The following is a 57,671-nucleotide window of genomic DNA, read 5'->3' as shown; positions in this document are numbered from 1 at the left end:
GGTGACACACAAAGGGAACCGGCAATTTACCATTGATGGAAAAGATTATTGTTTGATAGACAGGACCGTGCCAATATACGGAGTGCCGGTGTAAAGGACGATTTTACAACGAAGAAAAAAATAATCGTGTGGAGTCGTTTGCTCTCGGGGGACCCGTACTTTAGAGTTTAAAAAGGAATGGATGGGAACAAAAACTTCTGAAGGTATGTGTGTGTAACAAACCAATAAAATGGGCCATCCTCAAAAGTCAATGTTCTATCGACTTTTGAGACAGCCCTTTTTGCATTATTGTGCAGCTGTTTTTTGTGCTTTTCTTCTTCGTTTTTGCGGCATATCAGGCATTTCGTTAACAGATACAACTTCTTCTACTTTCTTCTTCGGTTTTTCCCAATACTTTTCATTTCCTGGCAGGTCATCAAACCATGCTGCTTTCTCAGGACAGTCCAGCACCATAAATTTGCCGTAGTTTCCGTCCCGGGACTGATGATATTTTAAATATGCTTTTCCATCTTCGATTGCTAAGATTTCAATTTTACCAGAAGTATGGCTCATCGAAAGACGGATACGTTTTCCAAGTCCGCTCGTCTTTGCTTTCGCTTCTTCCACAGCATCATACGCTTCTTTTAACGTGAGCACAAAGTCGTTGTTTCCGGCTACCGGACGATTAATAAAGAAATAATAAGGAGTGACGCCTGCCCAGGACAATTTATCAAGCAGTTCTGCCAGGTCATCAGGGTTGGCGTTGATTCCTTTTAATACAGGAGTCTGGTTTACTACAATGGCGCCAGCGTCATGGAGCGTTTCAAATGCTTTTTTCGCTTCATCTGTAATCTCACGCGGATGGTTCACATGAGCCATAATATAAATGCGGTTATCCGGTGTAGAATACTCTCGGATGAGTTCTAAGAGAGATTCATCTTCGTAAATTCTCATCGGATTAAAAACAGGAAGTTTAGAGCCAATACGGATAATTTTCACGTGTGGAATGCTGCGTAATTCTTTAATGATATAACGCAGCTTTTTTGTTGCCAGAATTAATGGGTCTCCACCGGTAAGAAGGACGTTATTTATTTCCGGATGGTTACGGATGTATTCGAGTCCTGGATCAACATCCGACATTGCTTCTTTTACATCGTTTCGGAATAAACGCTTACGGAAACAGTAACGGCAATAAGCCCCGCACACCTCAGAACAGATTAACAGTGCAGTAGTTTCATACTTATGCTGACAGCCGGGAGCTGCGTAGTTTGTATCCTCATCTGAGGCGTCCCAGCGGCCGTATTCAGAAAGCTCCCCTTCATTTGGTATAACTAAGTTTTTAATAGGATCATTAGGGTCTTTCCAATCAATAAGGCTTAAATAGTATTCATTTACACGAAACACAAACTTTTCGGTAATCTTTTTTAATCGTTCACGTTCTTCCTCTGGAATTTCTTTAATTTGATCAATTTTGGTAATGTACTTTGGTTGTGCCAAAAGCCTCCACACCTTTCTAAAACTGAAGTTTTACATGTTTATGGTATTCAGTTGAAGTATAACAGTGAGGGTTAAGAATAGTCAAAAAAGAAAGAAAAATTTAAAAAGGGCGAATTAAATGAAGGAAAAGTTTCTTAACAAATGGTAAAAGCTCAAAATGAAGTTTGACATTCATAAATTGTAGTTAATGAAATAATAAGTTCATTATAATATGAATTAAATATTTCAAAATTAAAATAAATGAAATTAACACTTCACAAAATGACATTCATCCATTAGAATGAAATGTGTAATTCATTAATAAGTATTTATGAAGTGAAAAATTCATTAAAAAGAGGAGCGAAAGAAAGTGGCCGTTCAGAAATTAGAACATCCCATTCTAGATTACAAAAAAGAGACACCTTCTTCTCAGGTATTCATGGAAGAAGCAAAAAAGGTGATGCCTGGAGGAGTAACGGCAAATATTAAATATTTTGAACCGCATCCAGTTGTTATGAAGCATGGGAAAGGTTCTAAACTAACTGACATGGACAACAAGGAGTACATCGATTTATTAATGAGCTATGGTTCCCTTGTTACAGGGCATGGACACGAGCAAGTGAAAAATGCTGTGATAGAACAAATGGATAGAGATGGTACATGGCTGTTTGGTACGCCTCATTATTTGGAAGTAGAAATGGGCAATAGACTGCAGAAGCACTTTCCAAGTATGGAGCTGCTGCGTTATACCAATTCAGGCACGGAAGCTACACTGCTTTCCCTGCGCCTTGCAGCCGCTCACACGGGAAAACATAAAATAGCTAAGTTTGAAGGTCATTACCACGGCGGATACGATCAAATGCTTGTAAGTGTGAATCCTTCCGTTAAAGAAGCTGGTGAAGAAGAGGCTCCCTGTTCTTTACCTGAGTCAAAAGGAATGCATCCGGCCCATGCCCGAAACACAATTACATTGCCTTTTAACAACTTAAAAGCATGTGAAAAAATATTAACGAAGCATAAAGATGAAATTGGTGCAGTTATGATTGAACCTGTGCAGGCTGGCTTCATTCCTGCAGAAAAATCATTTATGAAAGGGCTGCGCGCGATAACGGATGAATTAGGTATTGTGCTCATCTTTGACGAAGTAAAAACAGGGTATCGAACCTGCCTTGGCGGAGCGCAAAAATTATACGATGTCACTCCTGATTTGACCACGTTAGGCAAGGCAGTAGGAGGAGGTTATCCTGTTGGTGTCGTAGGGGGTAAAAAAGAAATAATGATGCACAGCGCCCCTTCTCAAGGCTCTGATGTTTTTGACAGCAGCCAAAGCACTCGCTCTTCGTCAAAAGATGTATTGTTCCACAGTGGAACGTATAATGGCCACCCTATGATTCTTGCTGCCGGCATGGCCGTACTCGATATTTTGGAAAAAGAAATAGATGACGTTATGAAAAGGACAGAAACGCTGAAAAATGGTATTAGCGAAATGCTCCAAAAATACGGAGTACAAGGCGAGGCGGTTGGCATAGGTTCTATATTTAGTGTAGTATTGAATAAAGATAAGATACGAAACTATCGGGACCTTCAAAAAACCGACCTGGCCACGAGAAAAGAGATAGACTTCCGTCTCTTAGGCAAAGGAATTTATGTGAAGCCAATGAACCGTTATAGTATATCAACAGCGCATAGTGATGAAGACATTAACAAAACATTGGAGGCTTATGATGAAGTACTGAGGGAGGTTTATGGAGGTCCTCGTTTCTAAACGGTTTTAAAAGGAATGAGGGCTGCCATGCTTGAAAGTGATGTTTACAATCGTATTATGGAACTTCAAGATCAAATGAGCAAATCTCAGAAAAAAATCGCTAATTATTTAATTAATCATTCAGAAACAGCACCTTTTTTAACTGCTTCTAAATTAGCTAAAAATGCGGGAGTAGGAGAGGCTACTGTCATTCGATTCGCCGTATTTTTAGACTTTAACGGCTACCCGGATATGCAGCGGCATTTACAGGAAGCGCTACAGCGGAAATGGACATCGGCTGAAGTATTTGCTCATACTACAGATGAAGAGGACCAGCCGGAGAATGCAGTGACAGAAATACTTGCAGATGATATGCAAAATTTAAAAGAAACCTTGCAGCAAATGGATTCAAAAGTTTTTGAAGCAGCGGTAAATGACATCATTAAAGCGAAACGTATTTATATTATTGCTTATCGAAGTGCTGTAAGTATTGGATCCTTTTTAGAATTTTATCTCGACCTTGTCTTGCAAAATACAGAATTGTTAAGAGAAGCGGATGGTGTGTCAGAACATTTGCTTGATATTACTTCAGATGATCTTGTCATCGGTTTTGGTTTTTCACGGTATACGAAAAGAACGGTTGAAGTAATGAAGTACGCCAAACAACGGGGCGCGAAAACGTTGGTACTTACTGATCACTTAATGTCGCCGCTTGTGCCGTATGGAGATCGTAAATTACTTGCAGCGACTGAAATTAACTCTTTTATCGATTCATTTTCTGCACCGTTAAGTATTGTAAGTGCATTAATTACAGCAGTGACACGCTCTGAACACAAAAAGGTCGAAGCACGGCTTCAGGAATTAGAGGGATTGTGGGAAACATTTGACGTATTTCATGATTAAAAAAAGCCGAGGAGATGGAATTTTTACCATCTCCTCGGCTTTTTTATTTGTTTAGGAAATTATGTTTTTACAAGTTGTGGATAACTATCTCCATTTTGTTTGATCTGCGTCTAGCTTCAGCGCCGAGCCTCTCGGAGGCCCAAGACGGTTTAAGGAACTTTTGCTAGAATCGCGAACATCGTGTTCGCAACGCAAAAGTCAGCACATCCTGTGGAAATAAGAGCGCCTTTCATGCCTGGAGAATATTTACCTGTCGAGGCTGATCAGGGCGCTTGCGCTTTTGTTCATATCCTAGGAAACTGCAGCTTCGCTTTTGTCCATTTTTCCTTTTCTAAATCGTTGAATCAAGTAAACTATTACAATCAACCCAAGCCCTGGCATAGAAATATAAAGGTCCGGCAATAGCAGCATGATACCGCCTGCAAGCAGCAACAACCGCTCTAGAAAAATGTTTTTAACCACAAAATAATTAATCATGCCTGCACTAATACCGATCATTCCGATCAAAGCAGTAATCAAGGCAGGAATCAACGTCGCGGCCGTAGCATCCTGAAGCACTAGCACAGGGTTTGTGACAAATATATACGGAATAACAAAAGCTGCGATAGCCAGCTTAACCGATGTTACACCTGCTTTCATCGGATTGGCTCTCGCAATTCCGGCTCCGGCGTACGCGGCAAGACATACAGGCGGAGTGATATCTGCCACAATACCAAAATAAAATACAAAGAAATGAGCGGCTATAACCGGTACACCTAATTCGATGAGAGCAGGAGCTGCAAGTGATGCTGTAACAACGTAGTTTGCTGTAGTCGGAAGCCCCATTCCTAAAATAATACAAGCAATCATCGTAAAGAACATAACGAGGAAAAATTGGCCGTTTGCCAGGTCAATAATACCGTTAGCTATCTTTCCGCCAAGGCCGGTATATACGACAATCCCAACAATAATACCAGCAGTAGCTACTGCTGCTATGACGGGAAGGGCAATCCGAGCCCCTTGCTCAAGCGTATAAATCATGTCCTTAAGCGATAAACGTGTTTCTTTTCGAAAGAAACTGATTACAAATGCTACGAAAATTCCCCATAAAGCGGCAGTAGTAGGCGTGTATCCGCTGTAAAGCATAAATAAAATAGCGACTAACGGCAGCAAAAGATCAACTTTTTTTATTAAAGCTTTTGCAGAAGGAAGATCACTTTTAGGCAGCCCGTAAATTCGCTGTTTTCTTGCTTCAAAGTGTGTTCCTATAAACACACCGGAGAAATAAAGCAAAGCTGGAATAAGAGCTACGAGGATAATTTCATTATATGGAACTCCAATAGTTTCAATCATAATAAACGCAGCAGCACCCATAATCGGCGGCATGATCTGCCCGCCTGTGGAAGCAGAGGCTTCGGTTGCTGCTGCAAACTCTGGTTTAAACCCTGCACGTTTCATCATTGGTATAGTAAACGAGCCAGAACTAACCGTGTTAGCCACCGAGCTTCCTGTTACCATCCCTTGAAGTCCGGAAGCAAATACTGCAGCTTTCGCTGTACCGCCAGTAAAACGGCCTGTCAGACCAAAAGCCAGATCGTTAAAAAATTGACCGATATTGGTTTTCACTAACATTACACCAAAGAATAAAAACAAATAAATATAAGTAGATGAAATCTGTACCGGCGTTCCAAAAATAGCTTCACTAGAATACACCAGGTCGGTCATGAGCCGGTCAAACGAAAATCCTGCGTGGCCAAAATATGGGATGCCGCTTCCCCAAAGACCATAAGCGATGGCCAGGATTGCTATGATAATAATAGGAAGTCCTACCGCACGCCGTGTGCCCTCTAACAACAGGATAATAAACGTAATAGCCACCGCTTTATCGAATGTATCAAATCCTGTTACGACGGATGATCTGAATAAATTATCATAATTAAAAACAATGTAAAAATTAGCAAATAGAGCGATGAAGGCAAGAATAACATCATACCAGGGAATACCTTTTTTATTGGTCATTGATTTTTTCATCGGATATAAAAGAAAGATTAATGACATTCCCCCAGCTAGATGTATTGCCCCCTGAATGACGGAACGATAAGGGTTGCTGGCTGTCCATAAATGAAAGATCGTTAACCCTACCCCTATTAGCGTAACTAAAAGACCCCACTTCCCAAGATTCGTGCGGTATGTAGATTCTTTGTCGTATTTTTTTAGCAGTTCATCTTGAGTTAATCCTTGGTTTTTTTGCTGGTTTTTAGCCATAAACAGTCACCACCTCAACTAAATAATTTGAATATATTTGAATATTTTTTCTAATGAAAAAAAGGATACGAAAATAACCGATAAAGCGACAGGTGTGACTTAAATATCATAACAAATATAAATCATTTTGTCTGTTGCAAAGGCTAAGGTGGTGCGACTTTACTATATTATATTATTAGCCAGGTTAAAAAAAATCCTTTAAACCTAAAAAAATCTGATAATTTTATCCATTATAAAAAGGCCGGAGAACTCCGGCCTTACAAATACACTAATATTATTCTTCTTCAGCGTCTTCCTCTGCAACTTCTGCTTCTTCACCGTTTTCTGTATCTTCTTCAGCGTCTGCGTCTTCGGCGTCTTCTTCCTCATCTCCGCTGCCTTCTCCATCAAGCAGACCTTCTTCCTCAAAATATCTTTCAGAACCAGGGTGAAGCGGCATACCATCGGAACCGTTCACGATATTTTCCATCGTCATGAATTCACCTTGTTCATGAGAAATGCTGTCGGCATTTTCATAAAGCTGTTTGGTAATTTCATAGCCTGTATCTTCATCTACTTGATCCGTAGAACCAACGAGCACTGCGTAAGCAGTTACTGTGCTTACTGGTTCATCGAGGAAGTCATACACATCTGCTTCAATATCAAGCTGACCGTAATCACTGTTTTCTTCTACGTATTCAAGAGCTTCTCCTTCGATTGGGAGAATCACCACGTCACGTTGAGTGGAAAGCTCTGTAACATTACCTGCCGGCAGGCCAAGAAGACCGAAGTTTGCATCAAGGTTACCGTCCTGAAGACGTCCTGCTGCATCTCCAAATCCTTCTTCGTATGCTTCATAATCTCCTTCTTCAAGCCCGTGAGCTTCAAGAATAAGTCTAGCAGCAGAGTTGGTTGCACTTCCTGCAGGACCAAGGTTCACTCTTTTTCCTTCAAGTTCTTCAATAGAAGTTACGCCTGTGTCTTCTGTTGTTACTACCTGCATAACTTCTGGATAAATATGTCCCATAAATCCGAAGTTGTCGATAACGGTGCCGTCGAAGTCTCCTTCTCCTTCAAGCGCTTGAAGTGCAGTAAGGTGAACAGTCATACCCAGCTGCATATCCCCGCGGCTGATTTGAGCAAGATTGTCAACGGATGCATCAGATGAAACAGCGCTTACATCAAATCCTTCGATGTCAACGTTATCATTCAAAACATTCGCAATTTCTTGCCCAAGTGGATAATAGGTACCGCCTGTTGAACCAGTTCCAAGCTGCAGTTCTGTCATTGCATCTTCGCCAGCTTCTTCTTGTCCGCCGTCGCCGCTATCATCACCGCCGGCATCGCCGCCTTCTTCACGGCCGTCATCACCGCCGCCGCACGCTGCGAGCAGCATTCCAAGCGTGAAGAGCATCATAAATAATAAAGACCACTTCTTCTTCATTGTGTTTCCCCCTTGTATCTTGTGTTCGGAACATTTGTTCAGCTTTTATTTAATCAGAAAAATATAGAATTGTCAAAGTATTACGAACGCAATGCTTGACAGAAAACAACAAGCCTCTGTAATCTTTAAAAATATTAAAATATTTTTTTAATGCCAACGATTCTGTTGAGATAAAAAACATGCAGAATGATTTAGAAAAAGCTCGATGAAATAGTTAAGAAGTAGTATTTGAAAGCGAGTGGTAAGAGATAAGATGTGCTGACTTTTGCGTTGCGAACACGATGTTCACGATTCTAGCAAAAGTTCCTTAAACCGTCTTGGGCCTCCGAGAGGCTGGGCGCTGAAGCTAGACGCGGATCAAACAATATGGAGATAGTTATCCACAACTTGTAAAAACATAATTTCCTAAACAATAAAAAATAACTGCTCGCAGCCAATACATACGAGTCAGTTCTTTTTATCTATATAAATGTAAAAGGGGGAGCGTTAACGGATACGTTCTTCTGAGTCAGGAGCAAAGAAGTGAACTTTGTTCATGTTAATAGCCATATCAACGGTGTTACCTGCTTCAATATCAGAGCGGGAGTCCACCCGGGCAATAACCTGCTGGCCGCCGACTGTACTGTAAAGAATAGACTCTGCCCCATTCATTTCTGAAACTTCAATATTCATAGAAAGCTTAGATTCAGGAGAAGATTCAAGGAATAAGGGTTCATCGTGAATATCTTCCGGACGGACACCAAGAATGATCTCTTTGTTACCATACCCTCGATCACGAAGTACTTTCATTTTGCCTTCTGGTACTGTTATAGAGACATCACCGATTTTAAATTGGTTTCCATCTAACGTTCCTTCTATAAAGTTCATAGACGGGGAGCCGATAAAACCTCCAACAAACATATTTTCCGGATTATCGTACACTTCTTTTGGTGTGCCGACCTGCTGGATAATTCCGTCTTTCATGATAACGATGCGGGTAGCCATTGTCATAGCCTCTGTTTGGTCATGCGTTACGTAAATCGTCGTAGAATCTAAACGCTTATGCAGCTTAATAATTTCAGCACGCATTTGCACACGAAGCTTCGCGTCAAGGTTTGAGAGCGGCTCATCCATTAAGAATACTTTAGGGTCGCGAACGATCGCCCTTCCTAAAGCTACACGCTGGCGCTGACCGCCTGACAACGCTTTTGGTTTACGATCTAAGTATTCTTCAAGCCCGAGTATTTTTGCTGCATTATCGACTCTTTTTTTAATTTCATCTTTGCTAAATTTACGCAATTTCAGCCCAAAAGCCATATTGTCAAAGACATTCATGTGAGGATATAACGCGTAGTTTTGGAAAACCATCGCAATATCACGATCTTTTGGCGGTACATCGTTCATTCTGTTTTGATCAATTAATAAATCACCATCTGAAATGTCTTCAAGACCTGCGATCATTCGAAGTGTCGTAGATTTTCCGCAGCCGGAAGGGCCGACGAATACGATAAATTCTTTGTCTTCGATATCGAGATTAAAGTCTGAAACAGCAGTCACATCGCCGTCATATACTTTATAAATATGATCTAATTTAATAGCAGCCAATTTCTCCATCCCCTTTGCGCCTTTGCGTTATGTGTTGTGGTTTCTATTTGATTTATAGTATATAGATATAAGCAGCGCTTTCATATGGGCAGGTTGTATAAAATAAAAGCGGATTCTTTTGTGCATATTGACGAATTATTTTACTGCCATTGGTTCCTTAACATCACATAAAGCGCTGCTGCATTAGGAAACTGTTTAATGTCGATGCCGATATGTTCAATAACTTTATCCAATCTGTACTGAAGCGTATTGCGGTGCATATGAAGCTCTTTTGCTGTTAAGCTGATATTTAAATTAGATAAATAGAAATAATAAAGAGTGTTTAACAATTCTTTTTCTTGTTCAAGCTCACCTAAAGCATAAGAAAATACTTGTTGTTGTTCTTTCTTTTTTAATGAAGGAAAGATAAATGGCATCATATCAAAGTCTTTAAAAGCTCTTTCTTTAGGAAAGAGGTGTAAAGCATGTTCAAAAAGCATTTTTTCCTGCTCAAATATATACCGGACATTATCTGCAGCATGTACACGTCTTCCGGAGTAGACCTTTACATCTAATAATAAATCTGCTGCAATAATTCCGGCCAGTTCTTCCGCATTAAAAGCAGGAAGCGGGTCTTCTTTTCTTTCACGAACAATAACTAAAAGAGAATGAGTATGTAAAAAAATGCATTTACATTCCATATCAAAATAATGGCGCAGCGCTTCTAATACATCTGATTTATTATCGTATAATTTGTTTCCTTCTAAATGATAGAAGCGAAAAGAGGTTAATTCCTGAAGCTGGGGCGGGGGAGAACCGTCTTCTTTTAAATAGCTGTACCAACCCTTTTCAATCGGATCAAAGGAAGCTTCTTTTGTTTTATGATCTAAAAAAACCTCTAAGACTTTTCTTTCTTTTTCTGAGATTTCTTCTTTTTTAATAGCAGCAGTTTCCTGGTCATTCACTTTAAAAAACAAATACAAGTGTCTTTCTGATGGAGGAACGTCCGATTCTTTAACAAGAGAAGGAAATATCGTTATTAGCTTTTCTAACATAAGGTGTCGGTCCTTTCGAAAAAACTTGTAATTATAGTACTAATTTTGAAGTGAATAATCTAGTGTAAGAAGACCAAATATTCAAAGAACCTGTTCACCTATCTAAAGGCAAAATTATTAGGAGTCATGTTATAATAAAATAATATAATAAGTGTTTTACATAAAGTTGGCAGAAACAGAGGAGGTGATACAGTTGGCGGTTACGATTAAAGATGTAGCCCAAAAAGCTAATGTCGCTGCGTCAACAGTATCACGAGTAATAGCAAATAGCAGCAGAATCAGCACAGCGACCAAAGAGCGGGTCAGAGAAGCAATGGAAGAGCTTGGGTATCATCCTAATTTTCATGCAAGGAGCCTTGCGAATCAAAGTACAAAAACGATTGGGATTGTGATGCCGAGCTCAGCAAAAGTAGCTTTTCAAAACCCGTTTTTTCCAGAAGTAATACGAGGCATTAGCACGAAAGCTTATCAAAAAGGGTACGGCTTATACTTATCTACAGGACAGACAGAAGAAGAAAGGTTTGAAGAAATCGTTCAGATGGTGGAAGGACAGCGGGTAGATGGTATTGTTTTGCTGTATTCGAGAAAGAATGACTTGCTTATGCCTTATTTGCAAAAAAAGAAATTCCCATTTGTATTAATCGGACGGCCGTATGATCTTCCAGAGCAAGAAGTGACTCACGTGAATAATGATAATTTTAAAGCCGCTAAAATGGTAACAGAATATTTATCACTGCTTGGACATCGTCAAATTGCATTTATCGGCGGCAATATGGAGTACGTGGTCACACTGGACCATATGAAAGGTTATAAACAAGCGCTCGAGCAAGCAGGAATTAAAGTGGATGATTCTTATATCGTTTATCACGATGAGCTCGAAGAAGGCGGACAAGAGGCCATCATTGAATTAATGTCTCTACAAGACCCGCCAACTGCTCTTGTGGTGGCTGATGATCTCATGACGTTTGGGGTTCTTCGTATGCTTGCTGATACGGGAGTGAGCATACCCGATGAACTTTCGATTGTAAGCTTTAACAATGTAATGATTTCTGAATTATCTTCTCCGCCTATGACAACGGTAGATATCCATATTTTTGAACTTGGCTCGAAGGCAGTTGACTGTCTTTTTGAAAAAATGCTGGAAAAAGACAGCGAACCTAAATCGGTTATTGTTCCTCATAAGCTTATTAAAAGACAATCCTGCAAAAAATATACTCCAACGTTAAATCCCTAGCAGAATAATAGCCTGCCGGGGTTTTTCTTTTGGACAGTGTAGATAGTATTTTGGCCAGACCGGCGAGTAAAAATGGAATAAATGGCTGGTGAATGAGACCCGTTTACATAGTAAATCAACCGATTCGGCTAGTATTGTAAAAATTATTTGGGAAAATCAGCACCTGCTACTGCAATACGCGGCATGCTTAGCCAGTTTTTCTTAAAAAACGATAAGGTAGATTTAACTAATGAAATAAGGGAATCAATAAAACAGTAAATGCATTCTTTATGTCATCAGTAATTATCGGTAACAATATGATATAATCAGGATGCTAAATCTAAAAATATGTGGTGATGAGATGCCCCGGGGGAAGTTTTTTCGCATTTGTTACGGAATTATTTTATTACTGCTCATGATTTATTTGGGCACACTCGTAGATTTTATTTTTCAACCGATTGTAGTGCTTGTTTCCACTTTATTTGCGCCAATTGTAATCGCCGGGGTTTTATTTTACTTATTTCGCCCCATCGTTAATTTGTTATCTGGAAAGCTGAGAATACCAAGAGGCCTCTCCATTTTAATTTTGTATCTATCTTCAGCGGGTCTTCTTACGATGTTAATTTTGATCGTAGGCCCTGCACTTCAAAATCAGTTTACCGGGCTTGTAAATAATGCGCCTCGTTTAATTAATGATGCCCAGAGGATGATTGTGGAGCTTCAAAATCAGGAGTGGTTTAACCGGTTTCTTGATGAAATGGAAGGATTTTCCTGGAGTGAAGTAACTTCAAGAGCTGCTGAATACGCTAATGAAGCTCTTGCTAACCTTGGCAGCAATATTGCTAATGTACTTGGCCTGATTACAAACATTGTTATTGTGATTATCATTTTACCGTTTATTTTATTTTATATGCTAAAAGAAGGAGAAAAAGCGCCGGAGTTTATCTTGCGTCTTCTGCCGGCTAAGCAGGAAAAAGAAGGCCGCCGGATTTTAAGCGACATGGATACCGCTCTCAGTTCTTATATTCAAGGACAGATTATTGTCAGCTTTTTTGTTGGGGTATGTGTGTTTATCGGATATGTTATTATTGACTTAGATTATCCGCTTGTTTTGGCATCTGTAGCCATGTTTACAAATATCATTCCGTTTATCGGCCCATGGATTGGTACGTTTCCAGGTGTTATCGTCGGATTTCTGGAGTCTCCGTTTATGGCACTGCTTGTTATCATTGTCGTAGTGATTGTGCAGCAGATTGAAAGCAATTTGATTTCGCCGCAAGTAATGGGAAGGAAACTGCATATCCACCCATTAACGATCATTTTGTTATTGCTTGTAGCGGGGCGCTTTGCCGGTATCGTCGGATTACTGCTTGCTGTGCCAACGTATGCGGTGGCCAAAGTGTTTGTCAGCCATACCTACCGGTTGTTAAAATTAAGAAATAAGCCGACGGATTAAGATTCGAGATAATAAAAGAGAGGGATAAGCATGGGATATGATTTGGAAGGCATTGAACAGATCGAAATGGAAGAATTAAAGCGGTTATATGATAATAAGGAAAACGCTCCGATTATCATTGACGTAAGAGAGCCTTCGGAATATATAGAAGGCCATATTCCCGGAGTTCCGCTGCTTCCTATGAATCAAGTACCTGAGGTTATCGACCAGATAAAGAAAGAGGAAAGCTATGTGCTTGTATGTCGAACCGGGAGCCGAAGCCATCATACGGCTCTTTATTTTAAAGATAACGGGGTTGAAAACGTGAAAAATTTTGCTGGCGGCATGCTGGCTTGGGACAGAGAAACCGAGATTGGCATGGAAAATCCAGTAGAAGACATCGAACAATTATATAAAAAGAAGTGAAACGATGAAGAGCGGGATGGCAGTCTCGCTCTTTTTTTGATGGAGGAAACTGGCTACGTTGACCGTTACTGCTCATTTTCCTATTTCTCTGTTTTATAAATAGATAATAAAGGAATACTACGGGCAAAAGCAGAGAAAAGGAGTGAAAAGGAATGCTTTGGACTTTAATAGGTATTTTAATTGCTTTATGGCTGTTAGGTTTAGTGTTTGAAATAGCAGGTGGATTAGTTCATATTTTACTCGTCGTGGCGTTAGTGGTGCTTATTTACAGGTTGATTACCGGGAGGACAGCAAAATAACACGAAAAAAATGCAGGTCTTGTCAAAAATTGAAAAGGCCTGTATTTTTTCTATCTATCATTGGGCTAATTACGATACAATAGGAGAAAAGATGTAAAAATGGGAAGAGCAGGAGAGGAAAAGTTTAATGAAGAAAAATTCATGGTTTTTAACCGCTGTCTTAGTAGGAGCGCTAGTATGGACAAATGATTCGGCTCACGCTGAAGTACCTTTTTCAACAGAAACCGAGTCTTCAGAGGACCAAGCAGAAAGTGAAAAAGAACAAGAGCATGCACTGTACATAGACGGTCAGCTGCAGACCTATACTGGAGAACCAATTTTTCATGAGGGTGTGCTGTACGTAACCGTTCAAGCAGCTGTGAAAGCTTTAAATGAAAAAGCTGAAATAGAAAAAAATGTACCATATGCTGAAGCTTCTTCTCCTTATGAGTATCTGGACCGGAAAAATAATATAGAAGAGGTACATAATAGAGAAGCTGTCCGGGTAGATGTTTTGCAGGAATTAGGTATTAAAGCGGAGTGGCTTGAGAATCCAGGCAGGCTTCACTTAGAAACAGCTGATTTATTAGCAGTGGACAGCCTTCAGATTGGTGACACAATGGATGAGGTAGACAGCCAGTTTGATGTACATTGGAATACAGGATACGGACAGCCGGCTGATTATATAGGATTTTATGGAGATATGCATGAATTTACATACACGGACCGTTACGGAAAAGAACGATTCGGAGAAGTACCTGATTTGCAATTTGAAATAACCGATGATTCGCTTACTTATATGATTATTTCTTCCTCTGATTACGAAACAGCAAAAGGAGTCTCCGTTGGGGATTCGCTGTTTGATGTAACTAGAGCACATGGCTCTGATTATGTGGAAGAAAAGCAAGATGGTAAAACTATTTATATTTATCATGTTAAAGGCGGCAGCCTCTGGTTTATTGCAGATGATGATCGAAATGTGGAACGGATTGGGTTATGGCGCTTCCAACTCGAAGGCTATGAAATGTAAAAAATAATTTATTAAGATAAGGGTTTATTCTCCTTTAAAGAGGGAAAAAGAGAACCAGCACAGAATAAAGAAAATATAAACCTTAGTCAGGGGGAATAACCTATGAGGAAAAGAAGTGTATTAATTTCATCTGCAGTAGCAGGTGTAGTAGGAACGGCAACGTTTCTATTACGCGATGAGGAGAAACGGGAGCGCTTAAAACAAGCATCCCAGCGTACCATTTCAAAATGGACCGGAAGAACGAAAGAAGATGAAGATAAAGAGCTGAATGAGAAAGTCGGTCATTCTGAACCGCACGATTTGGAAGACAATAAAATGGTTTCCGAAGGTGCGATGCATTCTGTAAACCACTACAATAAAGCACAGGAAGAAGACGAAGAACCGCTTCGTACCAGCATGGAGAGTAAATAAATATTAAATATAAAGGAGACATCTTGAAGAGAAACAGAAAGCTGTTCCCCCGCACTTAAGATTGCAGCGGAGGAGCAGCTTTTTCAACGTTACAGCAAGATTTACTCTTTCACGCAATTCCTCAATCAAGTACAATGAAAAAGGTATATTTAACTTCAGTAAGGTTATCCCACTTACTTATAATAAAGGAAGATGAAGATGTTTACGATACGAGAAGAAGCTTTTGCAGATATACCGGCATTACATATATTTAAAGAGGAACATGAACAAAAGCCACTGCCAACCTTTTTATTTTGGCATGGGTTTTCAAGCGGAAAAGAACATAATTTACATGTTGCTTACAGACTTGCGAAAAAGGGAATACGTGTTATTTTACCGGAAGCTGTTCATCATGGCGAGCGCGATCAGGGATTAACCGAAAAGCAGCGGATGCTTGAATTTTGGTCGATCGTTTTGCAAAGCTTAAAAGAAACCGGGTCAATAAAAAAGGACTTAGATGAAAAGAAATTAATAAAAGATAATCGTTTATTTATGGGAGGCACCTCGATGGGCGGCATTTTAACATGCGGGGCTTTAACCGTTTATCCTTGGATTAAAGGCGCTGTCGTGTTAATGGGCAACCCTTCATGGGAAGTTTTTGCGAGAAAACAAATGACGATGCTTGAGCAGCAAGGCTCGCTTCCACTATCCGAGGAAGACGCTGAGAAACAAGTACAGAAGCTGATAGATTATGATCTTTCTCAAAAAGAACAGGCTCTTGGAGAAAGGCCTCTGTTCTTTTGGCACGGTCGTGACGATGAAGTTGTCCCTTATCATGAGTCTTATTCGTTTTATGAAAAGATGAAAGAGAAAAGAAAAGAAGATTCCAGCTTAGTCTATCATCTCGATCCTTCTGCTGGTCATAAGGTTTCAAGAAATGGGATGATCGCAATGGCGGACTGGGTGGAGGATTATATATAACGACAACGCGGAGGGGGTGTCCATCCCGTGATTACAAGTAATACTACCTTATTCCAGGAGATTCAGAAGGTAGTGGTAATCATACTAGGTGCCTTTATTATGGCAATCGGTTTAAATCTGTTTTTAATACCAGCAAACGTGTTTGCAAGCGGAGCAACCGGGATTGCTCAAATATTAGCAGAGCTGCTTCCGCTTTCCACGGGGATGCTTTTGTTTTTTATCAATATTCCGATTGCCGTTCTAGGCTGGATGAAAGTGGGCAAGCTTTTTACTTTTTACAGTTTTATGCATGTTGCCTTACAGACGTTCTTCCTTGAAGTGATTCCGGTGCAGACGCTTTCTGAAGATATATTGTTAAACGGAGTATTTGGCGGGGTGATTACCGCAGTCGGAGCGGGTACAGCGCTGAAATACGGGTCGTCTGCCGGCGGACTTGATATCGTCGCTCTTGTGCTGGCGCGTGTCAGCGATAGTCCGGTAGGTACATACTTTATGATGATGAACGGTCTGATCGTATTGACCGCCGGGCTTTTATTTGATTGGGAGAGTGCGCTGTACACACTAGTGACGTTGTATGTTGGCTCAAGGGTCATTGACACTATTCATACCCGCCATGTTAAAGTAACAGCTTTTATTGTGACGAAAAAGCCTGATGAATTAAGAGAAGCGATTCATAAGAATATTACCAGGGGTATTACGAGAATGCCGGCGAAGGGAGGATTTGATGCCACTGATAAAGAAGTGTTAATGATCGTTATTACCCGCTATGAATTATTTGCCCTGCAGCAAGTGATTAATGAAGTGGATGAAAATGCCTTCACTAATATTGTCAACACAGCCGGCATATTCGGCCTCTTCCGCAAAGATTAAAAGAAAAGCTCCAGCACCCTGGCTTACACAGGATGTGTTGACTTCTGCGTTGCGAATTCGTCGCCAAAAACGCCACGTTCTGTTTGTCGATGACCGCAATTTTTGCAAAAGTTCCTAATTTCGGCTCTTATGGTTGGGAAGGGGAGAAGTGTATTGAAATGTAAAGCTTTCATAGCAGGTATACTCTTTCTTCTATTGATAACAGCCTGCGGAACATCCGAGACGGATGAGACAGGAGGTGAAGAAGAACAAACTATGGAAAAAGACTGGAAGCTGACAGGGGAATTTGATGTAGATACAAACAGCTGGAGCATGAAGCTGGAAAACCTTACAGAAAGCCCGTTAGAGCTGAATTTTAAGAGTGGCCAGGAAGTCGAAGTGAAAATAAAAAAAGAAGATCAGTCAGAAACAGTTTACACCTATTCTGCAGACAAAATGTTTACCCAGGCTTTAAAAGAAACAACGATAGACCCCGGCTCCTCTAAATCTTGGTCAGAAGACATTTCAAAAGAGACGTTAGAAAAAGGAACTTATACGATTGAATTTGAGGTTCTGGCCTATGAGATAAATGGTAAAAAACCGGAAGAACCGATAAAAACAACAGAAACATTTGAGATGAAATAAGAAATTGGAAAAACGGCGGTAATCATAGAAGATGCCGCCGTTTTCCTGTACATTAGAAGAAAGGTGTAAGCAACGTTAAAATAAATATAGACCCCAGTACAACGAGGATGAGATTTCCGCCAAGAAAAGCAATTGAAAAAGCAACAGCCATCCCGGTCAGGCCAAAAAAGACATTATCGTGAATCGTAAGCACACCAGGAAAGATAAGTGCTCCTAAGGCAGCATATGGTACATTTCGTAAAATCCCTTCCAGTCGCGGCGGAATCTGTTTTGCGTTTAAAAATACAAGCGGAAGCATTCGTGGAATATATGTGACGAGTGCCATACCAAGGATAATGATAAATAATTCCGTACTCATTTGCTTTCCACCTCGTTTTTCGTTTTGGCAGAACTCTGTTCGGTGTTATGTGGTTCGATAAATTCAAGAACAGCTGCGGCTATCAGGGTTGCTAGAATAATTGCCCATCCTTCTGCCATTATGAAAGCAAATATACTGTTTAATACAGCAGCTAGCGCAGCGAGGAAAAAGATTTTCCGGTGTTTTTTTAAAGAAGGAGCAAGTAAAGCAATAAACAAGGCGTACAGCGCAAAGGTAAGGCTTTGCTGCAGTGTTTCCGGCAGCAGCTGACCGACAGCATGCCCAACTCCGGAATGAACGACCCAGCTTGCGTACGATATGAGAAAAACGCCATATACGTAGCCGGTACTCACGGTTCCTTCTTTTGTAGAAGTTACCGCAAACACTTCATCGGTTAGGCCAAATGCATATCCTGCTTTCTTTAATGGATGATCGGCTTCTGCTTTTTCATTTAAAGAAGCGCTCATGAGAAAGTGGCGAATGTTAACAATGAATGTAGTAAAGATGATTTCAAATGCTCCGGTACCAGCTGCCAGCAGACTGAGTGACATGTACTGAGCTGCTCCTGCAAAGACAAAGAGACTCATCAGCAATGTTTCTAAAACCGTGAGACCGGTAGTTTGAGCGATAAAACCAAACGTAATAGCAGCCGGAAAATATCCGAGCGCAATCGAAGTCCCGTCTTTCATTCCAGCAGCAAATGAATGCTCATTACTCCATGATAACGCTGCTTTCATTTATCTTTCTCCTCTCCTGCGAGTAATAGTATGTAAAAGATACTATCATTTTTTGTATGTTATAATAAACCAATTGTATGTTATATTATATTTTCTTTCAAGGTGATCATGTGGAAAAAGAACAATTAAATGCTCATATCGGTAATCGTCTAAAAGAAATTAGAAGACATCAAGGGCTGAATCTAGAGGAAGCAGCTTCGTTAACCGGGGTAAGCAAGCCTATGCTCGGTCAAATCGAAAGAGGAGAGTCCAATCCGACCGTAGGGACGCTATGGAAAATTGCAAACGGGCTGCATGTTCCGTTTACTTCGTTTATTGAAGCAGCACGCCCTGCTGTAACCCAGGTCAGTTATAAAGAACTTGAGACGCTCGAAGGAGATCATGGCGGCTTTCAAGTGAAACCTGTTTTTTCAAAGGACCAGTATACACCGTTTGAAGCGTTTTACGTAGATATTGAGCCTTCCAAAAGTTATTATTCAGAAGCTCATCAAAAAGGGGTGGAAGAGTATTTATTTTTAAAAGAAGGATCGATGCAAGTACGGGTTGGAGAAAATCGTTTTGAATTAGAAAAAGGGGACGCACTTCGGTTTGAAGCCGATGAGGATCATGTGTATGAAAATATGGGGCAGGAAACCGCAAGTTTTACAATGATTATTTATTATTCCCGTTAGCGGATTCGTTCCATAAATAAGGCCCCCATAGCGATGAGGACCTGAGATAATATAATAAAATATAAATAACAGCAGAGCAAATACTTTACGTTTTGTTAAAACCGAAATCCATAGCGTTTGGAAACCACATCATAAAATCCAAGGGAGTTATACAATGCTTTTGTAGCCGCATTGCTGATGCCGGTTTCTAACTCAATTCCTTTAATACCGTTGTTTTCTGCCCAGTAAATAATTTTTAAAAGTAATTTTTTGGCAATCCCCTGGTTTCGGTGTTCTTTATGTACATACAGGTCATTCAGCCAAATATAATACCCGCCCTTATCCAGGCTGATGCCGAGGTTTAAAAAGGCAGCTCCAAGAATGGTATTTTCATATTCCGCCACAAAAATATGAGCACAGGAGTTTTCGGTTAAAGAAAGGTTAATGGAATCCATCAATAACTCATATGCATTATCTTTTCCTATGGATTCCATTTGTCCCATTAATAAATCAGCTACTTTTTCGCGTGTTTCCTGGTCGGCATCATTAGGAATTTCGTAAATCTTCAACTGTTATTTCCTCCTTCAAAGATGATCAGCAGCACAATAATTAGAACATGTCTATAGTATCACAAATGCATTTATTCGTTATGGGTGCATTGCTGGAAAATGTAATTTTAATCTTTCTTCAAGATAAAGGGCAATCCCATCTTCTTCATTTGCAGCAGTCACTTCATCAGCTGCATCTTTTGCTTCCTTGGAAGCATTCCCCATAGCTACACCTGTTCCTGCTTCAGAAAGCATTTCAAGATCGTTATCTTCGTCTCCAAAAGCTATAATATCATTCATAGACACGTTGCAGTAGTCAGCTACTTTTTGTAAACCAACAGCTTTGTTGTTTCCTGTTCTAATAATTTCGATTAAGTGGTAAGGGGCTCCCCACGAGCGCTGCTCAATCCCTTTCGCGTGTTTTCCGGATATTAACTCCCGCAGCTCTTCTGCACTCTCTTTTTTCGGATATACGAGCAGGGACGTTGGATTGGTATGAAGGACATGTTTTAAGTTTCCATGAGCTGCTGGTTCTGTGCTTAAAGCAAGCATGTCGATAAATGTTTCATCATAATCATGCAAAAATACATCATCGACCACTTCCGCCATAATATTGTTCACTTGAAAAGCCTGGCACGTATCAATTATGGTTCTCGCCGTATCTAATTCAAGCGGAGAATGATGAATCCCAAAGGAATGATCGCCGGGATGATGAACATACGCTCCGTTAAAATTAACGATTGGTGTATCAAGGCCGAGCTGCTGATAATACATTTTGCTGGCCCGGTATGGTCTCCCTGTAGCAATCGCAATCATATGACCTTCTCTTTTTGCATTTTGAAGTGTCTTGAACGTGCGGGTAGAGATGGTTTTGTCATCTTTTAATAATGTGCCGTCGAGGTCAAGAACAATTAAATGTTTGCGCATTGGTTGGTTCCTCCATTTATTGTCTATAATGAAAATGAATTATTTTAGTATATGCATGTTCATCAGATTGTAAGAAAAGTATCAAGAAATTACAATGGAGAAAGCATAATAAGAAATAAAATTATGCTATATTAAAAGTAGAACAGTCTATATCTATTTTACTTCACTTGAAAATGAAATGAAAGGAAAGCACGCGCTGCATGCTTACGCATGGAAAGGAGGAGCGCTTACTATAATGGAAGAATTTTTTTCGACGTTTTCTTTTCGGGCGCTTTGGACGCCTGAATTGATCATCGTACTGTCAGCTGTTGCTTTTTTGTATTATTGGATTACCGTGAAGCGGCGTCATACATTTATAGGTGCTGAAAAGGTCTCTTTGCGGCAGAAGCTTTATTTTATCCTTGGACTTATCGCTCTTTATCTTGGCTGGGGCAGTCCGTTATATATTGCCGGCCACTCTGTCATTACCATTCACATGACACAAATGGTGCTGGCCTATTTCGCAGCAGTGCCTCTTTTTATTCTTTCCATTCCGAAATGGGTGCTGCACACCTGGGTGCACAAATGGCATAAGAAATCCTATGTGTCCTACCGGATTATTATGAGTCCGATTATCGGATTGATTGGTTTTAACGCATTGTTTTCGTTTTATCATATTCCTATGATATTTGATTACATTATGCAAGCTCCCATACTGCACAGCCTGTATCAGTCTGCACTTTTCGGAGCGGCCTGGCTGATGTGGTGGCATATGCTTGCACCACTGCCTTCTACCAACCACTTATCCGATTTTAGGCGTATTGCTTATATTTTTGGAAACGGTATTCTCATCACGCCAGCTTGTGCACTTATCATATTTGCAGGAAGTCCTTTGTATGAAACGTATACGAATCCGGCTGTTTGGTCAAACGTAATGGCCTACTGCCTTCCACCCGGTTCGCAGCTTCCTGACAGCATGATGAATACGGCAGGAGGAGGGTTTTCCTTTTTAGATCCTCATTCTGATCAGCAGCTTGCAGGTGTTATGATGAAAGTGACTCAGGAATTCGTATATGTTTTGACGATCGGCTACGTGTTTAAACAATGGCTGTCAAAAGAAAAGCTTCAGGACGGGGAATTGACGATCAGCGATATTCCAGCTCATGCAGATCACATGAAAAACCGTTCATAACGGACAAGCTGCTGTGTTCTGGCTTCAGAGGGCTTATCCTGGAATGTTTGCCGGATAAGTCCTTCCCTTATTCAAAAGGAATTATCAAACATATTTAAAGAGGGAGAGTTTATGAAACAGTATTTATTTTTACTTACGGTGGTGCTTTTTACCTTATTTCTAAGTGGTTGTTCGTGGCTATATGAAAGCGGGAAATCTGCAGAAAACGGATCTGATTTATCGGAGCTGAATTTAAATATAATGCCTTTCGAATTTACCAATCAGGATGAAGAAACAGTAACCAATGAAGATCTGGAAGGAAAATATTGGATTGCCGACATGATATTCACGCGCTGTCCTTCCGTTTGTGGTTTAATGACGCCTAATATGCTGAATCTGCAAGAAGAATTGGAACAAGCTGGGCTCGATGTGCAAATCGTTTCCTTTTCCGTAGACCCTGAATTTGATAATCCAGACCGTCTTAAAAATTATGGAGAAAACTATGGTGTTGATTTTAGCAATTGGCACTTTCTAACTAACTACAGCGATGAAGAAATAAAAGAGTTAGCAAACGAATCGTTTCAAAGCACCGTAGAAAAAGACCCTGAACAAGATGATATTATTCATTCTACTAAATTTTTTCTCGTTGATCCTGAAGGCAATATCATTCGAAGCTATGACGGCCTTGAAAACGACGTCGATCCTATTGTAGAAGATTTAAAAAGCTTAACAGGAAGTTAATGAAGTGAAATGATAGTCTTTCTTGAGACAAGGTGATACACTGGATTATTGTTTCATATTTTTGGGAAAAGGAGGGGAATCAAACGTGAATACATTCTTAAAGAAATCGCTCCTTTTGTTGACGTTAGCTGTCGCTGTGGCAGCATTGGCTGCGTGTGGAAGCGAGGAAGAAGGCTTAACGCTGCAGAATGAAGAGTGGGAAGATGTTAGCATCTCAGGTAAAGACAAGCCGACTGTCTTTTTCCACTTTACCGGTGTTGACTGAGGACACTGTGTATCGCAGCTCGTGCAGCTGCAAGAGAACATAGACTCTTTTGATGACCTGGATGCTGATATTTACGCTATTAGCAATGATTCTCCAGAGCAGCATAAGGAGTTAAAAAAAGAAGTTGGATTTACGTATACGTTCTTATCTGATGCTTCTATGGATGTGATAGAAAAAGCAGAAATGGCAGGAGAGAATGCATCGGTCCGAGGCTTTTCTGTTTTTGATGAGAATGGAGAATTAATCACTTCGGAGGAAAATGATTTCTGGGGAGATGAAATCGAAGAAACAGAAGAAAAAATTAGACAAGCTTTAGAATAAGATAATGCATACTGCTTTTGTGACGGTGTTTCTGCTCGTTCATGAAAGCAGTATTTTTTTGTTAGGGGACCGACTCGGTGGAAGCGCTGAAAAAAGGGGGAGGAGAGATGAATCCCTAGGAAAGCGCTGATTGGAGGGTGAGAGCTGAATCGAAGAGGAGCAAAGCTGAAACAAGCGTTAGGAGAGCTGAACCTCAGGGGGAGTGCTGAATAAGGGGAGAGAAGAGCTGAATAAGAGAGGGAAAGAGTTGAAAGGAAGAGGAGCAGAGCTGAAACAAGCATCGGAAGAGCTAACCCCAAGCGTCAAAAGAGCAAAAACCACACTGGTGCAAAGCACTGGACCACAGACAAAACTGCAGCGGTGAACCAAAAACGCCAAACCATGAGCACTCCCACGTTTACATGAAACTTGCAAAAGAATGTATATAAATACAGTTGGGACATAAATACATAGCAAGGGGTGCCCTTTTTGAATACCCGTGTTGAAAAAAGATATTTTCATAGATTAAAAGAAGATGGAAAAAATATAAAAATACAGTTGCATTAATATATATTCACACTTATAATAAACATCAACGGAAAATGTATAAAGATAAAACGAGGTGCAAGTTTATGAAAGTTGCAATAGTCGGAGCTACTGGATACGGCGGAATAGAGTTAATTCGTTTGCTGCACAATCATCCCGAAGTAAATGGCATTTCAGTCTTTTCCTCTTCTCAAGAAGGAAAGACAATCGCTGAAAGTTATCCGCATGTATTGGAAATTGTTGAAGAAACACTGGAAGACATAAATGCAGACCAATTAAAACAGCATGATGTGGTATTTTTGTCTACACCGCCTGGAGTGTCTGCTGACTTAATCGGACAGCTCGTGCCTGGAACAAAAGTGATCGATCTTTCTGGAGATCTTCGTTTAAAAGAATCTACTATTTATGAAAAATGGTACGGACGACGAAGTGCTGAAGAAAAATTATTGCAAGAAGCTGTATATGGTTTAACCGAATGGAGAAAAGATGAAATCGAGAAGACGAATATTTTATCCAACCCAGGCTGTTATCCAACGGCAGTACTGCTTGGCATCGCACCGCTCGTAAAAGCAGGAGCAATGGATGCCAATCAGCTTATTATCGACGCTAAATCAGGTACAACTGGAGCAGGACGTTCTCTTAACGCAATCACCCATTTTAGTGAGATGAATGATAATTTCAAAGTTTACAAGGTGAATGAACATAAACATACACCGGAAATAGAGCAGGAACTAAGCGGATGGAGTAAAGAAAATGCGACGGTGACCTTCACCCCGCACCTCGTTCCTATGACACGCGGAATTATGGCTACGATGTATGCGCCCTTAAATGACGACTGGACAGATAGCAAGATAAAAGATTTGTATAACAAAGCATACAGGGATAAAACGTTTGTACGTGTAAGAGAAAGCGGAACGTACCCATTTACGAAAGAAGTATACGGAACAAATTACTGTGACATTGGTGTTACCGTAGATGAGAGAACAAACAGAGTAACGGTTGTTTCCGTGATTGATAACCTGGTTAAAGGTGCTTCCGGGCAAGCTGTCCAAAACATGAACGTCATGTTTGGATATCCAGAAGAGACCGGTCTTTATTCAGTACCCATTTATCCATAATATACAAATACAGGGGAGAGAGAAGCATGAGCACTTTACAAAGTACAGATGAAATCGTAGAAGTGAGCGGGGGAAGCATCATTACACCTTACGGCTTTAAAGCAGCCGGCGTTCATACAAAGGTGAAGCGTAAGCGCAAGGATCTCGGTGCGATCTTATGTGATGTGCCTGCTTCGAGTGCAGCGGTGTATACACTGAATAAAATACAAGCTGCTCCCCTGCAGGTGACAAAAGAAAGCATTGCAGAGGAAGGAAAACTGCGCGCAATTGTAGTCAACAGCGGCAACGCTAATTCCTGTACAGGAGAACAAGGACTGGCGGATGCTTACACGATGAGAGAATCAGCTGCACAATCCTTCGGCCTGCCCGAGCATCAAGTAGCTGTTACATCAACAGGTGTGATCGGTGAACGGTTAAAGATGGATAAAATCCTTCCTGGAATGAGACAGCTCAAACCGATGCCGACGTTCAAAGATGCCGATCAATTTAATGAAGCAATTATGACAACCGATAAAGTAAAAAAACATGCATGCTTTCAAACAACAATAAATGGACAACGAGTGACATTTGGCGGCACAGCAAAAGGATCCGGCATGATTAACCCGAATATGGCAACCATGCTCAGTTTCGTTACAACAGACGCTGACATTGAACCCGCTTATTTGCAGCAAGCGCTGAACGAAGTGACAGACAAAACGTTTAATCGTATTACAGTGGACGGAGATACTTCTACGAATGACATGGTCGTTGTGATGGCAAGCGGTCATGCCGATAATGACACACTTCAACCGTCACATCCTGAGTGGGGAAAATTTATAAAAACACTCCAGCTGACCTGCGAGGATCTGGCTAAAAAAATTGCTAGAGACGGAGAAGGAGCCACAAAGCTCGTAGAAGTAAATGTAACAGGAGCGAAAACAGATATAGAAGCAGGTAAAGCAGCCAAACAAATTGTAGGTTCTGATTTAGTGAAAACAGCTATTTACGGAACGGATGCAAACTGGGGTCGTATTATTGTGGCTCTTGGCTACAGCGAAGTGGAACTTGATCCAGAGAACATTGATATATCACTTGGCTCTATACAAACACTGAAAAACAGCACCCCGGTTTCTTTTTCAGAAGAAGAAGCAAAGGCTTATTTACAAGAAGAAAACATTACTATAACAGTTGATTTGAATATCGGTGAAGGAACAGGTAAAGCATGGGGATGCGACCTCACTTATGAATACGTAAGAATCAATGCGGGCTACCGCACCTAAGGAAAAGAAAGAGGGAAAATAACATGGAAGACTTAGTAGTTATTAAGTGCGGAGGCTCTACGGTTGATGAGCTTTCCTTGGATTTTTATCACAGTATCGCTGCAATGAAAAAAATGGGAAAGCATCCTATAGTGGTGCATGGCGGCGGTCCAGCAATTAATAACATGTTAATTCAAATGCAGATTAAGCCTGAATTTGTTGACGGCTTAAGAAAAACTACTTCAGAGGTACTAGAAGCAGCTGAACTCGTTTTAAGCGGAAAAGTAAACAAAAATATCGTTTCTGCTTTTCAGCAGACGGACGCCACAGCAGTCGGCCTGTCTGGAATCGACGGAGATTTAATCCAAGCTGCTCCGATTAACCTTGAAACGTTGGGGTATGTCGGAAAAGTAGAAGAGGTCAATCATGTTTTTCTCCAGCAGCTGATTCAAACCGGGTATATTCCCGTTATCGCTCCGATAGCTGTTAATAAGAACGGCGGTAAGCTCAATGTAAATGCCGACGTAGCAGCGGCTGCAGTAGCTAGAGCCGTGAACGCTGAAGAATTGATCTTTGTTACAGACGTAGATGGTGTACTTGTAGATGGAAAACTGGTGGAAACGTTGTCGGTAGCGGAAATGAATCAGTTGGTCGAAGAGGGCACGATTTACGGCGGCATGATCCCAAAAGTCAGGGCAGCAGCGGACAGCCTGGCAGGCACTTTAGAAAAAGTGACGATTGCAAACGGAAACGGCAAGAATAAACACGAAGATGGAACATTAAAAGGAACGGCAATAATTAAAAAAAACGCAATAACATCTTAAACCCAGGAGGGGCCGGAAATGGAATCAACTAGTCAATTAAACACAGAAGAGCAGATTTTTCCTACCTATAAAAAATGGAATATAACGTTTAAAAGTGCTTCCGGTTCAACGATTACTGACCAAAAAGGAAAAACGTATATAGATTTAATGGCTGGGGTTGGCGTTGTGAATCTTGGTCATGGTCATCCGGCAGTACTTAAAGCAGTAGAGCAGCAGCTTCATGAAGGCTGGCATGCCTCTAATTTTTTTCATTATGAAGGTCAGCAGAAAACAGCTGAACTGTTAACCAAATATTCCTGCGGTGACCTTGTATTTTTTGCGAACAGCGGAGCAGAAGCGAATGAAGGAGCCATAAAGCTGGCAAGAAAACATACAGGACGACGGAAAATCATCAGCTTTCTCCAGTCTTTTCACGGACGGACATTTGGAAGCATGGCAGCTACCGGTCAGGACAGTATTCACAAAGGATTCGGCCCAATGCTTGAAGGATTTGAATACGTGCCATATAACGACGTGAAGGCACTGGAGAACGCTATAGATGAAGATACAGCGGCTGTTATCGTAGAGCCTGTGCAGGGGGAAGGCGGCGTAATACCTGGAGATCCTTCGTTTTTACAGGCTGTTGAAGCAGCAGCGAAAAAGAAAGACGCCTTGTTCATTTGTGATGAAATCCAGACGGGAATCGGCCGTACAGGTGCTTTTTTTGCTCATCAGCACAGCGGCTTGCAGCCTGATATTATTACAACGGCAAAAGCGCTCGGAAATGGCTTTCCTGCTGGAGCAGTCATAGGGAAAGTTCATTTAAAAGAAGCATTTGGACCTGGCAGCCACGGCACCACCTTTGGAGGCAACCCTCTGGCTATGGCAGCAGCCCAGGCTACTCTTCAAACAATCATTGAGGAAGACTGGAGCCAGAAAGCAGCAGAAAAAGGAGAAGCTTTGATAAATGAATTAAAGAAAAAGTTGTCTTCTCTTTCCGTAGTGAAGGAAATACGCGGCAAAGGCATGATGATAGGAATCGAATTAACAGAGCCTGCGGGTGAAAAGATATTAAAGCTGCAGGAAAAAGGAGTCTTAGCCATTGCAGCGGGACCAAATGTTATTCGGCTGCTGCCGCCGCTTACGATAGAATGGGATACTCTTATGCAAGGGGTTCAAGCATTAGAAGAAACGCTAAATAATAAATAATGTTCGGATAAAGTTTGCAAAACAGAAGGCACACCGGCCCGCCTGTACCAAAGTCGAACGGACTCCCCTCCTGGGAGCAAACCTGGATAGAAGAATGAGGAGGAACAAGAGTATGAAGGGATATATAAAGTTAGAGAGTGGAGAAACATTTGAAGGGACCATTTCAAACGACAATCACGAAGAAGTATACGGGGAAATTGTATTTTTTACCGGCATGACAGGTTACCAGGAAGTAATGACCGACCCTTCGTTTCACGGCCAAATTGTCGTGTTTACATATCCCCTCATTGGAAACTATGGTTGGAATGAAAAAGACTATGAAAGTATTAAACCGCAGCCGGCAGGTATGGTAATCAGCGCAGCTTCTCCTTCCGCTTATCATTATGAGTCAAAGCAGACGATCGAAGAAGCTGCAGCGAAAGCAGGAGTACCATTAATTAAGGGAGTAGACACTCGCGCCCTTGTTAAAAGCATCCGGGAGAAAGGTGACATGGGAGCTGTGATGACCGCTTCTCCAGAAAAAACAGATGTGAACTCTTACCAGCCTATCGGTGAACAGATGCTTATTGATGAAGTAACAGTAATGCAGCCAGTAACAGAAGGAGAAGGGGACCACCATATCGTGCTGATAGATTTTGGATACAAAAAATCGATGGTAAAAAGCTTAGTGAAAAAAGGCTGCAAAGTCACGGTTGTTCCTTTTGATATATCAGAAAAAGAGATTGCAGACTTAGAGCCGGATGGCTTGCTGTTCTCTAATGGTCCAGGGAACCCTAAGCAGTTAAATGATTTGCTCCCGCGATACCGGAAACTGGCGGAAACCTATCCTTCGCTTGGCATTTGTCTGGGCCACCAGCTCCTGGCGCTTGCATTTGGCGGGGATACAGAAAAACTGCGCTTTGGCCATCGCGGTGCGAACCAGCCGGTTCAGGATACGCATACAAACAGAGTTTTTATGACTTCACAGAATCACAGCTATTTTGTAAAAGAAAACAGTCTGCCTAAAGGAGAGTTTGCTGTCCAATTTAAAAACATTAATGATGGATCCGTAGAGGGTCTCTCCCATCTAAAGCACGATATCATCACCGTGCAGTTCCATCCAGAAGCACATCCCGGCCCGGCAGACAGTGAGGAAATTTTTGATCAATTCCTCGAACATCTTAAGAAAAAAGGGAGAGAGAAAACCTATGCCTAAGCAGACAGAGATAAAGAAAGTGCTTGTAATTGGTTCAGGACCAATTATCATCGGGCAGGCTGCCGAATTTGATTATTCCGGAACGCAAGCATGTCTTGCGCTTCGCGAAGAAGGTATGGAAGTAATTTTAATCAATAATAATCCGGCCACGGTCATGACCGATGAAGCGTGTGCCGATAAAGTATATTTTGAACCATTGACCGTAGAATCAGTAGAAAAAGTGATTCAAAAAGAGCAGCCAGACGGCCTGCTGGCTACACTAGGAGGCCAGACCGGATTAAATCTGGCTTTTGCCCTTGATGAACAAGATATTTTAACGAAATATGGAGTAACCCTGCTCGGGACACCGATTGAATCCATTAAACAAGGCGAAGACCGCGAGTTATTTCGGTCGTTGATGCAGGAAATTGGTGAACCGGTACCCGAAAGTGAAATAGTAGAAAAAGAAGAAGAAGCGCTGGCTTTTGCAGCGACTACCGGTTATCCAATTATTATCCGTCCGGCTTATACACTAGGCGGCGGAGGCGGCGGTATTGCTCACAATGAGGAAGAGCTCCGTTACATTATTGCCGGAGGACTGGAAGCAAGCCCTATCAATCAATGCCTGGTGGAAAAAAGTATTGCCGGCTTTAAAGAAGTAGAATACGAAGTGATGCGTGATGAAAACGATACGTGTATCACGGTCTGCAATATGGAAAATATCGACCCGGTTGGTATTCACACCGGGGACTCCATTGTCGTCGCTCCGTCTCAGACACTAACCGACGTTGAATATCAAATGCTTAGAGCAGCGTCTCTTAAAGTGATCCGTGCCCTTGGCATTGTAGGCGGCTGCAATATTCAATTTGCGCTCGATCCATATAGTAAAAAATATTATTTAATCGAAGTGAACCCGCGTGTCAGCCGTTCCTCAGCTCTTGCTTCCAAGGCTACCGGCTATCCGATTGCAAGAATGGCAGCAAAGCTGAGTGTAGGCTATCATTTACATGAATTGCTTAACCCTGTTACAGGCCATACGTACGCAAGTTTTGAACCGGCCCTTGATTACGTAGTCGTGAAGTTTCCGCGCTGGCCGTTTGATAAATTTGTTACTGCGGACAGAAAGCTGGGTACGCAAATGAAAGCAACCGGAGAAGTGATGGCCATTGAGCGTAATTTAGAAGCTGCGCTTCAAAAAGCTGTACGCTCTCTTGAAATAAAAACAAACGGTTTAACACTTCCAGGACTGGCTGAAAAAACCACCGCTGAACTTTATGACCTTCTTGATAAACAGGATGACCAGCGTTTCTTTGTACTAATGGAGCTGTTAAGAAAAGGCGAAACAGCTGATAAGCTTCATGAGAAAACAGAAATAGATTTATTTTTCCTGCAGTCTTTTCAGAAGCTTACAGAGCTTGAGCAAGATATCCAGCATCATAGCTGGGACGATATTAATGCCGAAAAGCTGTTAACTTGGAAAAAAGCAGGCTTTACCGATAAATGGATAGCCCAGCAGTGGAACATAGAAGCGGCAGATATTTATAACCAAAGAAAAGCCTGGGGAATAATGCCTTCTTACCACATGGTAGATACGTGTGCGGCAGAATTTACGGCAGAAACGCCGTACTATTATTCAAGCTGGTATCAAAACAGTGATGGAAAAGACGAAAGTGAAAAGCCAAAAATCTTGATTCTCGGTTCTGGTCCTATTCGCATAGGGCAAGGCATTGAGTTTGATTATTGTTCGGTGCACGGAGCCATGGAAATACAAAAAGCAGGTTATGAAGCGGTCATTATAAACAATAACCCAGAAACCGTAAGTACAGATTTTGAAATGGCCGATCATCTTTATTTTGAACCATTAACAAGCGAAGATGTCCTGCACGTTGCAGAAGCGGAAAATGTTGAATCCGTGATCGTTCAGCTTGGCGGCCAGACTGGTATTTCCCTAACTCAAGAGCTTGAAGAAGCTGGGCTGCGCGTTCTTGGGACATCTTTTGATACAATTGACCAGCTTGAGGACCGCGGCCGCTTTTACGAATTTATGAATGAAGTGAATGTTCCGCATATTCCTGGGGTTACAGGCTATGATAAAGCAGATGTAATGGAGAAAGCCAAGCAGGTCGGTTATCCTGTGCTGCTGCGTCCATCTTATGTGATCGGTGGACAGGGAATGGCGATTCACACGAGTGAAGAGGAGCTAGAAGCGTATTTAAGCAATAGTAATAAAAGTATAGAATATCCTATTTTAATTGACGCGTTTCTTCCGGGCAAAGAGCTGGAAGTTGATGTGCTGACGGATGGTTATGATATTTTTATTCCTGGCATTTTTGAGCATGTTGAGCCGGCAGGTGTTCATTCTGGTGACTCAATAGCTGTCACCCCGCCGTTTTCTGTAAATGAAACAACCAAAGCACTTGTGGTCCAATACGCGCAGAACATTGCTAGAGGGATGAATTTTAAAGGAATCTTTAATATTCAATTTGTTTATGAAAATAATACGTTATATGTCATTGAAATTAACCCGCGAGCTTCGAGAACAGTGCCGATTTTATCGAAAGTAACGGGTACTCCGTTAGTCGAGGGCACTGTCCATATGCTTCTTGGATCTTCCGTGAAAGAGTGGGCAAATGGAAAAACCGGGGTAAAAGAGGAAACCCCGTATTACACGGTCAAAGCACCGGTGTTTTCAAATGACAAACTAGCTGGGATAGACCCTCTTCTAGAAGCGGAAATGAAATCAACAGGTGAATTAATAAGCATTGCAAAAGATAAAGAAGAAGCATTTCAAAAAGCATTTGCCTGGTCGGAAAGTCAGATTCCGCTTCTCTTTAAAAAGACAGGAATTATTTTCTGTGACATTCATGAAAGTCATGCCAAAGATTGTGCGCCGGCTTTACAGCAGTTAAGCAAGCTCGGGAATATGCTTGTTTCAGAGGAAAAAGACCATGCAGCAGAAAAAGTGATGCCTTTTTCAGAATGGATCAGCCATGAAGAAGCTTCAGCATATATAAGTCTTCCGAAAACGGGGTATTCTACTGGAAAAGAACGAAGACAGGAAGCGTTAAAACAGCGTAAAACGGTGATTACCAATACGGACACCTTGAAAATAATGATAGAAGCAATGACAGGACAACGAAAAGAACCGAAGGCAATTGAAGAATGGCTGAATGAGACAGTAACGGCCCAAGAAGGAGTGTAACAGTCAATGAGTGAACAAACGGTTATCCATCCTCCTGCGAATCTCGCCGGGAGGGATGTTCTAACCTTATTGGATTTTACGAGTGAAGAAATCCAGCATCTATTGAAATTTTCCGAGCAATTAAAGGAAAGCCAAAAACAAAATGGACAAACCCTGCTGCTTCCGGGGAAATCTCTTGGTATGATTTTTGAAAATGCGTCAACAAGAACCCGGGTTTCCTTTGAAGTTGGAATGACACAGCTTGGAGGACATTCTCTCTTTTTAAGTCCAAGAGACTTGCAGATCGGCCGGGGTGAACCAATCAAAGATACGGCTAATGTGCTTTCCCGCTATCTTGATGCCATCATGATTCGGACCAACTCGCATGAAAGTGTAGAAGAATTAGCGACTTATTCCGATGTACCAGTTATTAATGCGCTGACTGATTTATACCACCCATGCCAGGCACTTGCTGACTTACTGACGATAAAAGAACAAAAGAGCAGCCTTGATGGTTTAAAAGGAGCGTTTGTTGGTGATGGAAACAATGTGGCTCATTCTCTTCTAATAGCCTGTGCCAAAACAGGAATGGATGCAGCGATTGCTGTACCAAAGGGATATGAACCAGATGAAAAAGTGTGGAAAGATATTGTTCAAACCGCTGAAGAAAACGGCACAGAGCTCCAATTGACCCACAGTCCGGAAGAAGCAGTAAAAGATGCTGACGTGATTTATACCGATGTATGGGCAAGCATGGGATATGAAGAAGAACAATCTAAACGAGAAAAAGCATTTGAAGGTTTTCAAATTAACGAAAAGCTTTGCGCGAACGCAAAAGAAGATTATATCTTCCTGCATTGCCTCCCAGCTCATCGAGGCGAAGAAGTATCAGCTGAAATCATTGATGGAACACATTCTGTTATTTATGATGAAGCAGAAAACAGACTGCATGTTCAAAAAGCAATTCTTGCATCAGTCATCGAATAGTTCAAAAACTGCTTTAACTGCAGGCCCTGCTGTTAAAGTAGTTTTTTCAACTTCCCTTTGCGAAATCCCTAAAAATATATGAAAATAAAAAGCAGACTATAGATGAGGGAGACATACATATATGGATCGGAAAACTGTTTACGTGAGAACGCTTCTTTTTTGTGTCGTTCTTCTTTTATCTTTTGCTGTTTTACGATATGTTTTTAAGTTGGGGGAAGGGGCCTCGGTCCTTATGTCGATTGCTTCAGCTTTTTTGGCTGAATGGTTTTGCCACAAAAGCAAGTCATGAATAAGCAGCGTTTCACATAGGCTTATCCTTGTCAAGGTAAAATAGAAAAGCAGGAATTTTAAGGAAGAAAACGAATATAAAGGAGTGCTGAAGTCAGCAGCCTGTTAAGTCAATAAAGCCACCATGTCGTGTGGAAGGAAAGGGAGCGTTGCCGGGGTATGGTTGCGAAACGAAAATACATAGAAACTTTGTGCTTTATAGGTGCTGTTATTTTTCTGCTTGGCGCTTGCAGTTCTACGTTATCTACTGAATCATCTGAGAATAAAGCAGCTCTGCTTTTAGAGAGCACGATCGATGATGAGGGCTGGAACAATAAAGGTTACCATGGATTGTTAAGCATTCAGTCAGAACTTGGTATGGAAGTGATGTATGAAGAAAATATTTCTAGTCTCGGCGCGGTAAAAACTGCCTTAGATACGCTGCAGGAAGAAGGGGTAGAGCTTATATTTGGTCACGGTAAAATTTTCGCTGAAATGTTTGACGAGCTGCATGAAGATTACCCGGAGATGCATTTTGTCAGTTTCAATGGAGAAGTGTCCGGTGAAAATGTAACCTCTCTTCATTTTGATGGATATGCCATGGGATATTTTGCAGGCAGGCTTTCAAGTGAAATGAGCGATACTAAAACAGTAGGGGTCATTGCCGCCCAGGAATGGCAGCCGGAAGCAGAAGGGTTTGTAGAAGGTGTAGAAACCAAAAACTCAAATGTAAAAGCCATTCATCATAATGTTGGAAGTTGGGAAGATAAAGAAGGGGCCCTCCAAATATTAAATGACATGCTGGCCGAAGAAGCAGATATTATTTATCCGGCAGGAGACGGCTTTCATGTCGAAATCATCAATAAGTTAAAAGAAGAAGGGCTGTATGCCATCGGCTACGTTGGAGATCAAGCAGATTTAGGTGAAGCTACCGTATTAACCAGTACGGTGCAGCACGTAGAGGAAATGTACAAAATGGCTGCTGAAAAATATCAAAATGACGAATTGGATAGCGGCAATATAACGGTTGATTTCAAAGAAGACGCGATATCCATGGGAGAGTACAGTCCTGTCGTTCCAGAAGAAGTACAGGAGCAGTTGAATGATGAAATTAACCAATATAAAGAAACAGGTAAACTTCCCAACTAAACAGCTCTACTTGACGCTTTATAAAAAAACATGCTTGAATATATATATGCGGAAATGAAAACGAAACAAGAAGGAAAGATGAGGTGAAAAAATGGATCAAGAATTAAATATGAGATTTATGTCTATTGCTATGAAACATGTACAGGAAGGACGAGCTTTTTTAGACGAAAAAGGGATTGAATTAGACATGCATGATCTCCAGCCTGCTCTGGAAATGCTGATGAGTGTGATGAATGAAGCCTATAATATGGGATACGAAGACGCAAAAAAAGAATAACAGACGGGTAAGGTAACACCTTTCTTTTTTTTATCATATATTGAAAATATCCAAGGGAAAAGAAAGGTTGTCGCCTAATGTACCCATGTTTTCATAACGACGGCTTTTTTAGGGACAGCAGCTATTATCATCCGCCAAGAAACCCCTATAATCCATTTATACCTTTTCTTTTTGGGCTTGCTGTAAGTCCTTTACTATTTAACTATGGCGGTTACGGCGGACCTTATTATGGTCCGATGTATGGTCCAAGTTATGGTTCGCAGTTTGGCCCGTCTTACGGTCCTAGCTTCGGTCCTTCATATGGATCATATCCTGGAGGTTATGGTCCGGGTTAAGTACCGTATGGAGAAGACAAACTAAAATATTTCAAGAAAGAGCTGTTCTCGAGGGAATGGCTCTTTTTTGCATGCACAGATAAAGTGAAAGTAACTAGCTGCTGTCCTTAAAAAGAGTCGAGTTTATGACAATAAAGAATCCTCTGTTCATACCAACACTTCTTATCCCCCGTTTGTTATTGTGAACAGGACGCTCTTAGCATATCTGGACAATAAAATAAATTTGGTTTAAAATTAAAACCAGGTCATAATATGAAGTGTAAAGTATATATACATCAGCAGAGGGCTGATAATAGAAAAAAAGCTGAGCACAGCGGCAACAAAAAAAGAACGTACGCCATAAGAACATGGCGGTACACCAGTTGCCATGTTTGCGGAAGCGGGAGCAAATTATAGATAGAAGGAATTTCCTGATTAGAGGAGGAGCGTAACACATGCGAAATGCTGGGATTTGGGGTATTGGCAGTTTCATCGAAGGACGAGAAATTACTAATACCGAATTTGAAAAAACATTAGATACAAATGATGAATGGATTAGATCAAGGACCGGGATTGAACGAAGAGTGTTTGCTGATGATGACGTCGACACTTCTGATATGTCATATTATGCAGCAGTAGAGGCATTACAAGACGCAGAACTGGATGCCTCCGAGCTTGACTTAATCTTGGTAGCAACAGTAACACCAGATTATCCATTTCCATCTGTTTCCTCTTTGCTGCAGGAGAGACTAGGTGCCAAAAAAGCTGCTGCAATGGACATTAGTGCAGCTTGTGCCGGATTTATTTACGGAATGGCGACAGCTGATCAATTTATTAAAAGCGGGTCCTACGATCACGTTCTTGTGATAGGTGCTGAAAAATTGTCTAAAGCAGTAGATATGACGGACCGGAATACGGCAGTGTTATTCGGAGACGGAGCAGGAGCGGCTGTGATGGGACCTGCTTCAGAAGGGAAAGGGATGCTTGCATTTGAACTCGGATCAGATGGTTCCGGTGCGATGCATATCCGACAAGATCCAAAGCTTATTATGAATGGCAGGGAAGTCTTCAAATTTGCTGTTCGTCAAATGGGAGAATCATCGCTTGCCGTAGTCGAAAAAGCGGGCTTAACAAAAGATGATGTTGATTTCCTTGTTCCTCATCAGGCTAATATACGTATTATGGAAGCGGCCCGCGAAAGACTCGACCTTCCTAAAGAGAAAATGGCTGTGACGGTAAACAAATATGGAAATACCTCTTCTTCCTCTATTCCAATTGCTGTGGTAGAAGAATTGAAAAATGGTAAAATAAAAGATGGAGATCTAGTAGTTATGGTAGGGTTTGGCTCTGGTCTTGTGTGGGGAGCAGCAGCTATTCGCTGGGGACGGTAATCCTCACCCTTTGATAATGGAAATTCAGGCAAAGGAGAGAAAAAACATGAGTGATAAAAACCGTGTGGTTATTACGGGGATGGGAACAGTAAATCCGCTTGGAATGGATGTAGACTCTTCATGGAAAAATGTAATAGCCGGTGTATCGGGAATCGGGGAATTGACCCGAGTGGATAAAGAAAATTTTCCAATGAAGGTGGCAGCAGAAGTAAAAGATTTTGATGCTTCATCCTTTGTAGATAAAAAAGAAGCGAGAAAAATGGATCGGTTTACGCAATTTGCGGTAGCGTCTGCATTAATGGCTTTGGAAGATGCAGAATATACGATTACAGAAGAAAATGCTCACCGCACAGGAGTTTGGATCGGTTCTGGGATAGGCGGCATGGAAACGTATGAACAGCAATTTAATAAGTTTCAAGAAAAAGGCTACAAACGAGTCAGCCCGTTCTTCGTACCGATGATGATACCAGATATGGCGTCCGGACAGGTTTCGATAGTAACCGGTGCCAAAGGAATCAATTCCTGTACCGTAACAGCTTGTGCATCTGGAACGAATTCTATCGGTGATGCATTTAAAGTCATCCAGCGTGGAGATGCAGATGCCATGATTACAGGAGGGGCAGAAGCGCCTATTACGAACATGGCTGTTGCTGGTTTCTGTACAGCAAAAGCCATTACAACGACAGATGATCCAGCCAAAGCTTCTCGTCCATTTGATAAAAACCGAAGCGGCTTTGTCATGGGAGAAGGGGCAGGCATACTTCTGCTTGAATCTCTCGAATCTGCTCAAAAACGAGGCGCCACTATTTATGCTGAAGTTGTTGGCTACGGTGCAACAGGTGATGCCTATCATCTAACAGCACCTGCGCCTGAAGGAGAAGGTGCGGTACGTGCGATGAAGCAAGCTATTGAAGATTCTGGAATGCAGCCGGAAGACTTCCAATATGTAAATGCGCATGGGACAAGTACGCCATATAATGATAAATTTGAAACAATGGCATTGAAACAGGTTTATGGCGGCCATGCGAATAATCTAATGATAAGCTCTACCAAATCGATGACCGGTCATCTGCTTGGTGCAGCTGGAGCTGTAGAAGCTCTATTTACCATTAAAGCGATGCAAGAAGGAACAGTTCCTCCGACGATTAATTATGAAGAAGCGGACCCGGATTGTGATTTGGACTACGTGCCGAATAAACACCGCAAAGCTCCTATTAAGGGAGCATTAAGTAACTCTCTTGGGTTTGGCGGCCACAACGCTACTCTGGCTTTCAAAACGTTCGAAGAGTAGAAAGAAAAGGTTGAGCTACTTGAATAGCGAGAAAATCGAAAGCGCCCCTTTCCTATATACTGGAAAGGGGCGCTGATTTGGATCCAACGTCTTCGAATGAAGCCCAATTCGCTTCTACAAGGTAAAGATCGGTCATCTAGGGAGTGGCATGATACCCATTTCATTAGACCAGAGAGGATGAAGGTCATTAAGGAGACGGCTTAGATCTCTTCCCATAGCGTCAGAGGGGTAGCGGTCATTAAGAAGTCGTTATGAGTCCCGTCCCATTCTATCAGAGAGAATAAAGGTTCCCAAGGAGGCGTTATGGCTCCTGCTTCATCCTATTAAGGAAAATATTGGTTACCAAGGTGCGCCTGTGCATGCCCCCCTTCATCGATCCAATACAGCGGGCTTGTAGAACCTTGATTGTAACTCCTTCCAGCTCTTTGCCTCTAAAATCCTCAACTTTTTGATGTTTTTCTTAAAACAAAAGAGAGCTGTTCCTGCATTCGGAAATGACCGAACAGGTACAGCTCTTTATGATTCACTGTTATTTTAATATTCTTCTTCGTCCTCTTCATTACTGTCTCCAGAGGCGGTATGTATACTTTCTGATGACCTTCCGTGAAAAAAGTTATGCAGTTCCTGGCTGTTTTGTTCCATATCAAGCTCGAGCACAGCACCGGCATGGCTGTATCTTTGATCGGTGTATGAATCTTCCACCGGAATGCGAATCGTATTAATCTCTTCCACGGGGTTTAACAGAACATCTTTGCCAAGTGACAGCATTTTGCTTGTTGAGACATTTGTTTCTAGGTTGGGACGTACAGCTCCAATCAGCTGAGGCACTTTTGTGACACTCGCTGCTGAGAGCAATTCATCTTTTAACATACTTAAAATTTCCTGCTGGCGTTGAACCCGGCCGAAATCATTGTTGCTATTGCTTCGGTATCGCACATATTCTAATGTTTTCTCACCGTTTAAATGCTGTGTTCCTGGCTGAAAATCGATGCTGACATCACCTGAGTTGTCCTGATAATACATACGTTCTTGAATGTCAACTTCTAAGCCCTCTGGAGCTACCGTATCAACTACTTCTACAAAGCCATCGAAATTCACGGTAGCATGATAATCTATGTTTATATTAAAGTTTTCTTCTACGGTCTCTTTTAATAAATCGACGCCGCCGTATGCAAAGGAGGCATTAATTTTATTATTTTGATGCCCTGGTATTTCCACATAAGAATCTCTCATAATAGAAGCAAGTTTGACGTCGCCTTCTTTTGGATTTAAGTTGGCCAGCATAATTGTATCGGTGCGGGCAGCCCCGGATTCTTCGTCGTCTACGCCAACTAATAAAAAGTTTAAGCTTTCTTCGGCAGTGGATTCCTTATTTTCACTGTTTGGAGTTTCCTCATTTTCTGCAGCTAAACTTGTTGATTCCTCTTCTTCTTTGTCTTCTGTAGAAATATCGTTGCTGATCTCTTGTTTTTCTTTTTCATCAGCAAAAGACTGTCCACCTTTTGAAAATGTGGTTATAACTGCACCAGCAACTATAATAATTATTAAAAACGTTAACACGTATATTTTTTTCTTTATTGATGATGGATGTGATCTCTTTTTCTTTCTCACCGTAATAAACCTCCCTCAGACATTCAACCTTGATTATAACAGAAATTTTTACCTGATTTGAATAAAAATTTATAAAAAGGTATGAAGATCCGAGTTTATTCTTCATTTTCCCCCTTTATTCGACGTTCTATATAGATAAGAGCTTCTTCTCGATTATTTATTTCATCATTTAAAAAAGCTTTTTCTAGTTGAAATAAATAATCTTTAAAAGCAGGGCCGGGGGTAAGACCAGCACCTTTTAAATCTTCTCCGCTTATCCAGCTAGGCAGATTTCTGCGCTTTGTTCGATAGGTATGGAGAAGGCTGGCTTTGTTTTTTTCCTTGGAGGCTTCAAAGGCCAATTCTGCAAGAAACAATGCATCCTCATCAAGGTGAAAAGCTATCTCGTGAAATGCCCCGCGAGATTGAAACACATCGTCATCATCGCAGCTTAATATGACAGCCACGTCTCGTGCTATTTTTTTCTGCGGTTTTGTGGCCGCAATCGATTCAATGAGACTTGCTGTCTGTTTGTTTTCTACGTATAAACAGGAAGCAATAAAAAACCATTCATCTTTTTCGCTTGGTTTGGTACCTTGCTGTTTCCATTTCTTAAGAAGAAGAGAGAGAACGGCAGATGTTTTTTCACTCCAGACAGAGCCGGGTAAAAATTTGTTTAGTACACCAAGCTCATGCAAACGTGAAATGCTGTCTATTGGATTTGTTTCTTGAAAGATATGTTTTAATTCAGCGATAATCCGTGACTGTGACAAAGCAGAAATGGAAGCGGCAGAATGGCGCAAAAATGCTTCTGTTTCTTCATCCATTCGAAACGAAAACCGCGCTTCAAAACGAATTCCTCTTAAAATACGGGTTGGGTCTTCGACAAAGCTGAGGTTATGCAGCACCCTGAGTTTTTTCTCTTGAATATCTTTTAAACCATTAAAATAATCGATTAATTCTCCAAAAGATTCAGGTTGAAGAGAGGCAGCCATTGCATTCATCGTGAAATCACGGCGAAACAAATCTTCTTTAATATTCGATCTAACTACGGTTGGAAGAGCTGCCGGTTTTTCATAATATTCAGTTCTAGACGTTGTGAAATCAAGCTTTATACCATCTGCCGTTTCTACTGTTGCCGTTCCGAATGTTTCATGCGGAGTTACAGTTCCTTTTACATGTTTGGCAAAAGCCTCTGCAAAATATATGCCGTCACCTTCAATCACAATATCTATATCTTCACTTGGCTTTTCTAAAATCATATCCCTGACAATTCCGCCGATAATATAAGCTTTCATGCCTTTCTCGTCTGCAATTGTTCCTGCTTTTTTCAATAAGTGAACGATCTTTTCCGGAAGCAATAATTCTATCTGTTCTGAAATATTTTCAGGAGTGCACTTTTCTTTGGAAGTCAAATTGTGCATATATTCAATGACATCTGTGCGGGAGACGATACCGATTATTTTATCATTTTCGATTACAGGCAGCCGGCCGATATTATACTGAATCATTAATTGCTGAATATGTTCAAAAGACGTTTGTTTTGTAATAGTAACAGGATTGGTACTCATATACCCTTTGACTGGTGCATGTCCGAAGCCGTGCTGGTTGGCTTTATCTACATCGCGTCGTGAAATTATCCCAATTAAAGCTCCATCTTTGTTTACTACCGGAAAACCATTATGGCCGTAATGAAGCATTTGATCTTTAGCTTCGTCGATAGTCGTGTCTTCTACCACTGTTTTAACCGGGGCCGACATGAGAAAATCTGCACGAACGGCAGAGGAAATGGAGGAGGACAGTTTCTCTTTTACTTCTTTTATAACGGAAGAAAGTGTTCGGTTCTTTACGGTCGCAGAAGCTGCTTTTTCATGCCCGCCCCCGTGAAAGTGGGACATAATTGGAAGCAAATTCATTCGATCAGAAGAAGAGCGGCCGATAATAAATGTTTTATTTTGCATGCTTGTGACAGTAATAACAGCATCCGCCCCGGTTGTTTCAATGACTCTTGATGTTATAACATTCAGGCTTCCTACAAACTCCTCTGTTTTAAGACTCGCGATCACCACATGAAGGCCTTCTAACTCTAAACTTTCTGCTGAAGACAAATACGTTTGAAAGGCCTCCTGCTGAGAGGAAGACAGCGTTTCTTCAGAAAACTGATGAACCAGTTCGAGCTGAACACCTCTTTCCATTAAAAAAACAGCAGCCTTTAAATCGCGCACCGTTGTGTTCGGGTAGGTGAATGAACCTGTATCTGTATAAAGACCAAGGGCAAATAGAGTAGCTTCATACAAGCTGATATCCATTTGTTGTTTCATCATTTCTTCAATGAGTATAGTAACAGCTGCTCCTGTTTTTTCTATTATGTAAGTGACATGTTCTTCTTTATCCTCTTCTAAAAGCGGATGATGGTCGTAAACCGTCATTGGAATATCACCAGGCAGTTTAGATTGTGCTTCTGTACGGTCAAGCGCAGCTACATCCGTTAAAATAACATGATTGACTTCCTTCCAGCAGATGGTTTGGTCAGAAATAAAGTCAAAGCTGTCCCGGTAAATCGCTAAATATTGCCGTACTTGTTCGGATTGCTGTTTAGGAAGGACCATTTTAGCTTCCGGGTATAGTTTTGAAGCGGCGACCATAGAAGCGAGCGCATCAAAGTCTATTTGATTATGAGATAAAATAATCTCCATTCCTTCATTCCTCCACTGGGTCTATTCCTCGTTTTTAATGCTCATGATATAGTGATGAAATTCCTTTAATGCCAGGATCAATATTGTCTCTGTTGTGTTTTTGGAAGCTTCTACTCCAGCTTCATCAAAATAACGCATAATATCCTCAATTTGATCTTTTTGTTCTTTATATAAACGTAGATGGGTAAAATACGTTTCGTTTCCTAAATGAATGGCTTTTTTATTTATGTCGCGAACGAGTTCATCATATTGTTCCATTTTATTATAAAGTTCTTTTTGAAGATTTTCTCGATGAGTAGACATAATCGACTCTCCTGCATAAAGTATTAAAAAGAAAAAACCATTGACAATTGTTTGTATACTTTTTAGAAAAATTTAAAAGAAAAAAGGGTTTTATTTCTGTCATCCAGAAATTTTTCCTATTTACACGATGGAATGCTATGTAAGGTCTTTGTGAAAGGGCGCTGTCCGGCTTAGGGGATCTTCTGCTAAGACCGCGAACGTCATTTTAGGAACTTCTGCTAAGTTCGCAAACATCGTGTTTGCAACATAGAAGTCAACACATCATGTGTAAGTCAACGCAGAAGTCAGCACATCCTGTGCAAGTCGCTTTTCTTATTATAAATCATTTTTTGGTTAATTGTCTCTTAGAGCTGCTTGATAAGGGAGCGAAATACTATGATCGCCAGGCTATTTATGATGGCTGTCGGCTTCGGTCTGGCAGCAGGAGGCGGTATCAGCTTAATAGCATATATGAACTATATTCCGGCGGGACTGACACTGTTGGAATATCTGGGATTTATTTTTCAGCGGACAGAAGGTGCTATATTTGCTGCTGGTCTCTTTATGATCGTAGGGAGTATTTACTGGCCGGAAAAAAACTAGAAGAAAAGAAAGGGCAGAAAGAATAAAACATTTTCTCTCTGACTATACTGTGGATACTAATGGATAGCAAGGAGGGTTTAACCATGGCCCGGATCCGTGATGTCTGGATTAATTGGTTTGAAGGTGAAGAAAACGGGTACAATGTTTGTCCTTTCCATGAGTGGCACTCAGAAGACAGAATAGAAGTGCTGGATCAAGGGGAAATTGTAAAAGTGACAGAGAGATTGTTTGACTACATTGAAAATCGTATGGAAGATGTACCAGAGGCTCTGTTGAATGAAGTTTTTCAAAAAAGCACCCTTCGTAAAAACATGACGAGGATTACGCTGGACTATTGTTTCATTATGTATGACGGCAATCGTGTGTTGGCGGTTGATACGCTAGGGTACAAAACCCCGATTCGAAAAAGCCGTCTTACTCCAAAGCACGAAAGAATGGCAAAGGAAATTATGGATGAAACAAAGGCGGAGTGCTATGACTTAACAGAGCCTGCCCCGCCAAAAGAGTACCACATTTTATCTCCGCATCCCAAATATATGGCGGGTTTAACGAGAAAAGAACGCCAGCTGAAACAATTATTGTTTATGGCACTTGATCAGCTCTACACCTCTGGCGAATCTGCAGAAATTCGTTATTGGTACACAGAATGGAATCCTGCCCGCTATGAAGAAACACATAATATTGATAAAGAAACAGCATGGCAGAGTTTATACCAGGAAGTGAAAGATGGCTGGTCTGAGGCGCACTATGAACTTTGTCAAAAAATGATCAAAGGACAGCCGTTTTTTGAAAAGATTTGGAATCTGCATCATGAAGAAGAAGTGAAATAGTAAACTTGCTGATCGGCAGGCTGCAGGCATAATAAAGCTTCCCGCCCTCCATCTTTACAGAACGCCTGTCATTCCATATAATAAAGTAGAAAAGAAGGTGGAACAGGAGGGAAAGTTGTGGACGGACTAGCTTATTTATCGATGCAGATTCTGACAATTTTGTACGCGGTTGGCACCATCGTATTTAGTGTGATTGTAGGGAAAATCTGGAGAAAGCAAAAAGGCTACTAAAGTTTTTCCTAAAGTAACACAATACATGACAGCATTAGAGAAAGGCACAAAACATAACGATGAGATAAGAGGAGCTTTCCTGCAGGGAGGGCTCTCTTTTAGTATATAGAGGATTCGGCGGTGTGTTCAGGTAAAGGGAGTAAACGGACTCTCATTCCGTTATTTTGTCTTATTAAGGCATTTTGGAAAGGGGAGCGGCCCCTCACCGTTATTGCTTGTTAAATTGACTAATATCGCCTAAATATCGGCGTATAGCGGAACTCATGTCCGCGAAACCCCCTTAAAGGAAGGCTTTTTTTAAAATAACGGAACATGGATCCACGAGGATTTACAACCATCATAAAAAAAACGGAGGCGATCTTACCTCCGTTTTTTAATTGTTTAGGAAATTATATTTTTCGAATTGTGGATAACTATCTCCCTACTGTTTGATTAGCGTCTAGCTTCAGCGCCCAGCCTCTCGGGGTTAAATAACTTCCAGTCATTAAAGGCAAAGAGCGCCTTTATTGCCTGGAGAATATTTACCTGTCGAGGCTTACCAGGGCGCTTGCGCTTTTGTTCTGTCTATTTTCTTTTCCGGCCGAGTCCCATCGCGCGTTCCGCTTTTTTCAACGTTTTGAAAGCGGCGCGGTTGGCACGTTCTGCCCCCTCGTCTAAAATCTCATCAAGCTCTTCGGATTGAATCAATTCTTCATACCGCGCACGGATCGGGCGCAGCAGTTCAGCTGTGGCTTCAGCGACCTCTTGTTTAAAGTCTCCATACCCTTTTCCGCTAAAATCTTTTTCAATCTCCTCCAGCGTTTTACCAGTAGATAACGATAAAATAGACATTAAATTAGAAACGCCCGGTTTGTATTCCCGGTCAAAACGTATTTCATTTTCAGAGTCTGTCACAGCACTTTTAATTTTTTTAATGATGGTTTTTTCATCATCGAGCATGGAGATAAACGCTTTTTGATTCTCATCGGATTTGCTCATTTTTTTCACCGGATTCTGAAGAGACATAATCCGTGCGCCGACCTTTGGTATTTGAACCTCTGGCACGGTAAAGATATCGTTGTATTTGTGATTAAAACGTTCAGCAAGGTTTCTAGTCAGCTCCAGGTGCTGCTTTTGGTCTTCGCCGACAGGAACAATATCTGTATTGTACAATAATATGTCAGCGGCCATTAATGGAGGATATGTCAACAATGCAGAAGAGACCGCTGCTTTTCCTTCCGATTTATCTTTAAACTGCGTCATGCGTTCTAGTTCACCAATATAAGAGACGCATTGCATAATCCAGGCAAGCTGGGCGTGAGCGGGAACCTCTGATTGAATAAACAAAGTGGATTTCTTAGGATCAATACCAGTCGCTAAATATAAGGCAGCGAGGCTCCGTATGTTTTGCCGTAATTTTATTTTATCCTGGGGAACGGTAATTGCATGCTGGTCGACAATACAAAAAAAGCATTCATGATCATCCTGCATGCCAACAAAGTGTTTAAGCGCTCCTAAGTAGTTTCCAAGCGTCAGCGTGCCGCTCGGTTGAATTCCTGAGAAAACTCTCTTCATTTCTATTCCATTCCTTTCTATGTATCCTGTAACTTCTTCAATTCTCTCTTTTTCTCTTATACATCATATCGAAAGTAGAGAGCGGAGTAAACCGCTCGACCTGCAGGATGCATGTCTCTATAAACGCGCGCATATACTATGGCAAACAAGCGGAGGAGACGAGGGCATGCATTTTCATGTTTTGACAGCTTCATACGGTAACGGCCATAACCAAGCAGCGCTCCTGTTAAAAAAGACAATCATTGCTCACAAAGACACCGCTTCTGTCATACGGCCGCTCGAAATGAGCACCTGTTCTTTATATAAAATGAGTAAAAAAGTATACGGCGGACTGCTTTTTTCAATTCCAGGGGCCTGGAGAAAGCTAGTGCTCCCTAAACAGCAGCAATCTCTATCTGCTGTGGTCACCGGTTTGTCTCATATGTATCAAAAACAAATCGAACAAGCATTGCAGGCGGATATCGTGTTTTCTGTTCATCCCTTATTAACAGCTTTAGCAGGTGAAGTGAAAAAACGTAAAAATTTATCTGTCCCGCTTTACAGTGTATCCACTGATTATTGGACGTCTCCCCTAGCTGGCCACCCTGCTGTGAATGGAATATTTGTCTCTGAGGTAGAAGACACAAAGTGGGCACGGGAGGACCAAACAGTTTTTCCAGCTGGTATTCCAGTTGAAATAGGGGACAGGCTGTTATCTAAAAAAGAATGCTGTCTGAAAAACGGCTGGGACCCTAAAAAGCCATTATTATTAGTCTGCGGTGGAGGAGAAGGCCTTTTTCCGTATCGTAAAGTGGGAGAAGAACTTAAGAAATTGAAAGTTCCTTCTACGATAGTAATGGTAAGCGGTACGAGCCATTGGAAATTTGATGTGTCTTCTGACAAACATGATATTCATGTATTGCCGTTTACAGATAGTTTTAAGGAATATTTAAATGCTGCAGATCTATTAATTAGTAAAGCAGGCGGAATGACAATGGCAGAAGCAGTTCTATGCGAAGTTCCAATATTGGTTTATTCCCCGCTGCCAGGGCATGAAGAACACAATGCCCGGTGTTTAACAAATGTACAAGCTGCTTATTGGGCAAAAACCCCATTGGAAGTTCGTTATAAGGCTGAAGAACTGCTGCTGCATCCTTTAGAAAAAGAGCGGGCCAAACGGCGGCTGCGTTATATCCAGGAAACAAACAGTGCCGAAATCATTATCTCCATTACCAAGCATCACGCTTTACGAGCAGTGTTTCCAGCCCAAATACACGGCAAATACCGGGACGGCCACCAGTAACAGCACAGCAAGCAGCCATTCTGCTATGTTATTAAATCGGGAGGATAAAAGAACAGTTAAAGCAATGGCCGCCGTTAATATATATAAAATGGTGCGAAGGAGCACAAACACTTTACCACCTCCCGAGAAGAAACAATGAACGAAAGGAGATATTTCTATGAATTACTTTCGTAAAAGACTGATGTTTTTATCGTTATGCGGTCTTATTTTACTTACTGGTTTATTTTATCAGGCTTCTCAAAATCCATCAAAAGAAGCTGTTCAGGGTGCAGCTGGATATCCTGTCGTTCAAACCGGACACCAGGCACCGTCTTTGGAGCTTCCTGGTTTGGACGGCCAAACGTACAGTGTAGATACATTTAAAGGCAAGCCGGTACTGCTTACTTTTTTTTCAAGCTGGTGCGGCATTTGCCAGGAAGAGCTTCCGAATCTGTCCAGATATTATGAGGAACAAAAAGAAAACTTAAATATTGTCGCCATTAATGCAACCACCCAGGAATACAGTAAGGATGATGTAAAGCAGTTTGTACAGAGAGCACAGCTATCAATGCCTGTGTTAATGGATGAGGAAGGAAAAGGAATTGAAGCCTTCAGCGTAACCGGTGTGCCTGTTTCTTTTCTATTGGATGAAAATGGGATTGTAATGGATACGTATTATGGACCGATTGATCGGAGTAAAATCGAGGGCGCGCTGGGGTTGTAGATAGGTCACTATAAGGGCAGAGGAATCAGACATTATTTCTGTGTTCATGTCCGGAGCATCAAACTATCTTTTTCGTGCATACTTCTTCCTCCCACGAAGCATACTACTTTCAAAGTGAAAAAAGGAGGAGTAAAATGACGCACAAAAACGACCGGCCTCGGGCAAATCGGGAAGAAGAAATTAGAAAAATCATAGAAGATACAGAGGAAAATCTGAACCGTACAACAGAATTTGCAAAAGAACACGGACAAGCTTTAAACGAAGAAGAAATGAAGCAAATTGAAGAAAAAAACGAGCATAGAAAAGAAACCATGGAAAATTTGCGGCAAGCGATAGATGAAGAATCAGAATAAGACACAAAAGCGCAAGCGCCCTGGTCAGCCTTGCAGGTCAATGTTCTCCAGACAGTAAAGGCGCTCTTACTTCCACAGGATGTGGTGACTTCTGCGTTGCGAACACGATGTTTGCGATTCTAGCAAAAGTTCCTTAAACCGTCTTGGGCCTCCGAGAGGCTGGGGCTGAAGCTAGACGCGGATCAAACCATATGGTGATAGTTATCCACATTTCGTAAGCATATAATTTCTTAAAATAGTAAAAAGCAGGAGCTTCGCTGAATAGCAGCTCCTGCCTGTTTTTTAATAAATAAAAATGAGATAGCTTGAGATAAAGTAAATGACAACCAGTAAAGCGGATGGCCATGTGTAGAGGCGGAAAAACTGTTTTCGTCCGCGGACGATCGAAAACAAGACGATAGCAGCTAAAATAGTTACGGCTGTTGCCGTAATTTGGTGGGAGCTGCTCGACGCTGCAATAATTGGTCCTGAAAAATAAGCAGCATCACTGACAGCTAGTAAAATCATGTTAAAAAGGTTGCTGCCAAGAATAGAACCAAGCGCTAGATTATGATTTTGCAGCTGCAGCGCAATCAGCACTGCAATGGCTTCCGGAAGAGAAGTAGAAGCAGCGATAAGAAAACTTCCAACAAAGCTTGAGCCAAGCCCGGTGACGACCGCAATTTTATCCCCCGTAATGGTGAGAAAGGATCCCGCAATCAAAATAATAACAGCAGCGACGAAAAAGCCTATTTTGGCGTGGCGAAGCGAAAGAGCATAAGCCGGGCTGAGTTCTTCCTCTTTTTCTTCAGAAGGAATGTCTTCTTTGCTGGTTTTATTAATAACATACATGCCTAATCCATAAGCAGCTAGTATCAATAAAGCATCGAGACCAATACCAAACAGCGAAAGATCTGTACGAATAAATAAAGCAAACAGCACCATGAAGGAAAGAAAGATTCCTAGAGACGCTGTATAGGTGTGCGACACAGAGGTTCTCGAAAACAGCTTTTCTTTTCTGTAGCATAAATCAAACGCCGCAATGATCAGCAAGTTAAACATGTTGCTTCCGAGTACATTACCTACTGCAATGTCGGGGTTGTTTAAAGCAACAGCTGTTAAACTGGTTGTTACTTCAGGCAGCGACGTTGCCCCCGCAAGCAGAATCGTTCCCACCATCATGCCGCCCCATTTAGACTTCATACTGATAACATCAGCATACGTAGACAGCTTAACCGCAGCAGCGACCGTTACGGCAGCAGCAAGAAAAAAATATAAAAATAGCACAACCATCTCTCCTTTATTTACATGCCCATTTAAATGAAACTTTTTTTATTTGAGAAATACGTAACTGCAGTAACGCTGGCCAGCGCACAAAAAAAGACCTTTTTATGACAATCCTGCTAAAAAGACATAGCAAGGTTCTCATAAAAAGGTCTTGCGTGCTTTATCTCGCGTAAAGCCAAACGAACCGAGCGTTACGAGACGCTGTCATGACGATTCGTTTATCCTATCGGACGCTACTCCCCTTTTTTTCTCTAAAATTTTATCATGAGGTTATATATTGGTCAAGCAGAAAAAAGCAAAAGCTTTATGTTTGGAATATTCAGTAAACAGCTGTTATAGTGAAGTAGTACGGTCAAAATTGAAAAAAAGGAGAGCTTAGCATGACGCGTAAAAACGAACAAATCATTCTTGCAAAACGTCCGCAAGGCATACCTAATATGGACACTTTTGAATTCAAACAGACGGATATACCTGAACCGGAGAAAAACGAGGTATTAGTCCGTACGTTGTATGTTTCTGTGGATCCTTATATGAGAGGACGGATGAGAGAGGGAAAATCTTATGTCACCCCTTTTCCGTTAGGAGAAGTAATAACTGGCGGAGTAATCGGCGAAGTCATCCAATCAAAAGCAGATGAATTCAACGAAGGAGATATTGTCATTGGACATCTTGGCTGGCAGGAATTCTCGACAGCCCGATCTAATGAAATCCGCAGCATTGACCCAGATGCGGCTCCAATCAGTACGCACCTGGGGATACTTGGCATGCCGGGGCTGACTGCTTATTTTGGGCTTTTAGACATCGGTCAGCCAAAGGAAGGGGAGACAGTCGTCGTTTCAGGGGCTGCTGGCGCGGTTGGTTCCACAGCCGGTCAAATTGCAAAGATTAAAGGCGCCCGGGTTGTTGGCATTGCTGGCACCAACGAAAAGATTGCCTATTTAAAAGAGCAGCTTGGCTTTGATGAAGCAATTAATTATAAGACAGAAAACAGTATAAAATCAGCATTGAAACAAGCATGCCCAGAAGGAGTCGATGTTTATTTTGATAACGTGGGCGGGGAGATTTCAGATGCCGTGATCAGCCAATTTAATACATTCGCCCGCATGCCGGTATGCGGAGCTATTTCTTCTTACAATAATACAGAACCTGATTTAGGTCCGCGTATCCAGCCTCAATTAATTAAAACTCGTGCTCTTGTAAAAGGATTTTTAATAGGAGATTACAGCAGTCAATATAAAGAAGGAGCCAGAGATCTTGGCCGATGGCTCCGGGAAGGCAAGCTCACTTATGAAGAGAATATTGTAGAAGGCTTCCACCAAATTCCTTCTGCCTTTATTGGTTTGTTCCGAGGGGAGAATATTGGAAAGCAGCTGGTGAAAGTTGCAGACCGCAATCGTTCTTAATGGGCGAAAACTGCTGGGGAAGGGGTGTATTACTTCTTTGCCAGCAGGATATACCCATCTGCAGCAAGTGCAGGAGGACTTGGCAAAGCACCTGTTCATAAGGAAATTGTATTGTTCAGAAAATTGTTTCTTTTGCAGCATTCAAGAGCTAGTATAATCAATTCCAGAAAGCGATTATAAAGTGGATAAGGGGTGAGAAACAAATTGAAAAACAATTACAGTCAGGTGTTTTAAAGTGTTCTGCGATATTTTCAGTGGCGGGGGTGGTTTTAGGATCTCACATGGTAGAGGCGGGTTCCTATGCCTTCCGTCCCATTCATGCTCTTATTTTAGTAGTCGGTGGCTTAGTTTATTTGCCTGGGCTGTATACTATAAAATTTTCTATCAAAAGAAAAGCACATTAGCTGCCATTCATGTATGGACGGCCATTATCGGTTCGATTGGATTAACAGCAGGTATGTGGCTGCACATGGCAGCACCTATTCAGCTGCCGGAATTGTTTACGCTTTTGTTTTACATCACTGGCGGGTCTATTCTTTTTATAAGCTTTATATTGTTTTTGATATTAACTTTTCTACACAAAGAATAAGCAAGCGAGAAAGTTTTCAAAATTTTTGCTAGAAAGCAGGAATTTGCAAGAGTTATATCAAATTTTGTATGGTGATAAATCTATTTTTCTTAAAGGAGACGACTAAATATGAAACTATTTGCAGCTTTATTACCGATGAAAGATCAGGAACTGAGCCAAAAGCATCGTCCGGCTCACCTTGAATTCCTCCAAAAGCATCACAAAGAGGGAAACATTGCGGCATACGGCCGATTTGAAGATGGAGCAGGCGGTCTTGTGATTTACCGGACAGAAACGTACGAACAAGCAGAGGAATTGGTGAAGCAGGATCCTTTTGTTATGGAAGGAGCACGCGACTACGATATTCACGAGTGGAATATGGTTTCCGATAATTGGTCGTAAGGAGGCGGTAAGATGAAAAAGCTGGGCTTTATCGGGCTTGGCAATATGGGAATGCCTATGGCACAAAACCTTGTAAAAGCGGGTTACGAAGTATACGGGTTTAACCGTTCGAAAGGAAAAGAAAAAACATTTGAAAAATTCGGCGGCAAAGCCGGTTTGGAAATGGCAGAGCTTGTTAAAGCAGTGGATGTGGTAATGACATGTCTGCCTATGCCGGACGACGTGGAGCATATCATCCTCGGAGAAAACGGGGTGCTCGAGTATACAGATGCAGGTTCTTTGATTATTGATTTTAGTACGGTTTCGCCATCATTACATACACGTATCGAAAGTGCTGCGTACGAAAAAGGCGTCCGTTATCTTGACGCTCCTATAAGCGGGGGCACGACCGGGGCGCAAGCCGGTACGCTTGCAATAATGGTCGGCGGGAAGGAAGAAGTATTCGAGGAAGCAAAAGAATTCTTTGATGTCGTTGGAGGAAATATTACGCATTGCGGGCCGATTGGACAGGGAACGAAAGTCAAGCTTCTGAATCAGTATATGGTTGGCCTTCACACAGCGGCAGTAGGGGAAACCTTATATTTAGCGGAAAAATCCGGACTCGACCATGATCTAGTTTATAACGTTTTAAGCAATGGTTTTGGGCAGAGCAAGATTTTTGACCGCCACTACAGCCAGTTCATTTCCCAAAATAAAGATGAACCAGGTTTTGCTCTTCAGCTGCTATTAAAAGATCTTGGGCTGGCAAGAGAAATGGCAGGTGAGTCCGACGTTTCGTTATCGGCCGGTCCTAATGTGCTGCAAATGTTAGAGCGAGCCAAGGACAAGGGATACGGAGATAAAGATATGAGTGCTCTTTATCAATATGTGAAGGAGCAAGAGCAATAACATTAAATCGTTTTAAAGGAACCTCTGCAAAATATTGCGGAGGTTCTTTTTTCATTGTTTAGGAAATTATGTTTTTACAAGTTTTGCAGTAAAAGAAGCTTGCATTGATAACATTTGAATACCAGGCACTTCACAATGGCTGCAGCCGATGTGCTGCTGCCAACTTAAAGTCTGCACAAAAAACGGAAACCCCTTTATTCGGTTTTCCGTTCGTAAGATATATGTTTTCCGGAGCGGGACAGCCCGCCATCCGGATACAGATGGTTATGCTCATTCATTACACTTCACTGGTTTGCTGATACGTTTCTGCCACTAATTCCTGATCAATCATTTCATCTAGTTGTGCAATTTTCTTTCTGGCTCTGCTGTCAGAAATAGTTCGGTAATGATGCTTGCCGGAAGGCTCTTCATCCATTTCATCTGCCATTGCAACGATTTGCTGCAGTTTATTGCGGTAGAGCTCTCCTTTTGGCAAATAAGAATCGGTATGCAAAAGCACGGCCAGTGCAATTTCTTTTGCATTTTTCCGGTCTTCTCCCAGCCGGACCAATAACTTGTGAGCACGTTCGGCTCCTTTAATGGCATGTATATCGTTTTCTTTATAAAGCTCAAAATCCCATTCGCCATTACGATACCATGTGTAGTGTCCCATATCATGCAAAAACGCAGCTTTTACAGCAAGCTCTGGATTTACTCCTTTTTGCTTCGCAAGCCGGAAAGCATGATAAGAGGTAGCTATAGCATGAGCAAGTCCTGCTCGTTTTACGTATTTTTGCGTAATAGGATGCTCAAATATTTGTTCTAATGTCACGCGTCTCATTATCATCCCTCCTGCACTTTCGTTATCTGAATATATTCCCACTATTATAACGATTCAATCTATGAAAAGCAAGAGGAATATTTGTCTGCATTTACATTTTAATGCGGTATTCTTTCCATCTTTCATCTACTTTTTTTACGATGTCCTCGCGCGGTTCTACTTCATCCGGATAGAAAGGTTTCATTCTCGCATCGATGATGATTGGCCCTTTATAACGAATGTTGTTTCTTAAAATATCAGCTTCTGCATACAAGTCATAAGAGGGGTCAAAGCGGGTGAAAGTGGTCCATAAGAAAGTGCTTTGCGAATGAGCAATATCCGCATCATCGACCAAAAACACCATCTGCCAGTCAGCGAGCTGCTCTTTTGCGGCTTCAAGCAGATGAGAGGCCAGGTTTTCATCCTCTTCATACGATGCTCCGGAAATAACCAGGCAGCCGCCGGCAAAAGGCTTCACTTTCGTAATACCGGGAATGTCTCCTCCTCTATATTGACGGCTTAATTCTCTGAAAGGTTCTCCAAGCCCTGTCATAATGGCTTTAGAACCGACATTAAATGAGCGGCCGGTGTAATCGAGTGTATCCATCGACGTATCATTTAAGATGAGCAGATCACGCTCAGGCCGAAAGCGTTCGAGCACAGCTTCTATTAATTCTTTAAAATGAGCAAGCTCCACTGGTTTGTCGGTTACCATTAAGAATTTCGTTAATGTCAGCTGTCCTTCCCCCAAAATCCGCAAAGCATGAGCGAGCCCTTCTTTATAATAAGATTCACGGACAACGGCTCCTGCGAGCGAATGAAAACCAGTTTCTCCATAGGTCCACAGATCTTTTACCCCATTCATGACGACAGGAAAAATAGGGCTCATCAAGCGCTGTAAATATTCACCGATAAAATAATCTTCCTGACGAGGCTTTCCTACAATGGTTGCCGGATAAATGGCATCTTTTCTTCTCCACATTTTCCGCACTTGAAAGACGGGGAAGTCATGGGCAAGCGAATAGTAGCCGTAATGATCTCCGAATGGACCTTCCGGTTCGCGGATATGCGGCGGTACTTCTCCTCCAAAAGCAAATTCTGCTTCTGCAAGCAGCCGGTGAGGATGGTCTGGCACCTCTGTCATTGGAAGCTTGTTATCAAGAAGCAGCGAGCCAAATAAAAGCTCAGGAACAGCTTCAGGAAGAGGAGCGATAGCAGATACAATTAATGCCGGCGGTCCTCCGATAAACAGTGTGACAGGCAGAGCTTCATTTTTTTCTTCGGCAACATGGTGGTGAAATCCGCCGCCTTTATGAATCTGCCAATGCATACCTGTTTTTTTTGGCTCTTTTATTTCAATACGGTACATGCCCAGGTTATGCTCGTTTTCTTCTGGGAGCTCTGTGTAAACGAGCGGCAGTGTGACGAATGGATTGCTGTCATGATGCCAGGTAGTCAGAGCTGGAAGGTCTTTCATACTGAAGGATTCTGTTTCAATTTGTCGTACAGGAGATTTGCTTTTAGGGAGATTTTTTATTCCCATCCGCATAAGCTGTTTAAAAAGACTCTTTTCCTTCCACATTGATGTAGGGGTTGGCGGCACAAGTGTATCTATCGCACCTACTGCTTGTTTGACAAAAGCTTCGGGTTTTGGCCCAAACGCCATATCGACCCGGCGGGAAGTCCCAAATAAATTTGTGACAACTGGGGTTTTCGATCCTTTTACGTTTGTAAACAAAAGGGCGGGACCTTGTTCATCAATGACTCTTCTATGTATTTCCGGGATCTCTAGATAAGGATCGGTTTCCGTTTTTATTTCCACAATTTCTTTTTCTTTTTTTAATTGTTTTATAAATGAACGCAAGTTGTGGTGCACAAACATTCCCTCCAATTCTGCTCAAATATAGGAACATAGGTAAAGTATAAAGAATTTGAATGTCAAAGTATATGAATAAGGTGTGAAGAAAGCAGGAATATAGTAGGAACTTAAAAAACTTTCCATTTTTTACGCTGGAACTATTGGTGAAAATTGTTATTATATGTATAATTAATACGAGAAGATTACAAACAGAATACACAGATGTAAAAAATTATGAAAAATGATGAGTTTTTCGGGGCGGGAAGAAACGAAATTTATAGAGATTATTGTAAGAGAGGGCTGGGGAAAATGAAAAAATTCTTGATTGCGTGCGGGGCTGCATGTGTTGTTGCTGCTGGAGGATTATTTCTAACTTATGATACGCAGGGGGAAGAGCATAAAACCATTACATACCATAAACATAAAAAGACATATGATGCGGTCAATAAAGAATTAGAAGAAAATATGTCACGATTTTATTATGACAGCGGGCATGATTTTACTTATCCTGAAGATGGAGTGCGGGGTATTTATGTTACCGGTCATTCTGCTGGAGGCGAACGATTTCAGAATTTGCTTGATCTAACAGACTCGACAGATCTAAATGCAATGGTTATTGATATTAAAGATGACTACGGCAATCTTACCTTCGACCCGAAGGATGAAGTCGATCTGCCTGATATAGGGAAAAACATGATTAGTGATCCGAATGAAATGATGGATACTTTAGAAGAGCACGATGTTTATCCAATTGCACGAATTGTCGTTTTTAAAGATACTGTTTTAGCGGAACAAAAACCAGAGTGGTCGTTTAAAAATAATGGAGATGTCTGGAAAAATGGAAGCGGAGAATCATTTGTCAATCCATATGTGAAAGATGTGTGGGACTATAACGTGAAGATCGCCAAAGAAGCGGCAAAGCTTGGGTTTAAAGAAATCCAATTTGATTATGTCCGTTTTCCAGAAGGTTTTGAAAAGCGCGATGAGGACCTGGAGTACTCTAGAGGAGACTTTGGAAAAGAAGGAAATAACGTTCAGCAGCGTGTAATAGCTGTTACCAAATTTGTAGAATATGCAAGAGAAGAGCTGCAAAAAGAATTTGATGTCGATGTTTCCGTTGATATTTTCGGCTATTCGGCAACTCTTGAACAGGCACCAGGGATAGGACAGAACTTCTCTAAAATTTCGGATAATGTAGATATTATTTCTTCTATGATTTATCCAAGTCATTGGACACCGTATTTTGGTATTGACAAACCAGATCTTCATCCATATGAGCTAACGAAAGAATATGCTAAAGTCGAAAACGAAATTTTAGACAGCCTTCAGGAGCCGCCTGAATCCAGGCCGTGGATCCAGGATTTCACCGCCAGCTGGCTGGGATCAGGGAATTATAAACCATACGGCGTAGAAGAAGTGGAAGATCAAATCAGGGCGTTAAATGAGCAGGGTATTGATGAGTTCCTATTATGGAATGCGAACAACAATTATACGGAAGGCGTTGATTATACGCCGTAACTATTTAAGAAAAGGGGGCAGTTCAAAAGGGTTTTTTCACCCTAGGGATAGCCTCTTTTTTTCGATTTTACTCTGTGGTTATTTTTGTTGAGGAGCGGTTTCTTTTTATTATTGGGGCTGCTTTTTAAAAGAGTGTTGTTTTTAAAGCGTAAATTTATAGTTGAAATACACGTAGACTCCCTGCGGGAACAGCAACGGCTGAAGACCTCGCAGGCTGAAGCGTTGCCCGTGGAAACGAAGTGTATTTCAACTACGGTTGGGAAAACAAAGTATGTTAAAAATAGCCTATTATTTCGTATTGGAATAAATTGGAGGCTGTATCAAAAGGTTATGAAAAAATGACCTTTTGACAGCCCCTTTTTCCTATTTAACATACAAAAAAATCGCCTCTTTCGGTATAATGAAGTCACCACAACCCATTAACGAAAGAAGGCGATTTTTTTATGAGTAACCAAAAGGTCACTTTCCAAGAGTATACCATGAATCAGCTGTATCTTCCTATGGATTTTTCGGATTTAATTCCCGAAGATCATGTCGCCCGCATTGTAAGCGGGATGATTGACGCGTTGGATGATCAGCTGTTTTTTGAT

53 protein-coding genes and 1 pseudogene are annotated in these 57,671 nt (G+C 41.4%); 38 read left to right on the top strand and 16 right to left on the bottom strand.

Annotation, left to right across the window (positions count from 1 at the left end; translation table 11 throughout):
- Window positions 1–285: 285 nt before the first annotated feature.
- Entirely contained in the window at window positions 286–1,476 is a 1,191-nt protein-coding gene (locus tag ACE1TI_RS02940) for a KamA family radical SAM protein (protein ID WP_375006091.1), read from the bottom strand.
- Window positions 1,477–1,825: 349 nt separating this feature from the next.
- On the opposite strand from ACE1TI_RS02940, the gene ACE1TI_RS02935 reads away from it, so the two are divergent.
- Window positions 1,826–3,220, top strand: a complete 1,395-nt coding sequence (locus ACE1TI_RS02935) for an aspartate aminotransferase family protein (protein ID WP_375006090.1) — start codon at window positions 1,826–1,828, stop codon at window positions 3,218–3,220.
- 27 nt (window positions 3,221–3,247) lie between these two features.
- Complete coding sequence (locus tag ACE1TI_RS02930; protein ID WP_375006089.1) at window positions 3,248–4,102, top strand: MurR/RpiR family transcriptional regulator; 855 nt, start codon at window positions 3,248–3,250, stop codon at window positions 4,100–4,102.
- Between the two features lie 291 nt (window positions 4,103–4,393).
- Here ACE1TI_RS02930 and ACE1TI_RS02925 read toward each other — a convergent pair whose 3' ends face one another.
- The 4 genes from ACE1TI_RS02925 to ACE1TI_RS02910 form a co-directional block, all read right to left on the bottom strand.
- Window positions 4,394–6,346 (bottom strand): TRAP transporter permease, encoded by a 1,953-nt coding sequence (locus tag ACE1TI_RS02925; RefSeq protein ID WP_375006088.1) that lies wholly within the window; start codon window positions 6,344–6,346, stop codon window positions 4,394–4,396.
- A gap of 274 nt (window positions 6,347–6,620) precedes the next feature.
- Complete coding sequence (locus ACE1TI_RS02920; RefSeq protein WP_375006087.1) at window positions 6,621–7,769, bottom strand: TAXI family TRAP transporter solute-binding subunit; 1,149 nt, start codon at window positions 7,767–7,769, stop codon at window positions 6,621–6,623.
- Between the two features lie 486 nt (window positions 7,770–8,255).
- Window positions 8,256–9,353, bottom strand: coding sequence for an ABC transporter ATP-binding protein (locus ACE1TI_RS02915; protein WP_375006086.1), 1,098 nt, complete (start codon window positions 9,351–9,353; stop codon window positions 8,256–8,258).
- Window positions 9,354–9,493: 140 nt separating this feature from the next.
- Complete coding sequence (locus tag ACE1TI_RS02910) at window positions 9,494–10,387, bottom strand: PucR family transcriptional regulator (protein WP_375006085.1); 894 nt, start codon at window positions 10,385–10,387, stop codon at window positions 9,494–9,496.
- Between the two features lie 193 nt (window positions 10,388–10,580).
- On the opposite strand from ACE1TI_RS02910, the gene ACE1TI_RS02905 reads away from it, so the two are divergent.
- The 9 genes from ACE1TI_RS02905 (at window position 10,581) to ACE1TI_RS02865 (ending at window position 17,634) form a co-directional block, all read left to right on the top strand.
- The gene (locus ACE1TI_RS02905; RefSeq protein ID WP_375006084.1) at window positions 10,581–11,621 is read left to right on the top strand and encodes a LacI family DNA-binding transcriptional regulator; all 1,041 of its coding nucleotides are present in this window, start codon (window positions 10,581–10,583) and stop codon (window positions 11,619–11,621) included.
- A gap of 340 nt (window positions 11,622–11,961) precedes the next feature.
- The gene (locus tag ACE1TI_RS02900) at window positions 11,962–13,056 is read left to right on the top strand and encodes an AI-2E family transporter (protein ID WP_375006083.1); all 1,095 of its coding nucleotides are present in this window, start codon (window positions 11,962–11,964) and stop codon (window positions 13,054–13,056) included.
- 30 nt (window positions 13,057–13,086) lie between these two features.
- Window positions 13,087–13,461 (top strand): rhodanese-like domain-containing protein, encoded by a 375-nt coding sequence (locus tag ACE1TI_RS02895; RefSeq protein WP_375006082.1) that lies wholly within the window; start codon window positions 13,087–13,089, stop codon window positions 13,459–13,461.
- Window positions 13,462–13,613: 152 nt separating this feature from the next.
- Entirely contained in the window at window positions 13,614–13,760 is a 147-nt protein-coding gene (locus tag ACE1TI_RS02890; protein WP_375006081.1) for a lmo0937 family membrane protein, read from the top strand.
- A 127-nt stretch (window positions 13,761–13,887) separates the two neighbouring features.
- Window positions 13,888–14,769, top strand: a complete 882-nt coding sequence (locus tag ACE1TI_RS02885) for a hypothetical protein (RefSeq protein ID WP_375006080.1) — start codon at window positions 13,888–13,890, stop codon at window positions 14,767–14,769.
- 102 nt (window positions 14,770–14,871) lie between these two features.
- The gene (locus ACE1TI_RS02880) at window positions 14,872–15,180 is read left to right on the top strand and encodes a hypothetical protein (RefSeq protein ID WP_375006079.1); all 309 of its coding nucleotides are present in this window, start codon (window positions 14,872–14,874) and stop codon (window positions 15,178–15,180) included.
- A gap of 198 nt (window positions 15,181–15,378) precedes the next feature.
- Window positions 15,379–16,140 (top strand): prolyl oligopeptidase family serine peptidase, encoded by a 762-nt coding sequence (locus ACE1TI_RS02875; RefSeq protein WP_375006078.1) that lies wholly within the window; start codon window positions 15,379–15,381, stop codon window positions 16,138–16,140.
- A 27-nt stretch (window positions 16,141–16,167) separates the two neighbouring features.
- Window positions 16,168–17,010, top strand: a complete 843-nt coding sequence (locus ACE1TI_RS02870; protein WP_375006077.1) for a YitT family protein — start codon at window positions 16,168–16,170, stop codon at window positions 17,008–17,010.
- Between the two features lie 153 nt (window positions 17,011–17,163).
- Entirely contained in the window at window positions 17,164–17,634 is a 471-nt protein-coding gene (locus ACE1TI_RS02865; protein ID WP_375006076.1) for a BsuPI-related putative proteinase inhibitor, read from the top strand.
- A 52-nt stretch (window positions 17,635–17,686) separates the two neighbouring features.
- On the opposite strand, the gene ACE1TI_RS02860 is transcribed toward ACE1TI_RS02865, so the two are convergent.
- Together ACE1TI_RS02860 and ACE1TI_RS02855 are read right to left on the bottom strand one after the other, a co-directional pair.
- Window positions 17,687–17,992 carry an AzlD domain-containing protein gene (locus ACE1TI_RS02860; protein ID WP_375006075.1) on the bottom strand — a complete coding sequence of 102 codons (306 nt, stop codon included), beginning with the start codon at window positions 17,990–17,992 and terminating at the stop codon, window positions 17,687–17,689.
- A complete protein-coding gene (locus tag ACE1TI_RS02855; protein ID WP_375006074.1) occupies window positions 17,989–18,729 on the bottom strand; it encodes an AzlC family ABC transporter permease in 741 nt (246 codons plus the stop codon). Before ACE1TI_RS02855 ends, ACE1TI_RS02860 begins: the two co-directional genes overlap by 4 nt.
- A gap of 110 nt (window positions 18,730–18,839) precedes the next feature.
- Here ACE1TI_RS02855 and ACE1TI_RS02850 point away from each other — a divergent pair, with 110 nt between their 5' ends.
- On the top strand, window positions 18,840–19,400 hold the full coding sequence (locus tag ACE1TI_RS02850) for a helix-turn-helix domain-containing protein (RefSeq protein WP_375006073.1): 561 nt from the start codon (window positions 18,840–18,842) through the stop codon (window positions 19,398–19,400).
- Between the two features lie 95 nt (window positions 19,401–19,495).
- Here the strand turns inward: ACE1TI_RS02850 and ACE1TI_RS02845 are convergent, their stop codons facing one another.
- Together ACE1TI_RS02845 and ACE1TI_RS02840 are read right to left on the bottom strand one after the other, a co-directional pair.
- Window positions 19,496–19,948, bottom strand: a complete 453-nt coding sequence (locus tag ACE1TI_RS02845; protein ID WP_375006072.1) for a GNAT family N-acetyltransferase — start codon at window positions 19,946–19,948, stop codon at window positions 19,496–19,498.
- 78 nt (window positions 19,949–20,026) lie between these two features.
- Window positions 20,027–20,854, bottom strand: a complete 828-nt coding sequence (locus ACE1TI_RS02840; protein WP_375006071.1) for a Cof-type HAD-IIB family hydrolase — start codon at window positions 20,852–20,854, stop codon at window positions 20,027–20,029.
- A gap of 235 nt (window positions 20,855–21,089) precedes the next feature.
- Between ACE1TI_RS02840 and ctaG the strand changes: the two genes are divergently transcribed.
- The 17 genes and pseudogenes from ctaG (at window position 21,090) to fabF (ending at window position 38,255) form a co-directional block, all read left to right on the top strand.
- Window positions 21,090–22,025: a cytochrome c oxidase assembly factor CtaG gene (gene ctaG / locus ACE1TI_RS02835; protein ID WP_375006070.1), complete on the top strand. Its 936-nt coding sequence runs from the start codon at window positions 21,090–21,092 to the stop codon at window positions 22,023–22,025.
- A 111-nt stretch (window positions 22,026–22,136) separates the two neighbouring features.
- Complete coding sequence (locus ACE1TI_RS02830; RefSeq protein WP_375006069.1) at window positions 22,137–22,745, top strand: SCO family protein; 609 nt, start codon at window positions 22,137–22,139, stop codon at window positions 22,743–22,745.
- 85 nt (window positions 22,746–22,830) lie between these two features.
- Entirely contained in the window at window positions 22,831–23,010 is a 180-nt protein-coding gene (locus tag ACE1TI_RS02825) for a hypothetical protein (RefSeq protein WP_375006068.1), read from the top strand.
- A gap of 15 nt (window positions 23,011–23,025) precedes the next feature.
- Window positions 23,026–23,331 (top strand): annotated as a pseudogene (locus ACE1TI_RS02820) (peroxiredoxin family protein); the annotation flags it as partial.
- A gap of 202 nt (window positions 23,332–23,533) precedes the next feature.
- The gene (locus ACE1TI_RS02815; protein ID WP_375006067.1) at window positions 23,534–23,695 is read left to right on the top strand and encodes a hypothetical protein; all 162 of its coding nucleotides are present in this window, start codon (window positions 23,534–23,536) and stop codon (window positions 23,693–23,695) included.
- A 247-nt stretch (window positions 23,696–23,942) separates the two neighbouring features.
- Window positions 23,943–24,974 carry an N-acetyl-gamma-glutamyl-phosphate reductase gene (argC, locus tag ACE1TI_RS02810; protein ID WP_375006066.1) on the top strand — a complete coding sequence of 344 codons (1,032 nt, stop codon included), beginning with the start codon at window positions 23,943–23,945 and terminating at the stop codon, window positions 24,972–24,974.
- A 26-nt stretch (window positions 24,975–25,000) separates the two neighbouring features.
- On the top strand, window positions 25,001–26,233 hold the full coding sequence (gene argJ / locus ACE1TI_RS02805; RefSeq protein WP_375006065.1) for a bifunctional glutamate N-acetyltransferase/amino-acid acetyltransferase ArgJ: 1,233 nt from the start codon (window positions 25,001–25,003) through the stop codon (window positions 26,231–26,233).
- 23 nt (window positions 26,234–26,256) lie between these two features.
- On the top strand, window positions 26,257–27,036 hold the full coding sequence (gene argB, locus ACE1TI_RS02800) for an acetylglutamate kinase (protein WP_375006064.1): 780 nt from the start codon (window positions 26,257–26,259) through the stop codon (window positions 27,034–27,036).
- A gap of 18 nt (window positions 27,037–27,054) precedes the next feature.
- Window positions 27,055–28,224: an acetylornithine transaminase gene (locus ACE1TI_RS02795; protein WP_375006063.1), complete on the top strand. Its 1,170-nt coding sequence runs from the start codon at window positions 27,055–27,057 to the stop codon at window positions 28,222–28,224.
- Between the two features lie 112 nt (window positions 28,225–28,336).
- Window positions 28,337–29,419: a carbamoyl phosphate synthase small subunit gene (locus tag ACE1TI_RS02790; RefSeq protein ID WP_375006062.1), complete on the top strand. Its 1,083-nt coding sequence runs from the start codon at window positions 28,337–28,339 to the stop codon at window positions 29,417–29,419.
- Window positions 29,412–32,600 (top strand): carbamoyl-phosphate synthase (glutamine-hydrolyzing) large subunit, encoded by a 3,189-nt coding sequence (locus ACE1TI_RS02785; protein ID WP_375006061.1) that lies wholly within the window; start codon window positions 29,412–29,414, stop codon window positions 32,598–32,600. Before ACE1TI_RS02790 ends, ACE1TI_RS02785 begins: the two co-directional genes overlap by 8 nt.
- Before the next feature lie 6 nt (window positions 32,601–32,606).
- Window positions 32,607–33,566 carry an ornithine carbamoyltransferase gene (gene argF / locus ACE1TI_RS02780; RefSeq protein ID WP_375006060.1) on the top strand — a complete coding sequence of 320 codons (960 nt, stop codon included), beginning with the start codon at window positions 32,607–32,609 and terminating at the stop codon, window positions 33,564–33,566.
- A 447-nt stretch (window positions 33,567–34,013) separates the two neighbouring features.
- Window positions 34,014–34,982 (top strand): BMP family ABC transporter substrate-binding protein, encoded by a 969-nt coding sequence (locus ACE1TI_RS02775; RefSeq protein WP_375006059.1) that lies wholly within the window; start codon window positions 34,014–34,016, stop codon window positions 34,980–34,982.
- A gap of 91 nt (window positions 34,983–35,073) precedes the next feature.
- A complete protein-coding gene (locus ACE1TI_RS02770) occupies window positions 35,074–35,259 on the top strand; it encodes a ComZ family protein (protein ID WP_375006058.1) in 186 nt (61 codons plus the stop codon).
- A 77-nt stretch (window positions 35,260–35,336) separates the two neighbouring features.
- On the top strand, window positions 35,337–35,594 hold the full coding sequence (locus tag ACE1TI_RS02765; protein WP_375006057.1) for a penicillin-binding protein: 258 nt from the start codon (window positions 35,337–35,339) through the stop codon (window positions 35,592–35,594).
- Between the two features lie 434 nt (window positions 35,595–36,028).
- On the top strand, window positions 36,029–36,964 hold the full coding sequence (locus ACE1TI_RS02760) for a beta-ketoacyl-ACP synthase III (protein ID WP_375006056.1): 936 nt from the start codon (window positions 36,029–36,031) through the stop codon (window positions 36,962–36,964).
- A gap of 46 nt (window positions 36,965–37,010) precedes the next feature.
- The gene (fabF, locus tag ACE1TI_RS02755; protein ID WP_375006055.1) at window positions 37,011–38,255 is read left to right on the top strand and encodes a beta-ketoacyl-ACP synthase II; all 1,245 of its coding nucleotides are present in this window, start codon (window positions 37,011–37,013) and stop codon (window positions 38,253–38,255) included.
- Between the two features lie 534 nt (window positions 38,256–38,789).
- On the opposite strand, the gene ACE1TI_RS02750 is transcribed toward fabF, so the two are convergent.
- The 3 genes from ACE1TI_RS02750 to ACE1TI_RS02740 form a co-directional block, all read right to left on the bottom strand.
- Window positions 38,790–39,866, bottom strand: a complete 1,077-nt coding sequence (locus tag ACE1TI_RS02750; RefSeq protein WP_375006054.1) for an LCP family protein — start codon at window positions 39,864–39,866, stop codon at window positions 38,790–38,792.
- A 95-nt stretch (window positions 39,867–39,961) separates the two neighbouring features.
- On the bottom strand, window positions 39,962–42,541 hold the full coding sequence (locus ACE1TI_RS02745; RefSeq protein ID WP_375006053.1) for a CBS domain-containing protein: 2,580 nt from the start codon (window positions 42,539–42,541) through the stop codon (window positions 39,962–39,964).
- A gap of 21 nt (window positions 42,542–42,562) precedes the next feature.
- A complete protein-coding gene (locus ACE1TI_RS02740; protein ID WP_375006052.1) occupies window positions 42,563–42,844 on the bottom strand; it encodes a hypothetical protein in 282 nt (93 codons plus the stop codon).
- A 375-nt stretch (window positions 42,845–43,219) separates the two neighbouring features.
- Between ACE1TI_RS02740 and ACE1TI_RS02735 the strand changes: the two genes are divergently transcribed.
- Together ACE1TI_RS02735 and ACE1TI_RS02730 are read left to right on the top strand one after the other, a co-directional pair.
- Entirely contained in the window at window positions 43,220–43,426 is a 207-nt protein-coding gene (locus tag ACE1TI_RS02735) for a YuzI family membrane protein (protein WP_375006051.1), read from the top strand.
- 83 nt (window positions 43,427–43,509) lie between these two features.
- Window positions 43,510–44,256, top strand: a complete 747-nt coding sequence (locus ACE1TI_RS02730; RefSeq protein WP_375006050.1) for a DUF3603 family protein — start codon at window positions 43,510–43,512, stop codon at window positions 44,254–44,256.
- A 795-nt stretch (window positions 44,257–45,051) separates the two neighbouring features.
- Here the strand turns inward: ACE1TI_RS02730 and trpS are convergent.
- Window positions 45,052–46,041, bottom strand: a complete 990-nt coding sequence (gene trpS / locus ACE1TI_RS02725; RefSeq protein ID WP_375006049.1) for a tryptophan--tRNA ligase — start codon at window positions 46,039–46,041, stop codon at window positions 45,052–45,054.
- Between the two features lie 166 nt (window positions 46,042–46,207).
- Between trpS and ACE1TI_RS02720 the strand changes: the two genes are divergently transcribed.
- The 3 genes from ACE1TI_RS02720 (at window position 46,208) to ACE1TI_RS02710 (ending at window position 48,379) form a co-directional block, all read left to right on the top strand.
- Complete coding sequence (locus ACE1TI_RS02720) at window positions 46,208–47,323, top strand: MGDG synthase family glycosyltransferase (protein WP_375006048.1); 1,116 nt, start codon at window positions 46,208–46,210, stop codon at window positions 47,321–47,323.
- 157 nt (window positions 47,324–47,480) lie between these two features.
- Window positions 47,481–48,026 carry a TlpA family protein disulfide reductase gene (locus ACE1TI_RS02715; protein WP_375006047.1) on the top strand — a complete coding sequence of 182 codons (546 nt, stop codon included), beginning with the start codon at window positions 47,481–47,483 and terminating at the stop codon, window positions 48,024–48,026.
- Between the two features lie 134 nt (window positions 48,027–48,160).
- Window positions 48,161–48,379: a hypothetical protein gene (locus ACE1TI_RS02710; protein WP_375006046.1), complete on the top strand. Its 219-nt coding sequence runs from the start codon at window positions 48,161–48,163 to the stop codon at window positions 48,377–48,379.
- 282 nt (window positions 48,380–48,661) lie between these two features.
- Here the strand turns inward: ACE1TI_RS02710 and ACE1TI_RS02705 are convergent, their stop codons facing one another.
- Complete coding sequence (locus ACE1TI_RS02705) at window positions 48,662–49,651, bottom strand: sodium:calcium antiporter (protein ID WP_375006045.1); 990 nt, start codon at window positions 49,649–49,651, stop codon at window positions 48,662–48,664.
- Between the two features lie 374 nt (window positions 49,652–50,025).
- Here ACE1TI_RS02705 and ACE1TI_RS02700 point away from each other — a divergent pair, with 374 nt between their 5' ends.
- The 3 genes from ACE1TI_RS02700 to ACE1TI_RS02690 all read left to right on the top strand — a co-directional run bounded on the left by ACE1TI_RS02700 (window position 50,026) and on the right by ACE1TI_RS02690 (window position 52,906).
- Window positions 50,026–51,048, top strand: coding sequence for an NADP-dependent oxidoreductase (locus ACE1TI_RS02700; protein WP_375006044.1), 1,023 nt, complete (start codon window positions 50,026–50,028; stop codon window positions 51,046–51,048).
- 697 nt (window positions 51,049–51,745) lie between these two features.
- Complete coding sequence (locus ACE1TI_RS02695; RefSeq protein ID WP_375006043.1) at window positions 51,746–52,018, top strand: YciI family protein; 273 nt, start codon at window positions 51,746–51,748, stop codon at window positions 52,016–52,018.
- A gap of 12 nt (window positions 52,019–52,030) precedes the next feature.
- Entirely contained in the window at window positions 52,031–52,906 is an 876-nt protein-coding gene (locus ACE1TI_RS02690; protein WP_375006042.1) for an NAD(P)-dependent oxidoreductase, read from the top strand.
- A gap of 277 nt (window positions 52,907–53,183) precedes the next feature.
- On the opposite strand, the gene ACE1TI_RS02685 is transcribed toward ACE1TI_RS02690, so the two are convergent.
- Both ACE1TI_RS02685 and ACE1TI_RS02680 read right to left on the bottom strand, forming a co-directional pair.
- Window positions 53,184–53,726: an HD domain-containing protein gene (locus ACE1TI_RS02685; RefSeq protein ID WP_375006041.1), complete on the bottom strand. Its 543-nt coding sequence runs from the start codon at window positions 53,724–53,726 to the stop codon at window positions 53,184–53,186.
- Window positions 53,727–53,817: 91 nt separating this feature from the next.
- Entirely contained in the window at window positions 53,818–55,581 is a 1,764-nt protein-coding gene (locus ACE1TI_RS02680) for a UbiD family decarboxylase (protein WP_375006040.1), read from the bottom strand.
- A gap of 291 nt (window positions 55,582–55,872) precedes the next feature.
- Between ACE1TI_RS02680 and ACE1TI_RS02675 the strand changes: the two genes are divergently transcribed.
- Entirely contained in the window at window positions 55,873–57,081 is a 1,209-nt protein-coding gene (locus tag ACE1TI_RS02675; RefSeq protein ID WP_375006039.1) for a putative glycoside hydrolase, read from the top strand.
- Window positions 57,082–57,671 lie beyond the last annotated feature (590 nt).

This window comes from Alteribacillus sp. JSM 102045 (assembly GCF_041949975.1).
GTDB lineage: Bacteria > Bacillota > Bacilli > Bacillales > Marinococcaceae > Alteribacillus.
The sequence above is the reverse complement of the archived record's forward strand: the minus strand, read 5'-3'. Positions and strand labels throughout refer to the sequence as shown.

What these genes read in the sequence shown, in the direction of transcription:
- argF (WP_375006060.1), top strand. Translation starts at nt 32,607, where the DNA reads ATGAGTGAACAAACGGTTATCCATCCTCCTGCGAATCTCGCCGGGAGG.
- ACE1TI_RS02910 (WP_375006085.1), bottom strand. Translation starts at nt 10,387, where the DNA reads ATGTTAGAAAAGCTAATAACGATATTTCCTTCTCTTGTTAAAGAATCG.
- ACE1TI_RS02900 (WP_375006083.1), top strand. Translation starts at nt 11,962, where the DNA reads ATGCCCCGGGGGAAGTTTTTTCGCATTTGTTACGGAATTATTTTATTA.
- ACE1TI_RS02770 (WP_375006058.1), top strand. Translation starts at nt 35,074, where the DNA reads ATGGATCAAGAATTAAATATGAGATTTATGTCTATTGCTATGAAACAT.
- trpS (WP_375006049.1), bottom strand. Translation starts at nt 46,041, where the DNA reads ATGAAGAGAGTTTTCTCAGGAATTCAACCGAGCGGCACGCTGACGCTT.
- ACE1TI_RS02790 (WP_375006062.1), top strand. Translation starts at nt 28,337, where the DNA reads ATGAAGGGATATATAAAGTTAGAGAGTGGAGAAACATTTGAAGGGACC.
- ACE1TI_RS02920 (WP_375006087.1), bottom strand. Translation starts at nt 7,769, where the DNA reads ATGAAGAAGAAGTGGTCTTTATTATTTATGATGCTCTTCACGCTTGGA.
- ACE1TI_RS02840 (WP_375006071.1), bottom strand. Translation starts at nt 20,854, where the DNA reads ATGCGCAAACATTTAATTGTTCTTGACCTCGACGGCACATTATTAAAA.
- ACE1TI_RS02715 (WP_375006047.1), top strand. Translation starts at nt 47,481, where the DNA reads ATGAATTACTTTCGTAAAAGACTGATGTTTTTATCGTTATGCGGTCTT.
- ACE1TI_RS02740 (WP_375006052.1), bottom strand. Translation starts at nt 42,844, where the DNA reads ATGTCTACTCATCGAGAAAATCTTCAAAAAGAACTTTATAATAAAATG.
- ACE1TI_RS02895 (WP_375006082.1), top strand. Translation starts at nt 13,087, where the DNA reads ATGGGATATGATTTGGAAGGCATTGAACAGATCGAAATGGAAGAATTA.
- ACE1TI_RS02795 (WP_375006063.1), top strand. Translation starts at nt 27,055, where the DNA reads ATGGAATCAACTAGTCAATTAAACACAGAAGAGCAGATTTTTCCTACC.
- ACE1TI_RS02705 (WP_375006045.1), bottom strand. Translation starts at nt 49,651, where the DNA reads ATGGTTGTGCTATTTTTATATTTTTTTCTTGCTGCTGCCGTAACGGTC.
- ACE1TI_RS02775 (WP_375006059.1), top strand. Translation starts at nt 34,014, where the DNA reads ATGGTTGCGAAACGAAAATACATAGAAACTTTGTGCTTTATAGGTGCT.
- argB (WP_375006064.1), top strand. Translation starts at nt 26,257, where the DNA reads ATGGAAGACTTAGTAGTTATTAAGTGCGGAGGCTCTACGGTTGATGAG.
- ACE1TI_RS02745 (WP_375006053.1), bottom strand. Translation starts at nt 42,541, where the DNA reads ATGGAGATTATTTTATCTCATAATCAAATAGACTTTGATGCGCTCGCT.
- ACE1TI_RS02875 (WP_375006078.1), top strand. Translation starts at nt 15,379, where the DNA reads ATGTTTACGATACGAGAAGAAGCTTTTGCAGATATACCGGCATTACAT.
- ACE1TI_RS02675 (WP_375006039.1), top strand. Translation starts at nt 55,873, where the DNA reads ATGAAAAAATTCTTGATTGCGTGCGGGGCTGCATGTGTTGTTGCTGCT.
- ACE1TI_RS02700 (WP_375006044.1), top strand. Translation starts at nt 50,026, where the DNA reads ATGACGCGTAAAAACGAACAAATCATTCTTGCAAAACGTCCGCAAGGC.
- ACE1TI_RS02930 (WP_375006089.1), top strand. Translation starts at nt 3,248, where the DNA reads ATGCTTGAAAGTGATGTTTACAATCGTATTATGGAACTTCAAGATCAA.
- ACE1TI_RS02765 (WP_375006057.1), top strand. Translation starts at nt 35,337, where the DNA reads ATGTACCCATGTTTTCATAACGACGGCTTTTTTAGGGACAGCAGCTAT.
- ACE1TI_RS02685 (WP_375006041.1), bottom strand. Translation starts at nt 53,726, where the DNA reads ATGAGACGCGTGACATTAGAACAAATATTTGAGCATCCTATTACGCAA.
- ACE1TI_RS02890 (WP_375006081.1), top strand. Translation starts at nt 13,614, where the DNA reads ATGCTTTGGACTTTAATAGGTATTTTAATTGCTTTATGGCTGTTAGGT.
- ACE1TI_RS02690 (WP_375006042.1), top strand. Translation starts at nt 52,031, where the DNA reads ATGAAAAAGCTGGGCTTTATCGGGCTTGGCAATATGGGAATGCCTATG.
- fabF (WP_375006055.1), top strand. Translation starts at nt 37,011, where the DNA reads ATGAGTGATAAAAACCGTGTGGTTATTACGGGGATGGGAACAGTAAAT.
- ACE1TI_RS02880 (WP_375006079.1), top strand. Translation starts at nt 14,872, where the DNA reads ATGAGGAAAAGAAGTGTATTAATTTCATCTGCAGTAGCAGGTGTAGTA.
- ACE1TI_RS02760 (WP_375006056.1), top strand. Translation starts at nt 36,029, where the DNA reads ATGCGAAATGCTGGGATTTGGGGTATTGGCAGTTTCATCGAAGGACGA.
- ACE1TI_RS02720 (WP_375006048.1), top strand. Translation starts at nt 46,208, where the DNA reads ATGCATTTTCATGTTTTGACAGCTTCATACGGTAACGGCCATAACCAA.
- argC (WP_375006066.1), top strand. Translation starts at nt 23,943, where the DNA reads ATGAAAGTTGCAATAGTCGGAGCTACTGGATACGGCGGAATAGAGTTA.
- argJ (WP_375006065.1), top strand. Translation starts at nt 25,001, where the DNA reads ATGAGCACTTTACAAAGTACAGATGAAATCGTAGAAGTGAGCGGGGGA.
- ACE1TI_RS02695 (WP_375006043.1), top strand. Translation starts at nt 51,746, where the DNA reads ATGAAACTATTTGCAGCTTTATTACCGATGAAAGATCAGGAACTGAGC.
- ctaG (WP_375006070.1), top strand. Translation starts at nt 21,090, where the DNA reads ATGGAAGAATTTTTTTCGACGTTTTCTTTTCGGGCGCTTTGGACGCCT.
- ACE1TI_RS02925 (WP_375006088.1), bottom strand. Translation starts at nt 6,346, where the DNA reads ATGGCTAAAAACCAGCAAAAAAACCAAGGATTAACTCAAGATGAACTG.
- ACE1TI_RS02730 (WP_375006050.1), top strand. Translation starts at nt 43,510, where the DNA reads ATGGCCCGGATCCGTGATGTCTGGATTAATTGGTTTGAAGGTGAAGAA.
- ACE1TI_RS02885 (WP_375006080.1), top strand. Translation starts at nt 13,888, where the DNA reads ATGAAGAAAAATTCATGGTTTTTAACCGCTGTCTTAGTAGGAGCGCTA.
- ACE1TI_RS02830 (WP_375006069.1), top strand. Translation starts at nt 22,137, where the DNA reads ATGAAACAGTATTTATTTTTACTTACGGTGGTGCTTTTTACCTTATTT.
- ACE1TI_RS02860 (WP_375006075.1), bottom strand. Translation starts at nt 17,992, where the DNA reads ATGAGTACGGAATTATTTATCATTATCCTTGGTATGGCACTCGTCACA.
- ACE1TI_RS02710 (WP_375006046.1), top strand. Translation starts at nt 48,161, where the DNA reads ATGACGCACAAAAACGACCGGCCTCGGGCAAATCGGGAAGAAGAAATT.
- ACE1TI_RS02855 (WP_375006074.1), bottom strand. Translation starts at nt 18,729, where the DNA reads ATGAAAGCAGCGTTATCATGGAGTAATGAGCATTCATTTGCTGCTGGA.
- ACE1TI_RS02735 (WP_375006051.1), top strand. Translation starts at nt 43,220, where the DNA reads ATGATCGCCAGGCTATTTATGATGGCTGTCGGCTTCGGTCTGGCAGCA.
- ACE1TI_RS02785 (WP_375006061.1), top strand. Translation starts at nt 29,412, where the DNA reads ATGCCTAAGCAGACAGAGATAAAGAAAGTGCTTGTAATTGGTTCAGGA.